Source organism: Cupriavidus sp. FW305-3-2-15-C-LB2, assembly GCF_058787575.1.
This window is the reverse complement of sequence record NZ_JBYSZW010000027.1, coordinates 49825-90360: the sequence shown is the minus strand read 5'-3', so window position 1 is coordinate 90360 and position 40536 is coordinate 49825. Positions and strand designations below refer to the sequence as shown.

The window sequence follows — 40536 nt, the reverse complement described above, 5'->3', positions numbered from 1 at the left end:
GCGGCGTCCTGCCCGCCCGCGCCGCCATTGGGGGGGGAACCATCAGCGGGTTGTGGGGCGCGGCTGGACATGCGCAGATTATCCGACAATACTAGCCGCTCTCCAATCTGGTGCCCGGCCGGCTGAAACAAGAACGCGCAAGCTGCGCGCGCCCAAAGCGACAATAGCCACGATGGCGCGCCCGCTGCGCGGACAACAGGACGCGAGCAGGTGAACCGCGGGACCAACCACGGGCCGCACCTTTTCTCGCATTTCAAATACTGGAATGACTGCCTCTGAACCGACGAGTTCCGCCGCTGGCGACGCTGCTGACCAACATGGCGCGCGCGCCACACCGGATCCGGCCAATCCGGCGGACCCGCAGCCGGGGCCGGGCGCCGGCACCATGGCTGCCGGCGCCTTCGCCATCACCGCGGCGCAGGCGCTGCAGCCGGCTGACGAGGCTGGCCACGCGGGCGGCCACGTATTGTACTCGGCTGCGTATTCGCACTACGCGCGCCGCGTGGTGCAGGCCCGGCCGGATTTGCCGGCCATCCTGGCCGCCGCAGCCGCCCAGCCGCTGACGCGCGCCTGGATGCAGGCGCGGCTGCAGGCGCTGCACGAGCCCTCGGCCGATGCCGAGGAATCCGCCAAGCGCAGCCTGCGCCGTCTGCGCGCCGAAGTGATGTGCGCGGTGATCGAGCGCGACCTGCGCGGCCTGGCCACGCTGGGCGAGGTCACCGGCGCCATGACCGACCTGGCCGAGCTGGCGATCCAGCACGGCCTGGCGATGCTGGGCGACGACCTGGCCGCCACCTTCGGCCGCCCGGTCGGCGCCCAAAGCGGCGAGGTGCAGGAGTTGGTGGTGGTGGGCATGGGCAAGCTGGGCGGGCGCGAGCTCAATGTCTCGTCCGACATCGACCTGATCTTCCTCTATGACGAGGACGGCGAGACCCAGGGCGGCTCGCGCAGCCTGTCCAACCACGAGTACTTCATCCGTCTCGGCCGCCGGCTGATCAACCTGCTGGCCGAGGTGACCGCCGACGGCTATGTGTTCCGCGTCGACATGCGGCTGCGCCCCAACGGCGACGCCGGACCGCTGGCGTGCAGCCTTGGCATGCTGGAGGAATACCTGGTGGTGCAGGGGCGCGAGTGGGAGCGCTATGCCTGGATCAAGGGCCGCGTGGTGTCGGCGCTCGACACGCCGCACGCGCAGCGCACCGCCGGCCTGCTGGCGCGGCTGACCACGCCCTTCGTGTTCCGCCGCTACCTGGACTACGGCGTGATCGCCGCGATCCGCTCGCTGCACGCGCAGATCCGCAGCGAGGCCGCCAAGCGCAGCGGCGGGCTGGCGGGGCACGGCGTCAACCAGCGGTCGTTCAATATCAAGCTGGGCCGCGGCGGCATCCGCGAGATCGAGTTCATGGCGCAGGTGTTCCAGCTGATCCGCGGCGGCCAGGACCCGGCACTGCGCGTGCGCCCGACGCTGGAAGTGCTGGCGGTGGCGGTCGAGCGCGGGCTGCTTCCCGCCGGCCAGGCCGGGCAGCTCGGCGATGCCTACCGCTTCCTGCGCCAGCTCGAACACCGGCTGCAGTACCGCGACGACGCCCAGACCCACCACCTGCCGACTTCGCCCGACGAACAGCTGGCGGTGGCGCGGATGATGGGTTGCGACGACTGGCAGCAACTGCTGGCGCGCCTGGCGGCGCTGCAGGAGCCGGTGGCGCAGCAGTTCGAGGCCACCTTCTCGGATCCCGATGCCGCCCCGTGCGAAGCGCTGTGGCCGGGCATTGTGTTCGACGACAACGCCGCGCAAGCGCAGGACAACCCGGAACAGAAGCAGGACGACGCGGCCTGCGGCGATAACGCCGCGCCCTGCCAGCGCCTGCAGGCCGCCGGCTTTACCGACTGCACCGGGCTGCTGGACCGGCTGCGCGCGATCGCCTCGTCGCTGCGCTACCGCGCGCTGTCCGAGTCCAGCCGCGCGCGCTTCGACCAGCTGGTGAACCGCGCGCTCGACCTGGCCGCGCGCCAGGAAGATGCCGACAGCACCATCGCGCGCTTTATCGACTTCCTCGAGGCGATCAGCCGCCGCGCCTCCTACCTGTCGTTGCTGTCCGAATACCCGCAGGCGATGGACCGCGTCGCGCAGACGCTGCATGCCTCGCGCTGGGCCGCGGCCTACCTGACGCGGCATCCGCAGCTGCTGGACGAATTGCTCGACAGCGATGCGCTGGCCGGCGCGCCCGACTGGGCCGCCTTCCGCAAGCGCCTGCATGAGCGGCTGCTGGCCGCCGAAGGCCAGATCGAGCAGCAGATGGACATCCTGCGGCGCGAGCATCATGTCGAGACCTTCCGCGTGCTGCTGCAGGACCTGCAGGGCATGCTGACGGTGGAGCAGGTGGCCGACCGCCTGTCCGACCTGGCCGATGCCATGCTCGAGGCCACGCTGGAAACGGTCTGGCGCCAGCTGGCCACGCGCCACCGCGACACGCCGCGCTTCGCGGTGATCGCCTACGGCCGGCTGGGCGGCAAGGAACTGGGCTATGCCTCGGACCTGGACATCATCTTCCTGTACGACGATGACCATGAACGCGCGCCTGACGTCTACTCCGCGTATGCGCGCCGGCTGATCACCTGGCTGACCAGCCATACCGCCGCCGGTGCGCTGTTCGACGTCGACACTCGGCTGCGCCCCAACGGCGCGGCCGGCCTGCTGGTGACCAGCTTCGAGGCGTTCCGCCGCTACCAGCTGCGCGAAGGCGACAACACCGCCTGGGTGTGGGAACACCAGGCGCTGACGCGCGCGCGCTTCTGCGCCGGCGATGCCGCCATTGGCGACCGCTTCGAGGCGCTGCGCGGCGAGGTGCTGTGCCAGGACCGCGATGCCGCCGCGCTGCGCGACGAGATCGTGCAGATGCGCCGCAAGGTCGCCGAAGGCCATCCCAACCCGACCGACCTGTTCGACCTGAAGCACGATCGCGGCGGCATGGTCGATATCGAATTCACGGTGCAGTACCTGGTGCTGCTGCACAGCCGGGCGCACCCGCAGCTGACGCGCAACGCGGGCAATATCGCGCTGCTGCGCGCAGCGGGCGAGCTGGGCCTGATCGACGCCACGCTGGCACTGGCGGTGGGCGATGCCTACCGGCTGTTCCGCGCGCGCCAGCACCAGCTGCGGCTCGAGGGGCAGGCGCATGCGCGCGTCGCGCCCGAGTCGGTGGCGCAGCAGACCGGACAGGTGCGCGCGCTGTGGCAGGCCGTGTTCGGTGAGGCCTGACGCGGCAGTTCCGCCGGCACCCGCCGGCGCATCGTGGCCGGGGCTGCTGGCGGCGATCGCGCTGGTGTGGGCGCTGTCGGCCTGGTTCACCTTCATGCCGTGGTGGCATGCGCACGGCCTCTACCTGCGCGATGCGGTGCGGCTGGACGGCCAGTGGTGGCGCCTGGCCACCGCCATGTGGGTGCACCTGGACGGACACCACTGGCTGGCCGACGCGCTGGCCGCCACCGGCGTGCTTGCCATCGCCGCGCGCGTGGCGCGTGCGCGCACCCTGTTGCTGGTGCTGGTTGCCTGCGGCATCGGCGTGCAGGTGGTGCTGCTGCGCGTGCCGGCGATTGCATGGTATGGCGGGCTCTCAGGCGCCTTGCACGGGCTGGCCCTGTGGGGCGCGCTCGGGCTGTTGCGGGCATCGGGCCTGGCGCGCGTCACCGGCGTGCTGCTGTGCCTGGGCGTGCTGGCCAAGGTCTGGGTGGAACAGTCGTGGCTGGCGCCGGTGGTGTTCGATCCGGCCTGGGGTTTTGGCGTGGTGCGCGTCGCCCCCGCGGCCGGCGCCGTCGCCGGCCTGCTGTGCTGGGTCTTGCAGGAGTGGTGGCTGGCGCGGCGCCCGGCCCGCGGCGACGACGCCTGAACCGACCAGGCGCCGGGCTTACATGCGGCGCCGCAGCGCGAAGGCCAGCAGGCCGGACAGCGCCAGCAGCACCGCGGTCCAGGGCGCAACGGCGCCGCCGCCACCGCCACCACCGTTGCCCGAGGCCGGTGCCGGCGCAGCCTGCGCCGGTGGCATGCCCGCCGCGGCCGCCAGTGCGCCGTCGGCATCGAGCAGGCCGGCGCCGCAGACGCCCGGATTGGTGGTGCAATAGGTGCCGGACGGATGCGGGCGTGCCGAAGACTTCAGCGCCGCGGTGACCTGGGCCGGGGTCAGCGAGCCATTGACCGCGAACATCATGGCCACCACGCCCGAGACCATCGGTGCGGCGAAGCTGGTGCCCGCGGATGACGTCACCACATAGTTGCCCAGGCCAGTCTTGCCATCGTTGTTCAGGGTGCGAATGACCGAGGGCGCGGTCGTGCACTGCCCATTGACTACCTGCGAGTTGCCACACCCGCCGCCTGGCGCGCTGATCGCGACCTGCGGGCCGACATTGGCATAGCTGGCATTCTCGCCGTCGTTGGCATGCGCCGTGACCGCGATCACGCCGCTGCAGTCGCCCGGCGCCTCCACCGCGCCGCGCTCGTTGCCGGCGGCGGCCACCACCACCACGCCGCGCGCGTTCAGGTCGGTGACGGCCTGTTGCTCAATGCTGCTGCAGGTGCCGCCGCCGAGGCTGATATTGACCACGCGCGCCGGCGTCGGATTGGCCGGCACGTTGGGTACCGACAAGCCGCCGGCCCAGCGCATGGCATCGACGGTATCGGACAGCAGCGCGCCGCAGCGGCCCGAGACGCGCACCGGCAGGATGCGCGCGTTCCAGTCGACGCCCGCGATGTCCTGCGCGTTGTTGGTCAGCGCGCCCAGCACGCTGGCGACACGGGTGCCGTGCCAACTGTTGGGCTCGGTCGTCGGGGCCGGCGATCCACCCGGGCACGAGAAACCCGCTGTCACGTTGTCGCCGGCATCGGTGGCATCGGCGTCGCGGCCATCGCCGTCATTGGAAATGGTGCTGCTGCTGATGAAGTCGTAGCCAGGCAACACGCGCGCCGCCAGGTCGGGGTGCGGCAGGATGCCGGTGTCCACCACCGCGATCACCACGCCGCTGCTGCCGCGGCTGCGGTCCCACGCGCGCGGCAGGTTGACGCCGCCCACCGCCGTGCCGGTGCCCATCAGGTAAGGCTGGCGCGAGATGAACTCGGAATCGTTGGGCAGGGTGTCGTGCAGCTTCAGCCAGCGGTCGGGCACGGCATCGGCGATGCGCGGGTCCTGGCGCAGCCGGGCCGCCGCGCCTTCCGGGTCGGCTGCCAGTGCGTCGGGGACCTGCAGCAGTTGCAGGTTGCCGCCCATGGCGCGGCGCGCCGTGACGGCAATGCCGGTGCGCGCGCTCAGCTGCTTGAGCGCATCCGCCGCGGCTGCGGGCGTCTTGCTTGTGCCATCGGCGCCGTCACGCCAGCGCACGATGATCTGGCCGGTGTAGGCGGGTGCGGCATGGACGCCGGCAGCCAGTGCCGCGCTGGCCGGTATTGCGCCGCACACAGCGGCGGCGATGACGATGGCCCGCCAGCGGCGGGCCACGGGGCTGCTACGGAAGTCGGACTGCGCGGGTTGCGGCATGCATACCTCCTGGGGCGTAGCGCGCGGGGGCTTGTTATGTAGCGAATACGATTCAGCGTCGTTGCGCAAGGGCGACCGAAGGCTTAAGAACCGTCCTGCAGTCGGGCTCAGCTCTGCGGCATGTCACGGCTGGTGGGAATGTTGCGGTTAGGCTTGAGCACGCGGTCGGGCTCGGCGGTCTCGATGCGGGGCGTGGCGCGCAGGGTTTCGACCGCCTGGTCGATGGTGGCATCCGCCGACGGCGAGATCGCGGTGACCAGCCAGACGCCGCCGGACATCGGGCGCTTGACCACATAGCGGATCGGGCCCTTGATCCCGGCCAGCAGCTTGCCGGCGTCCTCCGACAGGTTCACCGCGGGCGGCTTGAAGCGCACCATGATGTCGCCAAGGGAACGGTCATCGCTGATGCTGCCCGGCGGCGGGGCCGAGGACTTGGGCTGGGCCTGGCAGGCGGACAGCGCCAGCAGTGCGGCCGATGCGGCGGTGGCGATGGCCAGCACGGCGCGCAGCGATGCGCGCGGTCGTTGCCGGAGGCCGGCTTGCGCTTGGCGGGTCATGGTGAAGCTCCTGTCAGTGTATGGATTGGCGCACGTGCGGGGCGGGCGGGGCCGTCAGCCGGCGGCGCGGCGGCTGCGCCGGCCATCCTTGCCGCCCGCACCGCGCGCGGGCTGGCTGCCCTGGCCGCCGGCCATGCCTTGCGCCAGCATTTCTTCCGCATGTTGCAGCGTGGTGGCGGTGACAGTGGCGCCGCCCAGCATGCGCGCGGTCTCGACCACGCGCCCGGCGGGGTCCAGCACCCTGATGCGCGAGCGCGTGACCGAACCGTCGCCCGCATCGGTGGTTTCCTTGCTCACCAGCAGGTGCGTGCCGGCCTGCGCCGCCACTTGCGGCAGGTGCGTCACGCACAGCACCTGGCGCGCGCGGCCCAGCTCCTGCAGGCGCCGGCCGACCACCTCGGCCACCGCGCCGCCGATGCCGGTATCGACCTCGTCGAAGATCAGCGTGGGCGTGGGCGAGGCTTCGCTGGTGATCACCGAGATCGCCAGGCTGATGCGCGCCAGCTCGCCGCCGGAGGCCACCCGGGCCAGCGGCCGCGGGCTCACGCCGGCATGGCCGGCGACCAGGAATTCGACCTGCTCGAGCCCGTGGCTCTGGCCTTCGTCGAGCGCATTGAGCGCGGCGACAAAGCTGCCGCCGGCCATCGACAGGCCCTGCATGGCGTCGGTGACCGCGGCGGACAGCGCCTGCGCGGCCTGCTTGCGGGCGTGGCTGAGATGCTGCGCCAGGGTCAGGTAGGCGGCCTTGGCCGCGGCCTCGCGCGCCATCACCTTGTTCAGGTCCTGCGCGGCCTGCAGGTCGTCCAGCTGCTGGCGGCGGGCCACCAGCTCGTCGGGCAGCTGCTCGGGCGGCAGGCGGTACTTGCGCGCGGTGGCGTGCAGCGCCTGCATGCGTTCGTCGACCGCCTGCAGCCGCTCGGGATCGAGTTCGAGCCGGTCGACATAGCGCGTGAGCGAGTGCGCGGCTTCCTCGGCCTGCATCTGCGCGGGCTCGAGCGCGGCCAGCACGTCGCGCAGCGCGCCGTCGACATCGGCCAGCTGCTGCAGCTTGTGCACGATGGTATTCAGCGCCGACAGCACCGAGCCGTCGGCCTCGGACAGTGCGTCCAGCGCGGCGCGGCTGCCGTCGATCAGGCCGGCGGCATGCGACAGCCGGTTGTACTCGGACTGGATCTCTTCCCATTCGCCCGGCTGCGGGTTGAGCTTGTCCAGTTCGCCGACCTGCCATTCCAGCCGCTCGCGTTCGAGCTGCATCTCGCGCGACTGGTGTTCCACCGCCTCGCGCTGGCGCACGCAGGCACGCCAGGCGCGCCAGGCCTCGGCCACCGCGCCGGCCTGCTGGGTGAGGCCTGCGTGGGCGTCGAACAGCAGCCGCTGCGCATCGGGGCGCAGCAGCAGCTGGTGCGCGTGCTGGCCGTGGATGTCGACCAGCTGGTCGCCGACTTCGCGCAGCTGCGCCAGGGTGGCGGCGGCGCCGTTGATAAAGGCCTTGCTGCGGCCGCCGGCATCGACCGTGCGGCGCAGCAGCACGGTATGCACGCCGTCTTCCGCTTCGCTGTTGAGCTCGCGCTCGGCCAGCCAGGCATCCAGTGCCGGGTGGGTCGAGAAGGTGGCGCTGACGCTGGCGCGCGGGGCGCCTTCGCGCACCACGCCGGCATCGGCGCGTTCGCCCAGCACCAGCGCCAGGGCATCGATCAGGATGGATTTGCCGGCGCCGGTCTCGCCGGTGAAGACGGTGAAGCCAGTGGTGAAGTCCAGGTCGAGCGTATCGACGATGACGAAATCGCGGATGGACAGGCTGCGCAGCATCGTGGCGTGGAAGGTAGTCGGTCCGATGGGTTCGGGCTCAGGCTTGGAGGGCGGCTTGATACTGGCTCAGAGGCGGTTGTCCTCGGACGGGTATTCGTGCCAGTGCAGCTTCTTGCGCAGCGTGGCGTAGTAGTTGTAGCCGACCGGGTGCAGCAGGTTGATGGTCTTTTCGGAGCGCCGCACCACGATGCGGTCGCCCGGCAGCAGCGAGGTCAGCGACTGCATGTCGAAGTTGACGCTGGCGTCGCGCGCGCTGGCCACCTCGATGGTGACCTCGGCGTCGTGCGGCAGCACGATCGGGCGGTTGGACAGCGCGTGCGGGGCAATCGGCACCAGCACCACGCCCGACAGCGTCGGATGCAGGATCGGGCCGCCGGCGGACAGCGCGTAGGCGGTGGACCCGGTGGTGGTCGACACGATCAGGCCGTCCGAGCGCTGGTTGTACATGAAGTGGCCGTCCACCGACACCGCCAGCTCGACCATGCCGGAGATGCCCGAGCGGTTCACCACCACGTCGTTCAGGGCCAGCGCGGAGAAGATGTTCATGTCGTCGCGCACCACGCGCGATTCCAGCAGCAGGCGGGTCTCGGCCTCATAGCGGCCGTCGAGCATGTCGGGCAGCACGGTGTGCGCGTCTTCCAGCGCGATGTCGGTCATGAAGCCCAGCCGCCCGTGGTTGACGCCGATCAATGGCACGTCATAGCCGGCGAGCTGGCGGGCGATGCCCAGCAGCGTGCCGTCGCCGCCCAGCACCACGGCCACGTCGGCCTGCCGGCCGATCTCCTCGGCGGACAGGGCAGGGTAGGCGGTCAGCCCGGTGGCGAGCGAGGTTTCGCGCTCGAACACCACGTCCTGCCCGTTGCGCAGGATATAAGAGGCGATCTCCTCCAGCGGCCCTTCGATGCCGGCAGTGGAGTACCGGCCCACCAGGGCGACGGTCTTGAACGAAGTGCGCACGGCGCTGGCTTTCGGGGGGGCGGACATGCGTGGATTAGACCATACCGCCATGACGCTTGTCAGCAGGCGCCAGCGAGCGGGCCAGGCCGGCCGCCAGAAGGTCCAAAACTTGCGTAAAATCGGGGCATCATGGATGAACGCTCCAAAACGCTGCTCAAGACCCTGATCGAGCGCTATATTGCCGAAGGGCAGCCGGTCGGTTCCCGCACCTTGTCGAAATACTCGGGGCTGGACCTGTCGCCTGCGACGATTCGCAATGTGATGTCCGATCTGGAGGAAATGGGCTTTATTGCCAGTCCGCACACCTCGGCCGGCCGTATCCCGACCCCGCGCGGCTACCGGCTGTTCGTCGATTCGATGCTGACGGCCAAGCCGCTGGAGCGCAACGCCGACCTGGCCGAGCTGACCGGCCAGATCCAGGACCAGCTCGGCGGCCAGCAGCTGGGGCCGCAGCGCATGATCACGGCGGCGGCGCGCACGCTGTCCAACCTGTCGCACTTTGCCGGCGTGGTGATGACGCCGCGCCGCGCGCAGGCGTTCCGGCAGATCGAATTCATGCGGCTGTCGGACAAGCGCATCCTGCTGATCATCGTCAGCCCCGAGGGCGACGTGCAGAACCGCATCATCCAGACCGAGCTGTCGTACACGCCGGCCCAGCTGATCGAGGCGGCCAACTTCTTCAACTCGCACTATGCCGGCATGAGCTTCGACGCGGTGCGCGGCCACCTGCGGGTGGAACTGCAGGACCTGCGCCGCGACATGTCGCAGCTGATGCAGGCCGCGGTCGAGGCCGGCAGCGTCGCCGAGGACGAGGACGACGACCACGTCTTCATCAGTGGCGAGCGCAAGCTGCTGGAAGTGGAAGACCTGGCCTCCAGCATGGACAAGCTGCGGCGCCTGTTCGACGTGTTCGAGCACAAGACCAGCCTGCTGCAGCTGCTGGACGTGTCCAGCCATGCGCAGGGTGTGCAGATCTTTATCGGCGGCGAAAGCCGGCTGGTGCCGATCGAAGACATGGCGGTCATCACCGCCCCGTACGAGGTCGACGGCCAGATCGTCGGCACGCTCGGCGTGATCGGCCCCACGCGCATGGCGTATGAGCGCGTGATCCCCATCGTCGACATCACCGCGCGCCTGCTGTCCAGCGCCCTGAGCCAGAACTAGTGCAAAGACTGGCTGGTCTGACAAGCGGCCCCATTCCTGCCGAGCGCGGCAATCGCCGGTGCGCCGCACCGGCGCCATCCCGGCACCGTGTCAACCCGGAAGCGACATGACGTTTTCTCCCGAACCGGCCTACCAGCACGGCCACGCGCCGCGCACGGCGATCCTGCTGGTCAACCTGGGCACCCCGGACGCTCCCACGCCCAAGGCGGTGGGGCGCTACCTGAAGGAGTTCCTGTCCGACCCGCGCGTGGTCGAGATCCCGCGCGCGGCCTGGCTGCCGCTGCTGCATGGGGTGATCCTGCCGCTGCGTTCGCGCGCCTCGGCGCTGAAATACGAATCGATCTGGCTGCGCGAGGCCCATATGACGGGCTCGCCGCTGCTGGTCTACAGCGAGCGCCAGGCCCATGCGCTGCAGCGGCTGATGAACCAGCACGGCCATGAGGTGACGGTCGCGTGCGCAATGCGCTACGGCAACCCGTCGATCGCCTCGGTGCTGGAGGCGCTGCGCCGGCAGGGCTGCGAGCAGGTGCTGGTGCTGCCGATGTATCCGCAATACTCCGGCACCACCACGGCCACGGCCTTCGACGAGGTGTTCCGGGTGCTGGGCCAGTGGCGCAACCAGCCCGAGCTGCGGCTGGTCAAGCATTTCCATGACCATCCGGCCTATATCTCGGCGCTGCACCAGCAGGTCGGCGCCTACTGGGCGCGCCACGGCATGCCGGACTTTGCCCGCGGCGACAAGCTGATCCTGTCGTTCCACGGTGTGCCGCGGCGTACGCTGGAGCTGGGTGACCCCTATCACTGCGAATGCCTGAAGACCGGCCGGCTGCTGGGCGAGGCGCTGGGCCTGCAGCCGGGCCAGTACCAGGTGACGTTCCAGTCTCGTTTCGGCAAGGCGGAATGGCTGCAGCCGTACACCGCGCCGACGCTGGCCGAGCTGGGCAAGGTCGGCGCGGGCCGGGTCGATGTCTTCTGTCCCGGCTTTCCGGCCGACTGCATCGAGACCCTGGAGGAAATCGCCATGGAAGGGCAGACCGAGTTCAAGGTCGCGGGCGGCAAGGATTTCCACTTCATCCCGTGCCTGAATGACGCCGATCCGTGGGTCGCGGCCATGGCCGAGATCGCGCTGCAGCACCTGCAGGGCTGGCCGCTGGCCACGCCGCATCCGCATGAACTGGAAGCACGGCGCACGCGCGCCCAGACCCGGGGAGCGGCGGCATGAATGTCGACTTTGAGCCGGATGCGCGCCAGCGCATCGACAAATGGCTGTGGTGCGCGCGCTTCTTCAAGACGCGCTCGCTCGCGGCCGAAGCGGTGGAGCGCAGCAAGGTGACCGTCAACGGCCAGCCATGCAAGAACTCGCGCGAGGTGAAGCCCGGCGACATGGTGGTGCTGGAAGCGCACCAGCAGCGCTGGGAACTGGTGGTGAAAGGCATTGCCCCGGCGCGCGGGCCGGCGCCGGTGGCGCAGACGCTGTACGAGGAAAGTGCCGAAAGCCAGTCGCGCCGGCTGGCCGACGCCGAGCGCCGGCGCCTGCAGCCGGAGCCGTCCGCGCAGATCCAGGGGCGCCCGACCAAGCGGGACCGGCGCCGCATCGACCACCTGAAGAGCTGAAATGACAACGCGGCGGCACCGGGAAGCCCCCGCTGCCGCCGCGCGCTTGGACCAGGGTCAGGTGGCGCTTATTCCTGCGTGACTTCCTGGCTGACGATAGGGACGATGTAGTGCTTGAACACCGCCTTGCCGCTGCCATACTCCGTATCGCGCGGGGTGAATGCGCCGGAAAGGCAGATAAAGACGGTCATGACCGCCAATGCGGCCACAAGGCAGAGTGTCACGACTGGCAGCTTATGCATGGCCAACCTTCCGGAAGAGGCACAAAGATGAACCATCTCCACAACCCCCGGCATTTTTGTCATTTTTATTACTGGGAATCTTAGTGATTGCGATGCAGCAAAGCAATAAGGCGTCGATTGCATATGCCTGGCCTTTGTAACCGTGTGTTTCCGCGTCACGCCAGCGCCACTCTTGAAAACCTGCGCCTTGCCACCACCTGCACGGAACACGCGCCGATTTACCACCCGCGGCCAGGCCCACGGCGGGCCGCGACAATGCATTGATACGGATCGACATGGAAGAACAGAAGCAGACGCCAACCACCCAGACGCCTACGCCCGCTGGCGATGAGGCGGCCAACGCCAGCCAGGAGGCCGGCGCGCCGGAAACCGCTGCCGTGGACGACGTGGCGGCCCAGCTGGCCGCCCTGGAAGCCAAGGCGCGCGAGCATTACGACCTGTATATGCGCGCCGTTGCCGAGGGCGAGAACATCCGCCGCCGGGCGCAGGAAGATGTCGCCAAGGCGCACAAGTTCGCCATCGAGAACTTCGCCGACAACCTGCTGCCGGTGATGGACAGCCTGCAGGCCGCGCTGGCCGACGGCTCGGGCGATATCGCCAAGCTGCGCGAAGGCGTCGAGCTGACCGCGCGCCAGCTGGCCGCCGCCTTTGAGCGCGGCAAGATCGTTGAACTCAACCCGGTGGGCGAAAAATTCGACCCGCACCGCCACCAGGCCATCTCGATGGTGCCGGCGGACCAGGAACCCAATACCGTGGTGACCGTGCTCCAGCGCGGCTACACCATTGCCGAGCGCGTGCTGCGGCCGGCTCTGGTGACGGTGGCGGCACCGAAATAAGGCCGCCTGGGGCGGCGGCGTGCCGTCCTGGATCGCGACCTGACGCCCGGTGCCGGCTGGCCCGGGCGTTTGTCATTCTGGAGCGAGCATGACCACTGAACCAGGCGCCGGCCCGGCGACATTCCCGGCCCCCCACCTCGACCACCGCGCCTTCGAGGCATTCGGCATGCGCGAGGTCGATGACGGCAGCATCGACGCCGCCATCGCCGCTGCGGGCGATGCGCTGGTGTGCGTGTTCTTCTGGGGGGAGGACTGCTTCAACTGCGAGATGGCCAAGAAGGCCATGCTGGCCAACCCCGAACCGATCCGCGCGCTGGAACTGCGCTGGCTGCATGCCAACGTCTACGCGCATCCCGGGCTGGGCCGGCGCTTTGGCCTGCATGGCATCCCGGTGTTCATGTTCTTCCGGAACGGCAAGAAGCTGGGCCGCGCCACCGGCTGGCATGGCCACGGCCAGTTTGCCGCCGCGGTGGCCAATGCGCGGCTCAAGGCCAGCGGCAAGCCGCTGGCCGGCTGAGTGGGTTCAGCGGGACAGCGCGTAGCCGATGCGGAACTGCCACGGCAGCTTGTGGTTGTAGTCCAGCAGGCTCTCGCCATAGCCGACGAAGTAGCCCGCCATCAGGTAGCCCGCGGTGCCGGGGATCAGCCGCGCCATCGGGTAGGTCAGCTGCGCGTCGACGCTGCCGTACCACTTGCGCGTGCCCTTGCGCAGCGTGGCGGAGAACTCCCATGAGTCCGGGCGCCCGTAGGCAATGCCCAGGTCCATGAAACCGCGGTAGTGGGCGATGTCGGGGTTGTCGCCCTTTTCCACGTAGGCGTAGAGCTTGGGCGCGACGCGCCAGTGCCAGTCGTTCTGGTCGCCAAAGTAGAAGGTCGGCTTGACGAAGACCGTATTGATGCTGCGCGAGTCGTCGCCGTTGCGGCCATTGGATTCATGCTCCAGGCCGGCCGCCAGCGACAGCCGGCTGATGGCGTTGTTGCGCACGCCGGTATCCGACAGGTAATAGAACAGGCTGGGCCGGTAGTTGGTGTCGCGGAACGGCTTGGACTGCTCGGACAGATCCCATAGCGAGAACTGGGTGTAGGCCACGTAGAGGTTGTCGAACAGACGCTTCGACGCCGGATCTTCGCCCTGGAACAGGCGGTACTTGAAGCTCAGCTGGAACTTGGCGTTGGCCCCGTCATGCGCGCCGACCATGAAATACATCGGGTCATGGAACGATAGCCGGGCGCTGTCGCGCAGGTCGGCCGGAGCGGGTGCGGCAGCGTCGGCGGTGGTGACCGGGGTCACCGGTACGGCGGCTTCGGTGGCCGGCTCCAAGCCGTTCGCTGCCAGCGCCTTGCCGGCAACCGGCGGCTCAGCGGTGGCGGATTCACCGGGCCGCGGCAGGCGGTTCAGCGTCAACAGCACCGGCGCGGCGTCGATGCCGGTGGCATCCAGCCGCACCTGGCCGCGCAGGGCCGGCGGCAGCGCCACCGTGTAGCGGATCGCGCGGTGCTCGCCGCGGCGCAGGTTGACCACGGCCGGGCCCGAGACTTCGCGCCACAGCACCAGCCGCACCGGCGCCTGCAGGTCGCCCGAGGCGGTCACTTCGAGCGTGTCGGGAATACGGTAGCGGCGCGTGGCGTCGTCGGCGCTGACTACCAGCGTCAGCGTGAGCGGCTGGTTGCCGTCGATCACGCGCGGCGGCTGCAACAGCGCCACGCCGGCGTGGCCGGCGAGGGGCCAGGCCAGCATCAGCGACAGGCAGAGCGGGGCAACGGCGCGGCCGGCGGGCGCGAGCCGGCGCCGGCGGGGGAGGGCAATACGGGACATGGCTTGCGGGCACCGCGCCGCTATGTGACGGCAACGCGGCTAGGGAAAATGCGGACCCGCAAAGACTACCACGCACCCATCGGAGGGTTGTGACGAATTGTACGCTGCACTTGATGCGTGACGCGTACCGGACTTAGCGGTTGGCGCGGCGCTTGACGCAATCGACATAGTGGTCGCCGTCGGGCGGCTGGCCGGTGCGCTGTGCCTGCCACAGCATTTCGCCCAGGCATTCCATCACCTGGTGCTGCGCTTCGTGCGGGGAATCCAGGCGGCGTGCCAGCGCCTCATAGGCCTGGCGGATGCCGCGCGGCTGGTCGACCGAGACCTGCTCGGAGATCGACAGGTGCATCGACAGGTGCAGGAAGGGGTTGGTCTGGCCTTGCTCGGGTGTGTAGTCCTGCGACAGCGCACCTTCGGTGTCGCGCAGCAGGCCGTGGTACTCGGGGTGCTCGCCGATCCAGTCTACAGCGATGGCTTCCAGCGGGGTCAGCACGCCGCCTGTGAGCTGCTTCTGCCAGGCATCGCAGAAGAACCGGCGGACTTCTTCTCGTGAGGGATTAAACATGGTGGCGACATTGTAAACGAGGGCCGCGGCCCGCGCTGGCGGCCCGGTTGCTGCAGACGGCGCCAAGTAGAATGCGGGATCGCCGACTTCCCGCCCGCCCGATGACCGCTTCCGCCCAAACCGCCCCGGACCATGCCCGCGACAAGCTGGCCGGCGTGCTGCTGATCGCGCTGTCGGCCAGCGCCTTTGGCGCCATGGCGATCTTCGCGCGCTTTGCCTACGCGGCCGGCGCGGATGTCTACGGGCTGCTGCTGGTGCGCTTCGTGCTGGCCGCCGCGGCACTGGCCTGGGTGATGCGCACGCGCGGCATCGGCCTGCCGCCGTGGCGCCGCGTGCTGGCGCTGGCGGCGATGGGCGGCATCGGCTATGTCGGCCAGTCGTTCTGCTTCTTCAGCGCACTCAACCATGCGCAGGCCAGCCTGGTGGCGCTGTTGCTATACCTGTACCCGCTGTTCGTGACGATCCTGGCGGCCATCTTCCTGAAGGAGCGGCTGACCACCGCCGCGGTGATCGCGCTGGTGCTGTGCTCGGTCGGCGCCGGCCTGACCGTCGGCGGCGGCGAGGGCTCGCCGCTGGGGATCGCGCTGGGGCTGGCGGCGGCGGTGATCTACTCGGTCTATATCATCGTCGGCGCGCGCGTGACCGCTGGCGTCAACCCGATTGCCACCACCACGGTGATCTGCACCGCGGCGGCGCTGGTCTACGGCGCCGTCGGCCTGCTGCGGATGGGGGCGGGCGCGCCGCCGCAGTTCCCGGCCACTGCCGGCGGCTGGCTGGCGCTGGCGGGCATCGCGCTGCTGTCGACGGTGCTGGCGATCCTGACCTTCTTCGCCGGCCTGCAGCGACTGGGCGCGGCGCAGGCGTCGATGCTGTCGACGCTGGAGCCGGTGGTCACCGTGTTGCTGGCGGCGCTGCTGCTGGGCGAGCATATCGGCACGGCGCAGGCCGTGGGCGGCGGGCTGATCCTGGCTGGCGTGCTGTGGCTGACCCGCAGGGGCAGTGCGCCGGCGCCGGCCCGCGCCGATATGCAAGGGAATTGAACGGGTTGCTCAAAGGCGCTGTCGTGGCGCGCACAAAGCGTTGGGTACAATCGCCCCTTCCCTCAAATCCCGTACAGGAAAGAAGCGCATGTCCCAGATCGACAACGCCGCGCTGGCGCAGCTGTTCACCGAAGCCCGCACGCACAACGTGTGGCAGGACCGCCACGTGGACGACGCCGTGCTGCACCAGATCTATGAAGCGATGAAGTTCGGCCCGACCGCTGCCAACAGCAGCCCGGCGCGCATCGTGTTCGTCAAGAGCGCTGCCGAGAAGGCGCGCCTGGTGGACTGTGTGTCGGCCGGCAACGTCGACAAGACCCGTTCGGCGCCGGTGACGGCCATCATCGCCTTCGACACCGCCTTCCACGACCAGCTGCCCAAGCTGTTCCCGCATGCCGACGCCCGTTCCTGGTACGCCGGCAACGACGAGAAGATCGCCCGCGACGCGCTGATGAACAGCTCGCTGCAAGGCGGCTACTTCATCCTGGCGGCGCGCGCGCTGGGCCTGGACTGCGGCCCGATGGGCGGCTTCGATGCCGACAAGGTCAACGCAGCCTTCTTCCCCGATGGCAAGTGGCAGGTCAACTTCCTGTGCAACCTGGGCTACGGCGAGGCCGACAAGCTGTTCCCGCGCGGCCCGCGCCTGTCGTTCGACGAAGCCTGCCGCATCGTCTGATCGCGCTGCGCACCATCAAAAAAGCGACCCGGCCGTGGTCGCTTTTTTTTGGGGCACGCAGCAGCGCTTCAGGCCGTCCACTCCTGCAGGGGATCGGGATTGCAGGCCAGGTAGCGCTGCGGTTCGGCAATGCCAAGCCGCGCGCGGGCCGCGCCGATGGGTTCGTGCAGCAGCTTCTCGTAGTCCTCGCCCAACAGCCAGAGGGCGCGCCGGCCCAGCCGGTAGCCTTCCAGCACGGCCCGCGCAAAGGCCAGGCTGCCGCTCACGCGCAGGCTTTTCAGCGACGCCGCGATGGCGATGAAGGCCCAGCCCTTGCCGCCGGTCTGCGCATAGCTGAATGCCACCAGTGCGGCTTCGCCAAGGCTTTCATCGGCCCGGTAGCCGGTGAGCACATGCCAGATGTCGTGGATGTCGCGGGTACGCCGGCCGAACCACATGTAGGCGTCCTCGATCAACGGTTCCTGGTCCAGGTTCGAGACCTTGGCCAGCCCGTCAGCGCTGTAGCCGGTCTGTTCCAGGAACGCGCGATAGGCCGCGCCCACCGTGCCCGGTGCGAACCTGGCCACGTAGGCGGGATCGGACAGGCGCTCCGCCAGCTCGATGCGCTGGTAGACCATGCGCCGCCCGTCGGGCGTGCTCAGCAGCCGGTTGAAGTTGCGGGGCATGGACGGCCCGTTGAGCGCGCGCATGATGCGGAACACCTGCTCCGTGTCGTTGCCGTTCGCCATCAGCTTGCGCACGGCCTGGAACGCGGCGAAGACATTGTGCTTGTAGGGGTTGGAAGCGGTGGTGGTGGCCATGGGCGGGGCTCCGTGGATCAGGCGACCTGCGCCTGGGCCGGCGCGGGGACTTGCAGCCGGGCGGCGGCGTCGCGGACGAAATCGACGCTGGTGTCGATGGCGGTCACCGGCAGCATATGCCCGCCGCTGACCAATGTCAGCGTGGCGCCCGGAACCTTGGCGGCGAGCGCTTCGCCATGCTCGGCAAAATCCAGGATGCGGTCTTCGCGGCCGTAGAGGACACTGACCGGCACGCGCAGCGTGCCGTAGCGGTGCAGCAGCGCCGGCAGGCTCTGCGCGGCGCCGATCAGGTCTTCGGACGCGGCCAGGAAGTGGCGCGGCCGCAGCGCCAGCAGCCCGCCTCCGCGCGTCGGGAAGTCGTCCGGCACCGGGTCCGGGCCGAACACGATGTCCATCACGGCTTCGCGGCGCCGAATCGACATCGGCACCACCAGCGTCCATGCCATCAGCCGGCGCAGCCACGCGCTGGGCACGGTCATGGCCTGGAACACCGGCGAGATCGCCTTGGGCGGGTGCGTGAGCGGCGCGATCAGTGCCAGCCCGCCCACGCGCTCGGGGTGGTGGATGGCCAGTGCCAGCGCAATCGCGCCACCCAGCGAATGGCCCACCACCAGCGGACGCTCCAGGCCAAGCTTGTCGCACAGCGCGGCGAGCGCTGCGGCCTGCGCCGGCAGGTCCGCGGCGCTGCCCGGCGTGCGTATGGAGTGGCCCGCGCCGGGGCGGTCGACGGCGATCACGCGGAAATGCTCGGCAAGCGGCCCGATCATGCCGTAGCCAAAATTCTCAAGCTGGCCGGACAGGCCATGCACCAGCAGCACCGCCGGGCCCTGGCCGCGCTCCACCACGTGCAGCCGCGCGCCGGGCACGTCGACAAAGCGGCCGTGCGGCGGCATGGCGGCTTCGATGCGCCGCGCGGTGCGCCACGTGTACAGATACAGCGACGCGCCCAGCGCCAGGATCAGCCCGATCAGCACCGCGAAAACGGTCAGGACGATGGTCATGATTGCACCTCGCTGGCGGCAACGGCCGGCACCGTGTTGTTGTTGTCGGTGGTGTCCTGGCCGTCCCGGTGCGCCCGGTGTGCCAGGGGAGAGGGAGGCGGGACATCGAACTGCAACACGCCGTCTGCGATGCGCCCGTGCCGGATCGCCAGCAGGTCTTTCAGGTAGTTCTGGTGCACGCGCCATGGCTTGCGATGCCCTTGCCGGGGCAGCACGGTGGCGGCACGCTGCACGTAGCCGGAGGTGAAATCCAGGAACGGGGTCGGCTCAACGTCAGCCGGGGCGCGCGGCACGGCAATGCGGTGGGCGTGGCGATCCATATGACGCAGCAGGCGGCAGACGTACTCGGCCGTGAGGTCGGCCTTGAGCGTCCACGAGGCATTGGTGTACCCGAAGGCCAGCACGAGGTTGGGCACATCGCTCAGCATCATCCCCTTGTAGGCCAGGCATTCGGCGGGGCGGCGCGGCTGGCCGTCCACGGTGAGTGCAATGTCGCCCAGCATGTTCAGCTTGAGGCCGGTGGCCACCACCACGACATCCGCGGCCAGCGTCTTGCCGCTGGCCAGCACGATGCCGTTCTCGGTGAACCGGTCGATGGTGTCGGTCACCACCGATGCGCGCCCGTCGCGGATCGCGCGGAACAGGTCGCCGTCGGGCACCAGGCACAGGCGCTGGTCCCAGGGCCGGTAGCGGGGCGTGAAGTGGGTGCCGACGTCATAGCCCGGCGCCAGTTGCGCTGCCGCCATGCCGATCAGGCGCTGCCTGACGCGGTCCGGCCGGCGCCGCGCCAGCTGGAAGAACATCATGCCCAGCAGCACGTTCTTCCAGCGCGTGGCGGCGTAGGCCAGCCGCTCCGGCAGCACGCGGCGCAGCTTGTGGGCGATGGCGTCCTCGCCGGGGCGCGTCACGATATAAGTGGGAGAGCGCTGCAGCATCGTCACGTGCGCGGCGCTTTTCGCCATGGCCGGCACCAGCGTGACCGCCGTGGCGCCGCTGCCGATCACCACCACGCGCTTGCCGGCGTAGTCGAGCGATTCGTCCCAGAACTGCGGATGCACCATGCTGCCGCGGAATTGCGCTTCGCCTGCAAATTCGGGCCGGTGGCCCTCGGCATAGCTGTAATAGCCTGCGCACACATAGAGAAAGCGTGTGCGCAGGCGCAGCCGGCTGTGGTCCGCGGTGCGTTCGGCTTCGACCGTCCAGCAGGCTGCGGCGCTGTCCCATGCCGCGCTGATGACCCGATGGCCGAAGCGGATATGTGGCGTGATGCCGGCCTCTTCGGCGGTTTCGCGGATGTAGGCGCGAATCGACGGCCCGTCGGCGATGGCCTTGGCGCCGCGCCAGGGCTTGAAGCGGTAGCCCAGCGTGTACATGTCCGAATCCGAGCGGATGCCGGGGTAGCGGAACAGGTCCCAGGTGCCGCCCATGGCCTCACGCGCCTCCAGGATGGCGTAGCGCTTGCCGGGGCAGCGCATTTGCAGCTGGCGCGCGGCGCCGATGCCGGACAGGCCGGCGCCTACGATCAGGACATCAAGGACTGCGTCATCGGGACTTGAGGCGGTCATGGGGGGGTCCGGGCGAGTGGCGCTTCTGACAACATAGATTGTCAGAAGCGATCCGGCAAGGAATCTGACAATAGGGAATGTCATAATGGCGCGCATGACGACCGAGCTCACCCCCGCGCGTCGCTACCGCGGCGCCGAAGCCGAAGAACGACGTGCCCAACGCCGTGTGCAGCTGATTGCCGCGGCCGTGCAGGTCTACGGCGAGCGCGGCTACCAGAACGCCACCGTCAAGGCCGTGTGCGAGGCCGCGGGCCTGACCGAACGGTATTTCTATGAGTCGTTCGCCAACAGCGAGGCCTTGCTGCTGGCATCGTTTCAAACGGTGACCCACCGCTTGCTGCACACCCTCGCCCTGGCGGGCGAGGGGGCCGGAGGCGAGGGCCAGCAACGCGCGCTGGCCATGCTGCGCGCCTATTTCGGGGCGCTGCGGCGCGAGCCGCGTTCAGCGCGGGTGTTCCTGGTGGAAATCCGCGGCGTCAGCAAGCTGGTCGACGGGGCGCTGGCGGATTCGCTGGATGAATTCGGCGGGCTGCTCGCGCAAGCGCTGCTGCCGCCGGGACGCAAGCTCGATCCGTTGCTGACGGCGGGGGTGGCGGGCGGGGTGGTCCACATCGCCCTGCGCTGGATCACGCACGGCTATGCGCCCGAGGTGGAGGTGGTCGCGCGCACCGCGCTACAGCTGGCCCTGGTGCTGGCGCACGAGCCGGACTAGGACACCAGGCCCGGGTTACAGCTGCGGCGCCGGCGTCTTTTCCCTGAACTCGCATAGCGGCTCGATCACGCAGTGCCAGCACTCTGGCTTGCGCGCCTTGCACACGTAGCGGCCGTGCAGGATCAGCCAGTGGTGGGCATCGTGCAGGAACTCATGCGGCACGCACTTGAGCAGCTTCTGCTCGACGATCTGCACGGTCTTGCCCGGCGCCAGCCCGGTGCGGTTCGCTACCCGGAAGATATGCGTGTCCACCGCGATGGTGGGCTCGCCGAACGCGGTGTTGAGCACCACGTTGGCGGTCTTGCGGCCCACGCCCGGCAGCGCCTCCAGCGCTTCGCGCTCGGGCGGGACCTTGCCGCCGTGGCGCTCGACCAGGATGCGGCAGGTTTCGATCACATGCTTCGCCTTGGTCTTGTACAGCCCGATGGTCTTGATGTACTCGCTGAGGCCGGCTTCGCCCAGGTCCAGCATCTGGCGTGGGGTATGCGCTACCGGGAACAGCCGCCGCGTGGCCTTGTTGACGCCGACGTCGGTCGCCTGCGCCGACAGCAGCACGGCGATCAGCAGCTCGAACGGCGAGCTGTATTCCAGTTCGGTGGCCGGGGCAGGGTTGGTTTCGCGCAGCGTCTCAAAGATGGCACGGCACTTGGCGGCGTTCATTGTTTTTCTTCCGGGTCGGTATTGGCGTTCTGGTCGGATCCAGGCCTGGCAAGCCCCGCGCGCGCGCGCCGTGCTTCGGCGGCGTCGATCTGGGCCTGCACCGCAGCCGAGACGTTCTCCGTATTGCGCGGCTGCGCGGCCTGCTGCTTCTGCCGGGCGCGTTCGATGGCGGCCTGGATGATGGCGCGCTTGCGTTCCTGCGCGGCGCGCTCGGCATCGTTCTCCGGCGCTTCGGCTTGCACCGCGGCCAGCTTGGCGGCGGCCTTGGCGGCCAGGCGCGCGTCGTTTTCCTCGCGCTCGCGCACCAGCCGCGCATTGCGTGCCAGGTAGCGCGCGTGCGCGGCATCGGCCTGCGCCTGCGACCACGCGGCCCAGCCGGTGCGCGCGCCGGTGACCGGGACCATGTCGATGCAGTCGACCGGGCAGGGCGCCACGCACAGGTCGCAGCCGGTGCACCAGTCAGGGATCACCGTATGCATCTGCTTGGCGGCGCCGGCAATCGCATCGACCGGGCAGGCCTGGATGCAAAGCGTGCAGCCGATGCAAAGGCTCTCGTCGATGCGGGCCACCGCGCGCGGCTGTTCGCTGCCGCGCTCCGGGTCCAGCGGCAGTGGTTCGGTGCCGAGCGCCGCGGCCAGGCGCACGATTCCTTCCGCGCCGCCGGGCGGGCAGCGGTTGCAGGCGGCTTCGCCGCTGGCCATGGCTTCGGCGTAGGGGCGGCAGCCGTTGAAGCCGCATTTTGTGCACTGGGTCTGTGGCAGCAGCGCTTCGATGCGGTCGGCAAGGGACTTGACGGCGGGATTCACGACTACGGGCAGGAAATCAGGGGACAAGACAGGGACCAAGGCCGGATCAGAACGGTCAAGACACGATATTTACGGGGCGCTGTGAGGGTTTGGCGACATAACAGCCGAACCCGGCGGCGGACAATAGGCCAGCGACCCTGCGGCACCGGGATCTCTGTGGACCCCTGCGAGCCATCGCGCCGCAAGGATTATCCCCGATTTCGCCGGCGGGCAGAAACGGCGATGATGCGCGCACCGCCGGATTGCCGCATTCCGGCCTATGCCATAATCCGCGCAACGATCGACCAGCCACCCCATGTCAACTGAGCCCAAGACCAAACGCGACCCGGAAGGGACGCGCCGACGCATCCTCGCTGCGGCCACCGAGGAATTCGCCAAGGGGGGTCTGGCCGGCGCCCGCGTCGACCAGATTGCCCGGCGCGCGGAAACCAACGAACGCATGCTGTACTACTACTACGGCAGCAAGGAAGGCCTGTTCCTGGCGGTGCTTGAGAAGCAATACGCTAATTTCCGCGCCGACGAGGAGCAGCTGCACCTGGTCGACGAAGACCCGGTCCAGGGCGTGCGCACGCTGGCGCGTTTCGTCTGGGACTGGTATTACGAGCACCCGGAGTTCATCCGCCTGGTCAACAGCGAGAACCTGCACGAGGCCCGGCACCTGAAAAAGTCGGCGCAGCTGCAGCAGCTGATCAACCCGGTGGTGGATGTGCTGGCCGACGTGATCCGGCGCGGGCAGGAACAAGGCGTGTTCCGCGACGATATCGACGTGCCGCAGTTCTACCTGACGATTTCCGCGCTGGGCTACTACGTGCTGTCCAACCGCTATACCATCAGTGCCGTGATCGGCCGCGACGTGGCCTCGCAGCAGGAGCATGAGCGCTTTGCCGAGCTGCACTCGGAAATGCTGCTCAGCTACCTGAAGAAGCACTGAGCATCCCGGCCCCGCAAGAAGAAACGCCCGCAATCGCGGGCGTTTTCTTACCTGGTGGCCGAGGCCTGGTGGTACTTGCGGATAAAGTCGCGCAGCTGCGGGTAGATCTCTTCGCGCCAGCGCCGGCCCGAGAAGATGCCGTAGTGGCCGCAGTGTGCCGCGTTCAGGTGCTGCTTGCGGGTTTTCGGGATGCCGGCGCACAGGTCGTGCGCCGCGGCGGTCTGGCCCGCGCCCGAGATGTCGTCCAGTTCGCCCTCGACGGTCATCAGCGCGGTGCTCTTGATGTCCTGCGGCCGCACCGGATTGCCGTCGATGGCCCAGGTGCCGTTGGCCAGGCGGAATTCCTGGAACACCTCGCGGATGGTGTCGAGGTAGTACTCGGCGGCCATGTCGAGCACCGCGTTGTATTCGTCGTAGAAGCGCACGTGGGCTTCGGCGTCATCCGCATCGCCCTCGACCAGGCTCAGGTAGAAGTCATAGTGCGAGGAAAGGTGCCGGTCCGGGTTCATCGCCACGAAACCGGCATGCTGCAAAAAGCCCGGGTAGACGCGGCGGCCGTGGCCGGGGTAGTTGGCCGGCACGGTGTAGATGACGTTGTTCTCGAACCACTCGAACGACTTGTTGGTCGCCAGCGAGTTGACCGCGGTGGGGCTCTTGCGGGCGTCGATCGGGCCGCCCATCATGGTCATGGTGCGCGGCGTCTTCTCGCCGGCCGAGGCCATCAGCGAGATCGCGGCCAGCACCGGCACGGTGGGCTGGCATACCGAGATCACATGCAGGTTCTCGGCGCCGATATGGCGGATGAATTCCTGGATGTAGTAGATGTAGTCCGACAGGTGGAACGCGCCTTCCTCGACCGGCACCATGCGTGCGTCGATCCAGTCGGTGACGTAGACCTTGTGGTCCTGCAGCAGCGTGCGCACCGTGTCGCGCAGCAGCGTGGCATGGTGGCCCGACAGCGGCGCGGCCACCAGCACCACCGGCTCATCCTTGAGCAGCTTGATGGTCTCCGGGTCGTCGGCATAGCGCTTGAAGCGCACCAGCTTGCAGAACGGCTTTTCAAGCACGGTCTGCTCGACGATGGGGATGTCGCGCCCGTTGGAGCGCACCGACTTGATGTCGAATGCCGGCTTTTCGTATTCCTTGCCGAGCCGGTACAGCAGTTCATAGCCGGCAGCCAGGCGGGGTGCGCCGGGAACCAGCGAGAGCGGGCTGAGGGGGTTGGTGAAGGTCTTGGCGGTCGCCTGGGCCCACGCGGTCAGCGGGTGCAGGATCGAGCGCTGGAACTCATGCAATTGGTAGAGCATGCCTTTTCTGCCTGGGTCTAGCTAAGAGGTACGTACTACCAAGTACTAATGTACTGACAATACACCGGGGGATCGTGGCGCCGATTATGCCTTTAACCGAACGACCGTGCTAACGATCTTGCTCTGCAGCATATACCTTAAAGTACATCCGTTGCTGCGGAAAACAATAAGGTAAAAGGCTGATTTCTTGATGACATTGGCTGATAAATCGTAAACAAATGCAAAAAGCGGCCGAAGCCGCTTTTTGTGCATTGCTTTGTGACGCTTGCGCCAGTCGCCACCTGTTGCGGGATGGCGATTGCAAAAGCCTTTTACATCACAGCTGCGATCGCGTCGACGACGGCGTCGATGTTGCGGCTGTTCAGCGCGGCCACGCAGATGCGGCCGGTGCCGACGGCGTAGATGCCATGCTCGTTGCGCAGGCGGTCCACCTGGGCCGAGGTCAGGCCCGAGTACGAGAACATGCCGCGCTGCGCCTTGACGAAGGAGAAGTCGCCCGGCACGCCCTTGGCGGCCAGCTTGTCGACCAGCGCATGGCGCATCAGCTTGATGCGGTCGCGCATCTCGGCCAGCTCTTCTTCCCACATGGCGCGCAGTTCCGGGCTGTTCAGCACGGTCGCGACCACGGTGCCGCCGTGCGTCGGCGGGTTGGAGTAGTTGGTGCGGATCACGCGCTTGACCTGCGACATCACGCGCTGCGCTTCTTCCTTGCTGGTGGTGACGATCGACAGCGCGCCGACGCGCTCGCCGTACAGCGAGAAGCTCTTCGAGAACGAGCTCGACACGAAGAAGGGCAGTCCGGAGTCCGCGAACAGGCGCACGGCGGCGCCGTCCGGGTCGATGCCGTCGGCAAAGCCCTGGTAGGCCATGTCCAGGAACGGGATCAGGTTGCGTTCCTTGACCAGTTCCACCACCTGCTTCCACTGCTCGGGCGACAGGTCCACGCCGGTCGGGTTGTGGCAGCAGGCGTGCAGCACGACGATGGTGTTGGCCGGGAACGACTTCAGCGATTCCACCATGCCGGCAAAGTTCAGGCCGTGGCTGGGGGCATCGTAGTAGGCATAGTTGACCACCGGGAAGCCGGCGGATTCGAACAGTGCGCGGTGGTTTTCCCAGCTCGGGTCGCTGATGGCGACCTTGGCGTCCGGATACAGGCGCTTCAGGAAGTCGGCGCCGATCTTCAGCGCGCCGGTGCCGCCGAGTGCCTGGGCCGTCACCACGCGGCCTTCCGTGATCAGCGGCGATTCCTTGCCGAACAGCAGCGTCTGCACGGCCTGGTCATAGGCGGCAATGCCTTCGATCGGCAGGTAGCCACGCGGCGTGGCGGTGGTCAGACGTGCCTTTTCTGCCTCCTGGACGGCGCGCAGCAGGGGGATTTTCCCTTCGTCGGTGAAGTACACGCCAACGCCCAGGTTGACCTTGGTCGGGCGGGTATCGGCATTGAAGGCTTCGTTTAGGCCCAGGATCGGGTCGCGCGGGGCCATCTCGACGGCAGAAAACAAACTCATTTGGAATCTCGTGGTCGGCTATGTAAGAAAACGGGAAGGCGTAGAATGCTTCGGACTGCGCTGGGGGCTGACAGGCCCCCGTGACGCTTCCGGCTTGAAGCGGGGGCTGGCAACCCCAAGATTCTAGCGTATTCGCCCCGTATTCCTGAGGTATTTCCCTAATCCCGCCCGTAAATTCGCCCCCTATGTCGAACCTTGCAGAAGCCGCGCCGGCCCTGGACGAAGACAAATTCGTCACATTCCCCGGCTCCCCGTTCCAGCTCTACCAGCCGTTCCCGCCCGCCGGCGACCAGCCGGAGGCCATCCGGCAACTGGTGGAGGGGGTCGAGGACGGCCTGTCGTTCCAGACGCTGCTGGGGGTGACGGGTTCGGGCAAGACCTTCACCATGGCCAATGTGATCGCCCGGATGGGACGGCCGGCGATCGTGTTCGCGCCCAACAAGACGCTGGCGGCCCAGCTCTACGCCGAGTTTCGCGAGTTCTTCCCGCGCAACGCGGTCGAGTACTTCGTCAGCTACTACGATTACTACCAGCCCGAGGCCTACGTCCCGCAGCGCGACCTGTTTATCGAGAAGGACTCGTCGATCAACGAGCATATCGAGCAGATGCGGCTGTCGGCGACCAAGAGCCTGCTGGAGCGCCGCGACACGATCATCGTGGCGACCGTCTCTGCGATCTACGGTATCGGCAACCCGACCGAATACCACCAGATGATTCTCACCTTGCGGGCCGGCGACAAGATCAGCCAGCGCGATGTGATCGCGCGCCTGATCGCGATGCAGTACACCCGCAACGAGACCGATTTCCAGCGCGGCACCTTCCGCGTGCGCGGCGACACCATCGACATCTTCCCGGCCGAGCATGCCGAGATGGCGGTGCGGCTGGAGATGTTCGACGACGAAGTCGAGTCGCTGCAGTTCTTCGACCCGCTGACTGGCCGCGTGCGCCAGAAGATCCCGCGCTTCACGGTCTATCCGTCGAGCCACTATGTGACCCCGCGCGAGACCGTGCTGCGCGCGATCGAGGCGATCAAGTCGGAGCTGCGCGAGCGGCTGGAGTTCTTCCACAAGGAAAACCGGCTGGTGGAGGCGCAGCGGCTTGAGCAGCGCACCCGCTTCGACCTGGAAATGCTGTCCGAGCTGGGCTTCTGCAAGGGCATCGAGAACTATTCGCGGCACCTGTCCGGCGCGAAGCCGGGCGAGCCGCCGCCGACGCTGGTCGACTACCTGCCGCCCGACGCGCTGATGTTCCTGGACGAGTCGCACGTGCTGATCGGCCAGCTCAACGGCATGTACAACGGCGACCGCGCGCGCAAGACCACGCTGGTGGAGTACGGCTTCCGGCTGCCCTCGGCGCTGGACAACCGGCCGCTGAAGTTCGACGAATTCGAGCGCAAGATGCGCCAGGTGATGTTTGTTTCGGCCACGCCGGCGCAGTTCGAGCAGGACAATGCCGGGCAGGTGGTGGAGCAGGTGGTGCGTCCGACCGGGCTGGTCGATCCCATCATCATGGTGCGCCCGGCGACCACGCAGGTGGATGACCTGCTATCGGAAATCCACGCCCGCGTGGAGGTTGGCGAACGCGTGCTGGTGACCACGCTGACCAAGCGCATGGCCGAGCAGCTGACCGAGTTCCTGTCCGAGAACGGCGTCAAGGTGCGCTACCTGCACTCGGACATCGACACGGTCGAGCGCGTGGAGATCATCCGCGACCTGCGCCTGGGCACCTTCGACGTGCTGGTGGGCATCAACCTGCTGCGCGAAGGCCTGGATATTCCCGAGGTGTCGCTGGTGGCGATCCTCGATGCGGACAAGGAAGGCTTCCTGCGCGCCGAGCGCTCGCTGATCCAGACCATCGGGCGCGCCGCGCGCAACGTCAACGGTACCGCGATCCTGTACGCGGACCGCATGACCGAGTCGATGAAGAAGGCGATTGGAGAGACCGAGCGCCGCCGTGCCAAGCAGATCGCCTTCAACGAGGCCAACGGCATCACGCCACGCGGCGTGGTCAAGCGCATCAAGGACATTATCGACGGCGTCTATAGCGTCAACGATGCCAGGGCCGAGTTGCTGGCGGCGCAGGAGCAGGCCCGCTACGAGGACATGAGCGAGAAGCAGGTCTCCAAGGAAATCAGGCGTTTGGAGAAGCTCATGCTCGATCACGCCCGCAACCTGGAGTTCGAGCAGGCGGCGCAGGTGCGCGACCAGCTGGCCAAGCTCAAGGCGCAGGTGTTCGGCGCCAGTGGAGAGGGCGCGCTGCCGCCTGCCTGATACGCCGCACCGCCACGCGCGCTTCGCCTATAGTGAAATTCGCGGCGGCGCCGGTCATGAAGGGTGAAAGCGCGAAGGCTGCCGCGAAGGAGGCAAGATGGAACGCCAGTTTGAATACGGCGGCTACGCGGTCGTGGTCAGCGCGGTCCCCAATGCCGCCGGCGGGTTTGCGGCGCAGATGCGCATCGCCGATGCCTTCGGCGAGCCATCCGGCCCCAGCTACGAGGCGATTGCGGGCGACGCGCCCACGCCCGAAGGGGCCATCGCCCTGGCGGAGGCCGGCGCCATGCGCGCGATCGACGCCGGCGAGGTCAACTAGCCAGGCATCACCCATTTTCCGTGGAGAACCACAATGAGCGATATCGGTGAATGGAAGAAGAAGGTCTATGAAACCCACGAGGTGCAGGTCCAGGTCAAACAGCGCTCACAGAGCGAATGGTCCTACACCGTGCGCGTCTGCCGCCCCGGCACCAATATCCGCGCCGCCGGCACGCTGACCGAGACCTCGCGCATCACCGAGCACTACAAATCGCGCGAGGCCGCGGAAGTGGCCGGGTTTGCGCACGGCGAGCGGCTGGCCAAGCAGCTGGCCTGAAGGGCTGCGGGTAGAATTGCGGCTGTCCGGCCGGCGGCCCTGCCGTGTGCCGGTGCGCCCGCCGTTCCACTCCCGCCAAGCCGTGATCCGATGAAGACATACGCCATCCTGATGTGTTGCATGGGGAACATCTGCCGTTCCCCGACGGCGGAGGGCGTGCTGCGCGCCAAGCTGGCTGCGGCGGGGCTGGACGCACTGGTGGAACTGGATTCGGCGGGCACGCATGAATACCACCTGGGCCGCGCGCCCGATCCCCGCACCCAGCGCCACGCGCTGCAGCGCGGCTATGACCTGTCCGCGCTGCGCGCGCGCAAGGTCGGCCTGCCTGACTTCGACCGCTTCGACCTGATCCTGGCGATGGACCGCGAGAACCTGGCCGGCCTGGCGCGGCTGCGCCCCGATGCCGGCGCCAAGCTGCGCCTGCTGATGAGCTTCGCCACCCGCCACGACGCCGACGAGGTGCCGGACCCCTACTACGGCGAAGGCGATGGCTTCGAGCGCGTGCTCGACTACATCGAAGATGCCTGCGACGGCCTGGTGGCCGAGTTGCGCCAGCGCCTGCAAGGCAACGCCGGCTGATCCCGGCGCCCGCTCCATCGTCCTTTCTGCGGCCCGCGCCGCGACGCCTCCAGCGCCGCGGCCGGCGGACCAATCCCACGAGAATCCATGCTTCGCAAACTGTTCCGCAAATGGCGCGAATCGCGCAATGCAAGCCTGCAGCTCGACGCCATCCTGGCCGCTGCCGATCCTGAGGCGCCGCTGGCCGAGCGCAACGGCTGGCTGATCGAGTTGGGCTTCTGGATCCGCCGCGATGGCGGGCTGGGCGCCGATGCTGACAGCCAGGAACCTGGCACGGACCGCCGCCACCCCGAGCATGTGCGGCTGCGCTACCTGCTGCAGGTGCTGGAGCGGCATCCCGACTGGGCCGGGCGTTTCGCCCTGACGGTGCGCAGCCTGGTGCGCGAGAACGACCCCACCGGACTGTTCTGCGATACCGGCGTGGCCCTGCACCCGGGCTTCGTCAGCGAGATGGTGGGCCGGCTGCAGAACCGCTTCCTGCCGCCGCCGCCCAACCGCAGCGACATGGCGGGGCTGTTTGCGCTGGTGTTCGTCGGGGATGAGGACGCGGAGTGGGTCGAGGCCATCGACGATGGGCTGCTGGCGCGGCTGGCGCGCGTGCTGCAGGCCGGCAGCGCCGGGGGCGAAGCGGCGGGCATGGCGCACTATCGCGATGCGCTGGGCCAGACGCTGGCCACCAGCATCGCGGTGCTGGTCAGCCAGGTGCGCGCCACCGGCCTGAGTCAGGCGATCCGTTCGCGCCTGGCCGGGCGCGTGGAAGAGACACCGTTCTTCCGCCTGGACGAGGCCATCCAGGCCTTGCGTGAAGAGGGCCTGCGCCAGGACGACAACAGCTTTGGCCACCGCCTGAACTACTTCCGCGCGCTGCTGGACGGCTGCCATGCCGCGATCCGCCAGGTGTATGAGGACCTGGAAGAAAACGGCGTGTCGGTCGAGGTGGTGTTCCAGATCGAGCGCATGAAGGTGCAGCTCAGCCGCATCGAGCTGCTGCTGGCGGCCTGGGTCGAGCCCCGCCGGCCCGGCATGCATGCGCACCTGGTGGCGGAGCTGATCCGATCGACCCAGGCCCGGCGCAGCATCTTGCACCTGGCCGGCACCTCGTTCGCGCAGCTGGCGCGCAAGGTGGTGGAGCGCTCGGCCGAGACCGGCGAGCACTACATCACGCGCGACCGCAAGGAATACGCCGAGCTGGTGCGCGCCGCGGCCGGCGGCGGCCTGGTCTCGGTCGCCACCGTGTACCTGAAGTTCCTGATCTACGGCCTGCACCTGGACAAGTTCAGTGAAGGGTTGCTGGCCTCGCTCAACTACGCCGGCAGCTTCCTGGCCATCCACTTTGCGCACTTCACGCTGGCGACCAAGCAGCCGGCCATGACCGGGCCGGCGCTGGCGCACCGGCTGGACGGGGCAGGGCGGCCGGAAGGGCGCGAGATATTCGTCGACGACACCATTGCCATGATCCGCTCCAACGCGGCGGCGATCGTCGGCAACCTGGCGGTGGTGTTCCCGGTGGCGCTGGGGATCCAGTGGCTGGCGCACAAACTGCTCGGCGCCAACCTGATCACGCCGGCCAAGGCGATTGCCACCATCGAGTCGTTCTCGATCCTGGGCCCGACGCCGCTCTATGCCGCCTTCACCGGCGTGCTGCTGTGGCTGTCCAGCCTGATTGCCGGCTGGGCCGACAACTGGTTCGCGCTGCATCGCGTGCACGACGTGATGGCCTACAACCGGCGCCTCCAGTACGTGCTGGGTGCGCGCGGCGCCACCCGTCTGGCGGATTTCTGGAAGCGCAACCTGTCGGGCATAGCCGCCAACGTGTCGCTGGGCCTGCTGCTGGGGCTGGGGCCGGAAATCCTGAGCTTCTTCGGGCCCCATATGGAAGTGCGCCATGTGACGCTGTCGACGGGCTCGGTCGGCGCCGCCATCGGCGTGCTGGGGCTGGATGCACTGCGCATGCCGTCGCTGTGGCTGGCGGTGGCGGGCATTGCGCTGATGGGGATGCTGAACGTGGCGGTGAGCTTCGCGCTGGCGTTCAATATGGCGCTGCGGTCACGCAACCTGCGGCGCGTGGACCGCGCCGAACTGAGCGCGGCCGTGCGGCGGCGCATCCTGAAGCACCCGTTGTCGCTGGTGATTCCGCCGCGCACGGCAGGCCCGGAGACGGCCGCGGGCGGGCGCGAAGCGTGAGCGGGGCGTGGTGCGCTGCGGCAGGGGTAGTTGACTGAATTAGTCGGGTACCTTTATACTTGACGGAAACGATCAAGTATTAGCTTCACCCCCAGAGCCCTGCACCATGAGACTGACCACCAAAGGCCGCTTCGCGGTCACTGCGATGATCGACCTGGCCATGCGCCAGGACCAGGGACCGGTCACGCTCGCCGGCATCAGCCAGCGGCAAAAGATCTCGCTGTCCTACCTGGAGCAGTTGTTTGGCAAGCTGCGCCGGCACGAGATCGTCGAAAGCGTGCGCGGCCCGGGCGGCGGCTACAGTCTGGCGCGCAAGGCCGAAGACGTCACCGTGGCGGACATCATCATCGCCGTGGACGAGCCCCTGGATGCCACCCAGTGCGGCGGCAAGGGCAATTGTAACGGAGATGACGGCTCCGGGCGCTGCATGACCCACGAACTGTGGGCCACGCTGAACCAGAAGATGGTCGAGTACCTCGACTCCGTTTCCCTCAAGAACCTGGTGGACCAGCAGCGCGAGCGCCAGCCGGCCGTGCTGCACGACATGCGCGAGGACGCCGCGCAGCCGGTCGCGGCCGCTGCGCGCGGCAAGGCCGACAAGCAGGAAAAGCCGGTCCGGGCCAGAATGGTGAATTCAGTTTTCAGCCTGGCGCAGTCCTGAGCGCGCCCAGTCAACGACAGCAAAACAGCGATCAGCGGTCCCTAACAAGGCAGTCATAACGATGAGCACCCCACATTTCCCCATCTACATGGATTACTCGGCCACCACGCCGGTGGACCCGCGCGTGGCGGACAAGATGATTCCGTACCTGCGCGAGCAGTTCGGCAACCCCGCCTCGCGCAGCCACGCGTACGGCTGGGAAGCGGAGCGCGCGGTGGAAGAAGCACGTGAGCAGGTGGCCGCACTGGTCGGCGCCGATCCGCGCGAGATCGTGTGGACCTCGGGTGCGACCGAATCGAACAACCTGGCGATCAAGGGCGCCGCGAACTTCTATTCGGGCAAGGGCAAGCACATCATCACCCTGAAGACCGAGCACAAGGCCGTGCTCGACACCACGCGCGAGCTGGAGCGCCAGGGCTTTGAAGTGACCTACCTGGACGTGAAGGAAAACGGCCTGCTCGACATGGAAGTGTTCAAGCAGGCGCTGCGCCCGGACACCATCCTGGTGTCGGTGATGCTGGTCAACAACGAGATCGGCGTGATCCAGGACGTCGCGCAGATCGGCGAGATCTGCCGCGAGAAGGGCATCATCTTCCATTGCGACGCCGCGCAGGCAACCGGCAAGGTGGCGATCGACCTGGGCAAGCTGAAGTGCGACCTGATGTCGTTCTCGGCTCACAAGACCTACGGCCCCAAGGGCATCGGCGCGCTGTACGTGCGCCGCAAGCCGCGCGTGCGCATCGAGGCGCAGATGCACGGCGGCGGCCATGAGCGCGGCATGCGCTCGGGCACGCTGGCCACGCACCAGATCGTCGGCATGGGCGAAGCCTTCCGCATCGCCCGCGAAGAGATGGCGACTGAGAACGAACGCATCCGCATGCTGCGCGACCGCCTGTGGAACGGCCTGTCGGACATGGAAGAGGTCTACCTGAACGGCGACCTGGAACAGCGCGTGCCGCACAACCTGAATGTCAGCTTCAACTTCGTCGAAGGCGAGTCGCTGATCATGGCGATCAAGGACGTGGCGGTGTCGTCGGGTTCGGCCTGCACCTCGGCCTCGCTGGAGCCGTCGTATGTGCTGCGCGCCCTGGGCCGCAACGACGAACTGGCGCACAGCTCGATCCGCTTCACGGTGGGCCGCTTCACCACCGAGCAGGAGATCGACTACACCATCGAACTGCTCAAGAGCAAGATCGGCAAGCTGCGCGACCTGTCGCCGCTGTGGGAAATGTTCAAGGACGGCGTCGATTTGAATTCGATCCAGTGGGCCGCGCACTGACGCGCCCGCACAGATCATCAGAACAAAACGCAATACCCCCGCAAAGATACGCAAGAGGTAAGCAAAATGTCATACAGCACCAAGGTTCTCGATCACTATGAAAACCCCCGCAACGTCGGTTCGTTCGACAAGAACGACGATGCGGTCGGCACCGGCATGGTCGGTGCGCCGGCCTGCGGCGACGTGATGAAGCTGCAGATCAAGGTCAACGAGGCGGGCGTGATCGAAGACGCCAAGTTCAAGACCTACGGCTGCGGCTCGGCCATTGCCTCGTCCTCGCTCGTGACCGAGTGGGTCAAGGGCAAGACCGTGGACCAGGCGCTGGAGATCAAGAACACCCAGATCGCCGAAGAACTGGCGCTGCCGCCGGTGAAGATCCACTGCTCGATCCTGGCCGAAGACGCGATCAAGGCCGCCGTCGAAGACTACAAGAAGAAGCACGGCGCCGAGCAGAAGGCTGCCTGATTCTGTCGCACTGACCACGGCATCGACGAAGGAAGACGCAACGATGATCACCATGACCGAGAAGGCGGCCAAGCATGTGGCCCGCTACCTGGAACGCCGCGGCAAGGGCGTGGGCCTGCGCCTGGGCGTGAAGACCACCGGCTGCTCGGGCCTGGCCTACAAGCTGGAATACGTCGACGAGCTGCTGCCGGAAGACGCGGTGTTCGAATCGCACGGCATCAAGGTCATCGTCGACGCCAAGAGCCTGCCGTATATCGACGGCACCGAACTCGACTACGCACGTGAAGGGTTGAACGAAGGTTTCCGCTTCAACAACCCCAACGTCAAGGACGAGTGCGGCTGCGGCGAGTCCTTCACGGTCTGAGGCGCGCCAGCGCAAGCAAGCCCCGGTGGAGCGCAGCATCGTCGGGTTCCGCCGGGACGAGGAAGGCCACTGGGTGGCCGAACTCGAATGCGGGCACGGCCAGCATATGCGGCACGACCCGCCATGGCAGTCGCGGCCATGGACGCAAAGCGAGCAGGGCCGCGCCGGCATGATCGGCATGCGGGTGAACTGCCTGAAGTGCGACCGCAACGAACCGCCGGCCGAGTGGGCACGCAAGCCCGCCTGAGCGGCACCGTGGCGGCAATGGACAAAGGGGCGGCGCGGCCGCTCTTTTTTCTTGGGGAAGCAGTTGAAAGACGATTTTTTTGCGCTGTTCGGCCTGCCGGCGCAGTACGGCGTCGATGACGCCGCGCTGGATGCGGCGTACCGCACCGTGCAGTCGCAGGCGCATCCGGACCGCTTTGCCAAGGCGGGCGACGCCGAGCGCCGCGTGGCCATGCAATGGGCCGCGCATGCCAATGAAGCCTACCGTACGCTGCGCCAGCCGTTGCGGCGCGCGACCTACCTGCTGAAGCTGCGCGGCGTCGATGTGCAGGCCGAGAACAACACGGCCATGACTCCGGCCTTCCTGATGCAGCAGATGGAATGGCGCGAAGCGCTGCAGGAAGCGGTGGAGGAGCGCGCAGTGGACCGGCTCGATGCGCTGCTGCGCGAGCTGCGCCAGGAAAAGCGTGAGCGCCACGAAGCACTGGGCGCGTTGCTGGATTCCGGCGACAACGAGGCGGCTGGCGGCGCGGTGCGGCAACTGATGTTTATCGAGAAGATCGAGCACGATACCAGCGAGGCCATCGACCGGCTGGAACACTGACCGGCACGTTTGCCGGGGCCGTGACACAATGGCGCCCGGCGCGAAAACCGCTCCCCAATGCCACCCGCATGGCGGTTTCCACTGCCGCACAAGACAGCAAAGAAATACCATGGCACTGCTCCAGATTTCCGAACCCGGCATGTCGCCGGCGCCCCACCAACGCCGCCTGGCCGTCGGCATCGACCTCGGCACCACCAATTCGCTGGTGGCCGCGGTGCGCAGCAGCATTCCCGAAGTGCTGGGCGACGAGCGCGGCCGCGCGCTGCTGCCGTCGGTCGTGCGCTACCTGCCGGACCGTACCGCCCATATCGGCTACCGGGCCCAGGAAGAAGCGGTGGGCGACCCCAAGAACACCATCGTCTCGGTCAAGCGCTTCATGGGCCGCGGCCTGCGCGACGTGGCCAATATCGAGCACAGCCCGTATGACTTTGTCGACGCGCCGGGCATGCTGCAGATCAAGACCGCCGCCGGCGTAAAGAGCCCGGTGGAGATCTCGGCCGAGATCCTGGCCACGCTGCGCCAGCGCGCTGAAGACACGCTGGGCGACGACCTGGTCGGCGCCGTCATCACGGTGCCGGCCTACTTCGACGAGGCCCAGCGCCAGGCGACCAAGGACGCCGCGCGCCTGGCCGGCCTGGAAGTGCTGCGCCTGCTCAACGAGCCCACTGCCGCGGCCATTGCCTACGGCCTGGACAATGCCTCGGAAGGCATCTACGCGGTTTACGACCTGGGCGGCGGCACCTTCGATATCTCGGTGCTCAAGCTCACGCAGGGCGTGTTCGAGGTGCTGGCCACCGGCGGCGACTCGGCCCTCGGCGGCGATGACTTCGACCAGCGCCTGCTGTGCTGGATCGTCGAGCAGGCCAGCCTGCAGCCGCTATCGGCGCAGGACATGCGCCTGCTGATGGTGCGTGCGCGCGCGGCCAAGGAAGCGCTGTCGGAAAGCGACAGCACCGTGATCGACGCCGTGCTGGAGTCCGGCGAGATCGTCCACCTGACGCTGACTGTCGAGATCTTCGACCAGGTCACCGCGCACCTGGTGCAGAAGACCCTGGCGCCGGTGCGCAAGGCGCTGCGCGACGCGGGCGTCGCGCCCGACGAGGTCAAGGGCGTGGTGCTGGTCGGCGGCGCCACGCGCATGCCGTCGATCCGCAAGGCCGTGGGCGACTACTTCGGCCAGACCCCGCTGACCAACCTCGACCCGGACCGCGTGGTGGCGCTGGGCGCCGCGATGCAGGCCAACCTGCTGGCCGGCAACCATGCCCCGGGCGAAGACTGGCTGCTGCTCGACGTGATCCCGCTGTCGCTGGGCGTTGAGACCATGGGCGGCCTGGTCGAGAAGATCATCCCGCGCAACAGCACCATCCCGGTGGCGCGCGCGCAGGAATTCACCACCTTCAAGGATGGCCAGACCGCGATGGCGATCCACGTTCTGCAGGGCGAGCGCGAGCTGGCCAGCGACTGCCGCTCGCTGGCGCGCTTCGAGCTGCGCGGCATCCCGCCGATGGTGGCGGGCGCGGCGCGCATCCGCGTGACCTACCAGGTCGATGCCGACGGCCTGCTGTCGGTGACCGCGCGCGAAACGCATTCGGGTGTGGAAGCCTCGGTCACGGTCAAGCCGTCGTACGGCCTGGCCGACGACGATATCGCGCGCATGCTGCAGGAAAGCTTCCGCGAGGCCGAGCACGACATGAAGAGCCGCGCGCTGGCCGAAGAGCGCGTGGAAGCCGACCGGCTGGTCGAGGCCACGCAGCGCGCGCTGGAAACCGATGGCGACCTGCTGTCGGCGGAAGAGCGCACCGCGGTCGAGGCGCTGATGGCTACGGTGCGCGAGATCGCCACCGGCGAAGACCACCACGCCATCCACGCCGCGGTGGAGAAGCTGTCGCACGGTACCGACGAATTCGCCGCCCGCCGCATGGACCGTTCGATCAAGAGCGCGCTGGCCGGGCGCAAGGTGCAGGAGCTGGGCTGATCACCGGGCCCGCACCGACATACAGACATCAGGACACCACATGCCACAGATCGTTGTTTTGCCCCACGTTGAATATTGCCCGGAAGGGACGGTGATCGAAGCCGAGAAGGGCGTCAGCGTCTGCGACGCGCTGCTCTCGCACGGCATCGAGATCGAGCATGCGTGCGAGAAGTCGTGCGCCTGCACCACCTGCCACGTGATCGTGCGCGAGGGCTTCAATTCGCTCAACGAGGCCGAGGAGAAGGAAGAAGACCTGCTCGACAAGGCCTGGGGGCTGGAGCCGAATTCGCGGCTGTCGTGCCAGGCCATCGTCGATGATGAAGACCTGACCATCGAAATCCCGAAGTACACCATCAACCACGCCAAGGAAGGCCACTGAGCGGCCGGCAAATCTCAGCGGAGAACAATCCCATGAAGTGGACCGATACCTACGCCATTGCCGAAGCGCTGTATGACAAGTTCCCGGATGTCGATCCGGCGGGCGTGCGCTTCACTGACCTGCGCCGCTGGGTGCTGGAGCTCGACGGCTTTGCCGACGCGCCCGAGCGCTCGGGCGAGAAGATCCTGGAGGCGATCCAGCAGGCCTGGATCCAGGAAGCCGAATAAGCGACGCAGTATCGGGATGGCGACAAAAGGCCGGCAAATTGCCGGCCTTTTGCTTTGCTGCTGCGCGAGAGCCGGATCAGCCCCGCATCAGCGCGCCGTTCTCCAGGTGCACGCGCTCGCCTGGCTGCACGGCGGGGTCTTTCTCGTAGGTGAAGGTGCGGTGGCTGCCGTCATCCATGCGCACGCGCACTTCATAGTGCGTGTCCTTGCTGACGGTCTTCTCGATCTGGTTGCCGGCCACGCCGCCACCCACGGCACCCACCACGGTGCCGACGATGCGGCCATTGCCCTTGCCGACCTGGTTGCCCAGCAGCCCGCCCACCACGGCCCCGCCGAGCGCGCCCAGGCCGCTGGTGTTGGGCTTCTGGGTCTGGATCGGCGTCACCGAGACGATACGGCCGGCGTAGGGGCTGCCCTTGGCAGCCTGGCGCTCGGTGTCGGCACGCTGGCTGGCGCGCGGCTCGCTGTCGCGCTGCGCGGCCTGGCGTGCCGGGGCGGTGCGTGGCGCGGCTTGCGACGAACCGGTGGCATCCTGGCCGGCCGGGCGCTGCTGGCCGTCGTTGTAGACCGGCGGCCGGGTGGTGCTGCCCGGGGCGGGCGCTGCCGTGACCGGCAGCGGCCCTTGCGGGTCTGCCTGCGCACCGGCCTGCGCCGGCAGGTCAGGGCTGGCCTTGCCGATCGGCAGCACGCCAGTGACGGCGGCGACCGCGGTCAGGCTGGCGATCACCACGGCGACGGCTGCCGCACCGACGAGCGGATGCAGCCGGCGTTGCGGCGGCAGCGGGGCAGGGGTGTTGTCGTTCGGGGTGGCTTGGCTTTGCATTGCTATGGCTCCGGTGCGGCGAAGGCCGCGTTGGGATGGAACCAGTGTGGCCGAAGCGGGTGGGGTTTTCCGTTTGTTTTTGTAAATATATGTAGGCGGAAAATATCTTTTATATCAATGCCTTATGGTTGGTTGGGGCGCATATCACGGGGCCAGGCTGTAACATTCGGCGGCTTGGCATGACATTGGCGGCGCCCCAAGGAAAAAGCCCCACCGATTCGGTGGGGCTTCATCTTGCCAAAGCGCTTGCTCAGTCTTCCCGGCGCAGATGCGGGAACAGGATGACGTCGCGGATATTCGGGCTATCCGTCAGCAGCATCACCAGGCGGTCGATGCCGATGCCGCAGCCGCCCGTCGGGGGCATGCCGTATTCCAGCGCGCGGATGTAGTCGGCGTCGAAGTACATGGCTTCTTCATCGCCGGCGTCCTTCTGCTCGACCTGCTTGCGGAAACGGTCGGCCTGGTCCTCGGCATCGTTCAGCTCCGAGAAGCCGTTGGCGATCTCGCGGCCGGTGATGAACAGTTCAAAGCGCTCGGTGATGCCAGGCACCGTGTCCGAGGCGCGTGCCAGCGGCGAGACCTCGACCGGGTAGTCGACGATGAAGGTCGGCTCCCACAGCTGGCTTTCCGCGGTTTCCTCGAACAGCACCAGTTGCAGCGTGCCCAGGCCGGCGTTGAGGAACTGCGGCGCGTTGGTGTTGACGCCGAACTTCTTCAGCTCGGTGCGCAGGAACCCGGCATCGGCCAGTTGCGCATCGGTGTACTGCGGTGCGAACTTCTGGATCGCCTGGCAGATCGTCAGCCGATGGAACGGCTTGGACAGGTCCAGCTCGCGGTCCTGGTAGGTCAGCACGGCACTGCCGCGCGCATCGATCGCGGCCTTGCGGATCAGGTCCTCGGTGAAGTCCATCAGCCAGCGGTAGTCCGTGTAGGCCGCGTAGAACTCCATCATGGTGAACTCGGGGTTGTGGCGCGGGCTCACCCCTTCGTTGCGGAAGTTGCGGTTGATCTCGAACACACGCTCGAAGCCGCCGACGATCAGGCGCTTCAGGTACAGCTCGGGCGCGATGCGCATGAACATCTGCATGTCCAGCGCATTGTGGTGCGTGATGAAGGGCTTGGCCGCGGCGCCGCCCGGGATCGGGTGCAGCATCGGCGTTTCCACTTCCATGAAGCCGGCATCGGCCATATGGCGGCGCAGCGACGAGATCGCATTGGTGCGGGCGCGGAAGGTGTTGCGTGTTTCCGGCGACACGATCAGGTCGACATAGCGCTGGCGGTACTTCATTTCCTGGTCGGCCAGGCCGTGGAACTTGTCCGGCAGCGGACGCAGCGACTTGGACAGCAGGCGCAGCTCGCGCACCTGCACCGACAGCTCGCCCTTGTTGGTGCGGAACAGTTCGCCGCGGGCGCTGATGATGTCGCCCAGGTCCCAGTGCTTGAAGGCCGCGTAGACCTCTTCGCCGACCTTGTCGCGGGTGATGTAGAACTGGATCTGGCCGCTGCCGTCCTGCACCGTGGCAAAGCTGGCCTTGCCCATCACGCGCTTGAGCATCATGCGCCCGGCGATGGCGACCTCGACCGGCGCGGCCTCGAGCGTGGCCTGCTCGGTCTCGGCGTATTGCGCCTGCAGCGCGGCGGCCTGGTGGGTGGGGCGGAAATCGTTGGGGAAGGGCACGCCTTGCTGGCGCAGCGCGGCCAGTTTCTCGCGCCGCTCCGCGATGATCTTGTTCTCGTCGACGGCGGGAGTATCTGCGGCGGCTGGCTTGGCCTGGGCGCGGTTCGGTTCAGTCATGATGTCTTGTCGGATCGCGC

At 67.8% G+C, this 40536-nt stretch carries 41 protein-coding genes; 25 read left to right on the top strand and 16 right to left on the bottom strand.

Features of this window, described 5'->3' with window-relative positions; translation table 11 throughout:
- Positions 1 to 385: 385 nt before the first annotated feature.
- Together glnE and rrtA are read left to right on the top strand one after the other, a co-directional pair.
- Positions 386 to 3259 (top strand): bifunctional [glutamate--ammonia ligase]-adenylyl-L-tyrosine phosphorylase/[glutamate--ammonia-ligase] adenylyltransferase, encoded by a 2874-nt coding sequence (gene glnE, locus AC3WRR_RS20060; RefSeq protein WP_454749368.1) that lies wholly within the window; start codon positions 386 to 388, stop codon positions 3257 to 3259.
- Positions 3249 to 3887: a rhombosortase gene (rrtA, locus tag AC3WRR_RS20055; protein ID WP_492293344.1), complete on the top strand. Its 639-nt coding sequence runs from the start codon at positions 3249 to 3251 to the stop codon at positions 3885 to 3887. Before glnE ends, rrtA begins: the two co-directional genes overlap by 11 nt.
- An 18-nt stretch (positions 3888 to 3905) precedes the next feature.
- Here the strand turns inward: rrtA and mprA are convergent, their stop codons facing one another.
- The 4 genes from mprA to AC3WRR_RS20035 all read right to left on the bottom strand — a co-directional run bounded on the left by mprA (position 3906) and on the right by AC3WRR_RS20035 (position 8875).
- Entirely contained in the window at positions 3906 to 5525 is a 1620-nt protein-coding gene (mprA, locus tag AC3WRR_RS20050) for an MprA protease, GlyGly-CTERM protein-sorting domain-containing form (RefSeq protein WP_492297914.1), read from the bottom strand.
- Positions 5526 to 5632: 107 nt separating this feature from the next.
- Positions 5633 to 6082 carry a hypothetical protein gene (locus AC3WRR_RS20045; RefSeq protein WP_011614896.1) on the bottom strand — a complete coding sequence of 150 codons (450 nt, stop codon included), beginning with the start codon at positions 6080 to 6082 and terminating at the stop codon, positions 5633 to 5635.
- Positions 6083 to 6136: 54 nt separating this feature from the next.
- On the bottom strand, positions 6137 to 7891 hold the full coding sequence (recN, locus tag AC3WRR_RS20040) for a DNA repair protein RecN (RefSeq protein WP_011614897.1): 1755 nt from the start codon (positions 7889 to 7891) through the stop codon (positions 6137 to 6139).
- Positions 7892 to 7957: 66 nt separating this feature from the next.
- Positions 7958 to 8875, bottom strand: coding sequence for an NAD kinase (locus AC3WRR_RS20035; protein WP_011614898.1), 918 nt, complete (start codon positions 8873 to 8875; stop codon positions 7958 to 7960).
- A 102-nt stretch (positions 8876 to 8977) separates the two neighbouring features.
- Between AC3WRR_RS20035 and hrcA the strand changes: the two genes are divergently transcribed.
- From hrcA to AC3WRR_RS20020, 3 genes are all read left to right on the top strand, one after another.
- Positions 8978 to 10012, top strand: a complete 1035-nt coding sequence (gene hrcA / locus AC3WRR_RS20030; RefSeq protein ID WP_010809051.1) for a heat-inducible transcriptional repressor HrcA — start codon at positions 8978 to 8980, stop codon at positions 10010 to 10012.
- A gap of 106 nt (positions 10013 to 10118) precedes the next feature.
- Positions 10119 to 11234, top strand: coding sequence for a ferrochelatase (gene hemH / locus AC3WRR_RS20025; protein WP_010809050.1), 1116 nt, complete (start codon positions 10119 to 10121; stop codon positions 11232 to 11234).
- Positions 11231 to 11626 carry an RNA-binding S4 domain-containing protein gene (locus tag AC3WRR_RS20020; protein WP_010809049.1) on the top strand — a complete coding sequence of 132 codons (396 nt, stop codon included), beginning with the start codon at positions 11231 to 11233 and terminating at the stop codon, positions 11624 to 11626. The genes hemH and AC3WRR_RS20020 overlap by 4 nt, the downstream gene beginning before the upstream one ends.
- Positions 11627 to 11694: 68 nt before the next feature.
- Here the strand turns inward: AC3WRR_RS20020 and AC3WRR_RS20015 are convergent, their stop codons facing one another.
- A complete protein-coding gene (locus AC3WRR_RS20015; protein WP_010809048.1) occupies positions 11695 to 11868 on the bottom strand; it encodes a hypothetical protein in 174 nt (57 codons plus the stop codon).
- A 275-nt stretch (positions 11869 to 12143) separates the two neighbouring features.
- On the opposite strand from AC3WRR_RS20015, the gene grpE reads away from it, so the two are divergent.
- Positions 12144 to 12704, top strand: coding sequence for a nucleotide exchange factor GrpE (gene grpE / locus AC3WRR_RS20010; protein ID WP_010809047.1), 561 nt, complete (start codon positions 12144 to 12146; stop codon positions 12702 to 12704).
- A gap of 88 nt (positions 12705 to 12792) precedes the next feature.
- Positions 12793 to 13221 (top strand): thioredoxin family protein, encoded by a 429-nt coding sequence (locus AC3WRR_RS20005; RefSeq protein ID WP_011614899.1) that lies wholly within the window; start codon positions 12793 to 12795, stop codon positions 13219 to 13221.
- Positions 13222 to 13227: 6 nt separating this feature from the next.
- Here the strand turns inward: AC3WRR_RS20005 and AC3WRR_RS20000 are convergent, their stop codons facing one another.
- Positions 13228 to 14520 (bottom strand): phospholipase A, encoded by a 1293-nt coding sequence (locus AC3WRR_RS20000; RefSeq protein WP_454749356.1) that lies wholly within the window; start codon positions 14518 to 14520, stop codon positions 13228 to 13230.
- A 133-nt stretch (positions 14521 to 14653) separates the two neighbouring features.
- Positions 14654 to 15085, bottom strand: a complete 432-nt coding sequence (locus AC3WRR_RS19995; RefSeq protein WP_010809044.1) for a DUF1841 family protein — start codon at positions 15083 to 15085, stop codon at positions 14654 to 14656.
- Positions 15086 to 15186: 101 nt separating this feature from the next.
- Between AC3WRR_RS19995 and AC3WRR_RS19990 the strand changes: the two genes are divergently transcribed.
- Positions 15187 to 16125, top strand: a complete 939-nt coding sequence (locus AC3WRR_RS19990) for a DMT family transporter (protein WP_041687238.1) — start codon at positions 15187 to 15189, stop codon at positions 16123 to 16125.
- Between the two features lie 88 nt (positions 16126 to 16213).
- On the top strand, positions 16214 to 16801 hold the full coding sequence (locus AC3WRR_RS19985) for a malonic semialdehyde reductase (RefSeq protein WP_010809042.1): 588 nt from the start codon (positions 16214 to 16216) through the stop codon (positions 16799 to 16801).
- Between the two features lie 68 nt (positions 16802 to 16869).
- Here AC3WRR_RS19985 and AC3WRR_RS19980 read toward each other — a convergent pair whose 3' ends face one another.
- From AC3WRR_RS19980 to AC3WRR_RS19970, 3 genes are read right to left on the bottom strand one after another with little or no spacing between them, the layout of a single operon-like run.
- Complete coding sequence (locus tag AC3WRR_RS19980) at positions 16870 to 17601, bottom strand: Coq4 family protein (RefSeq protein ID WP_492297912.1); 732 nt, start codon at positions 17599 to 17601, stop codon at positions 16870 to 16872.
- A gap of 17 nt (positions 17602 to 17618) precedes the next feature.
- Positions 17619 to 18602 (bottom strand): alpha/beta fold hydrolase, encoded by a 984-nt coding sequence (locus AC3WRR_RS19975; RefSeq protein WP_058696925.1) that lies wholly within the window; start codon positions 18600 to 18602, stop codon positions 17619 to 17621.
- The gene (locus tag AC3WRR_RS19970; RefSeq protein WP_492297910.1) at positions 18599 to 20167 is read right to left on the bottom strand and encodes a flavin-containing monooxygenase; all 1569 of its coding nucleotides are present in this window, start codon (positions 20165 to 20167) and stop codon (positions 18599 to 18601) included. Before AC3WRR_RS19970 ends, AC3WRR_RS19975 begins: the two co-directional genes overlap by 4 nt.
- An 85-nt stretch (positions 20168 to 20252) precedes the next feature.
- Between AC3WRR_RS19970 and AC3WRR_RS19965 the strand changes: the two genes are divergently transcribed.
- The gene (locus tag AC3WRR_RS19965; RefSeq protein ID WP_010809038.1) at positions 20253 to 20879 is read left to right on the top strand and encodes a TetR/AcrR family transcriptional regulator; all 627 of its coding nucleotides are present in this window, start codon (positions 20253 to 20255) and stop codon (positions 20877 to 20879) included.
- A gap of 15 nt (positions 20880 to 20894) precedes the next feature.
- Here the strand turns inward: AC3WRR_RS19965 and nth are convergent, their stop codons facing one another.
- Together nth and rsxB are read right to left on the bottom strand one after the other, a co-directional pair.
- Positions 20895 to 21539 carry an endonuclease III gene (gene nth / locus AC3WRR_RS19960; RefSeq protein WP_011614905.1) on the bottom strand — a complete coding sequence of 215 codons (645 nt, stop codon included), beginning with the start codon at positions 21537 to 21539 and terminating at the stop codon, positions 20895 to 20897.
- Complete coding sequence (gene rsxB / locus AC3WRR_RS19955) at positions 21536 to 22345, bottom strand: electron transport complex subunit RsxB (RefSeq protein WP_011614906.1); 810 nt, start codon at positions 22343 to 22345, stop codon at positions 21536 to 21538. The genes nth and rsxB overlap by 4 nt, the downstream gene beginning before the upstream one ends.
- Positions 22346 to 22640: 295 nt before the next feature.
- Between rsxB and AC3WRR_RS19950 the strand changes: the two genes are divergently transcribed.
- Positions 22641 to 23276 (top strand): TetR/AcrR family transcriptional regulator, encoded by a 636-nt coding sequence (locus AC3WRR_RS19950; RefSeq protein ID WP_010809035.1) that lies wholly within the window; start codon positions 22641 to 22643, stop codon positions 23274 to 23276.
- A 47-nt stretch (positions 23277 to 23323) separates the two neighbouring features.
- Here the strand turns inward: AC3WRR_RS19950 and AC3WRR_RS19945 are convergent, their stop codons facing one another.
- Both AC3WRR_RS19945 and AC3WRR_RS19940 read right to left on the bottom strand, forming a co-directional pair.
- On the bottom strand, positions 23324 to 24583 hold the full coding sequence (locus tag AC3WRR_RS19945; RefSeq protein ID WP_010809034.1) for a polyhydroxyalkanoate depolymerase: 1260 nt from the start codon (positions 24581 to 24583) through the stop codon (positions 23324 to 23326).
- A gap of 311 nt (positions 24584 to 24894) precedes the next feature.
- Positions 24895 to 26091 carry an amino acid aminotransferase gene (locus AC3WRR_RS19940; protein WP_010809033.1) on the bottom strand — a complete coding sequence of 399 codons (1197 nt, stop codon included), beginning with the start codon at positions 26089 to 26091 and terminating at the stop codon, positions 24895 to 24897.
- Positions 26092 to 26276: 185 nt separating this feature from the next.
- Here AC3WRR_RS19940 and uvrB point away from each other — a divergent pair, with 185 nt between their 5' ends.
- The 14 genes from uvrB (at position 26277) to iscX (ending at position 37898) form a co-directional block, all read left to right on the top strand.
- Entirely contained in the window at positions 26277 to 28361 is a 2085-nt protein-coding gene (gene uvrB / locus AC3WRR_RS19935; protein WP_010809032.1) for an excinuclease ABC subunit UvrB, read from the top strand.
- A gap of 97 nt (positions 28362 to 28458) precedes the next feature.
- Positions 28459 to 28680: a hypothetical protein gene (locus AC3WRR_RS19930; RefSeq protein WP_010809031.1), complete on the top strand. Its 222-nt coding sequence runs from the start codon at positions 28459 to 28461 to the stop codon at positions 28678 to 28680.
- Positions 28681 to 28713: 33 nt separating this feature from the next.
- A complete protein-coding gene (locus AC3WRR_RS19925) occupies positions 28714 to 28956 on the top strand; it encodes a hypothetical protein (RefSeq protein WP_010809030.1) in 243 nt (80 codons plus the stop codon).
- 90 nt (positions 28957 to 29046) lie between these two features.
- A complete protein-coding gene (locus AC3WRR_RS19920; RefSeq protein WP_010809029.1) occupies positions 29047 to 29535 on the top strand; it encodes a low molecular weight protein-tyrosine-phosphatase in 489 nt (162 codons plus the stop codon).
- A gap of 87 nt (positions 29536 to 29622) precedes the next feature.
- Positions 29623 to 31719 carry a site-specific recombinase gene (locus AC3WRR_RS19915; protein ID WP_010809028.1) on the top strand — a complete coding sequence of 699 codons (2097 nt, stop codon included), beginning with the start codon at positions 29623 to 29625 and terminating at the stop codon, positions 31717 to 31719.
- Positions 31720 to 31825: 106 nt separating this feature from the next.
- On the top strand, positions 31826 to 32380 hold the full coding sequence (gene iscR, locus AC3WRR_RS19910; protein WP_011614910.1) for a Fe-S cluster assembly transcriptional regulator IscR: 555 nt from the start codon (positions 31826 to 31828) through the stop codon (positions 32378 to 32380).
- 55 nt (positions 32381 to 32435) lie between these two features.
- Positions 32436 to 33659, top strand: a complete 1224-nt coding sequence (locus tag AC3WRR_RS19905) for an IscS subfamily cysteine desulfurase (RefSeq protein ID WP_269446663.1) — start codon at positions 32436 to 32438, stop codon at positions 33657 to 33659.
- Between the two features lie 66 nt (positions 33660 to 33725).
- Complete coding sequence (iscU, locus tag AC3WRR_RS19900; RefSeq protein WP_010809025.1) at positions 33726 to 34124, top strand: Fe-S cluster assembly scaffold IscU; 399 nt, start codon at positions 33726 to 33728, stop codon at positions 34122 to 34124.
- 43 nt (positions 34125 to 34167) lie between these two features.
- Complete coding sequence (iscA, locus tag AC3WRR_RS19895; protein ID WP_010809024.1) at positions 34168 to 34488, top strand: iron-sulfur cluster assembly protein IscA; 321 nt, start codon at positions 34168 to 34170, stop codon at positions 34486 to 34488.
- Positions 34489 to 34513: 25 nt separating this feature from the next.
- On the top strand, positions 34514 to 34735 hold the full coding sequence (locus AC3WRR_RS19890) for a DUF3565 domain-containing protein (RefSeq protein ID WP_010809023.1): 222 nt from the start codon (positions 34514 to 34516) through the stop codon (positions 34733 to 34735).
- Between the two features lie 63 nt (positions 34736 to 34798).
- A complete protein-coding gene (gene hscB, locus AC3WRR_RS19885; protein ID WP_010809022.1) occupies positions 34799 to 35317 on the top strand; it encodes a Fe-S protein assembly co-chaperone HscB in 519 nt (172 codons plus the stop codon).
- Between the two features lie 109 nt (positions 35318 to 35426).
- Positions 35427 to 37292: a Fe-S protein assembly chaperone HscA gene (gene hscA / locus AC3WRR_RS19880; RefSeq protein ID WP_492297907.1), complete on the top strand. Its 1866-nt coding sequence runs from the start codon at positions 35427 to 35429 to the stop codon at positions 37290 to 37292.
- A gap of 40 nt (positions 37293 to 37332) precedes the next feature.
- Positions 37333 to 37671: an ISC system 2Fe-2S type ferredoxin gene (fdx, locus tag AC3WRR_RS19875; RefSeq protein ID WP_010809020.1), complete on the top strand. Its 339-nt coding sequence runs from the start codon at positions 37333 to 37335 to the stop codon at positions 37669 to 37671.
- 32 nt (positions 37672 to 37703) lie between these two features.
- On the top strand, positions 37704 to 37898 hold the full coding sequence (gene iscX / locus AC3WRR_RS19870; protein ID WP_010809019.1) for a Fe-S cluster assembly protein IscX: 195 nt from the start codon (positions 37704 to 37706) through the stop codon (positions 37896 to 37898).
- A gap of 76 nt (positions 37899 to 37974) precedes the next feature.
- On the opposite strand, the gene AC3WRR_RS19865 is transcribed toward iscX, so the two are convergent.
- Both AC3WRR_RS19865 and lysS read right to left on the bottom strand, forming a co-directional pair.
- Positions 37975 to 38721, bottom strand: coding sequence for a glycine zipper 2TM domain-containing protein (locus tag AC3WRR_RS19865; RefSeq protein ID WP_010809018.1), 747 nt, complete (start codon positions 38719 to 38721; stop codon positions 37975 to 37977).
- A 250-nt stretch (positions 38722 to 38971) separates the two neighbouring features.
- Positions 38972 to 40516, bottom strand: coding sequence for a lysine--tRNA ligase (gene lysS, locus AC3WRR_RS19860; RefSeq protein WP_010809017.1), 1545 nt, complete (start codon positions 40514 to 40516; stop codon positions 38972 to 38974).
- Positions 40517 to 40536: the final 20 nt, after the last annotated feature.

Bases quoted from the DNA above. Each gene is read 5' to 3' on its own strand.
- glnE (WP_454749368.1), top strand. From the start codon at position 386: ATGGCTGCCGGCGCCTTCGCCATCACCGCGGCGCAGGCGCTGCAGCCG.
- mprA (WP_492297914.1), bottom strand. From the start codon at position 5,525: ATGCCGCAACCCGCGCAGTCCGACTTCCGTAGCAGCCCCGTGGCCCGC.
- AC3WRR_RS20045 (WP_011614896.1), bottom strand. From the start codon at position 6,082: ATGACCCGCCAAGCGCAAGCCGGCCTCCGGCAACGACCGCGCGCATCG.
- recN (WP_011614897.1), bottom strand. From the start codon at position 7,891: ATGCTGCGCAGCCTGTCCATCCGCGATTTCGTCATCGTCGATACGCTC.
- AC3WRR_RS20035 (WP_011614898.1), bottom strand. From the start codon at position 8,875: ATGTCCGCCCCCCCGAAAGCCAGCGCCGTGCGCACTTCGTTCAAGACC.
- hrcA (WP_010809051.1), top strand. From the start codon at position 8,978: ATGGATGAACGCTCCAAAACGCTGCTCAAGACCCTGATCGAGCGCTAT.
- hemH (WP_010809050.1), top strand. From the start codon at position 10,119: ATGACGTTTTCTCCCGAACCGGCCTACCAGCACGGCCACGCGCCGCGC.
- AC3WRR_RS20020 (WP_010809049.1), top strand. From the start codon at position 11,231: ATGAATGTCGACTTTGAGCCGGATGCGCGCCAGCGCATCGACAAATGG.
- AC3WRR_RS20015 (WP_010809048.1), bottom strand. From the start codon at position 11,868: ATGCATAAGCTGCCAGTCGTGACACTCTGCCTTGTGGCCGCATTGGCG.
- grpE (WP_010809047.1), top strand. From the start codon at position 12,144: ATGGAAGAACAGAAGCAGACGCCAACCACCCAGACGCCTACGCCCGCT.
- AC3WRR_RS20005 (WP_011614899.1), top strand. From the start codon at position 12,793: ATGACCACTGAACCAGGCGCCGGCCCGGCGACATTCCCGGCCCCCCAC.
- AC3WRR_RS20000 (WP_454749356.1), bottom strand. From the start codon at position 14,520: ATGTCCCGTATTGCCCTCCCCCGCCGGCGCCGGCTCGCGCCCGCCGGC.
- AC3WRR_RS19995 (WP_010809044.1), bottom strand. From the start codon at position 15,085: ATGTTTAATCCCTCACGAGAAGAAGTCCGCCGGTTCTTCTGCGATGCC.
- AC3WRR_RS19990 (WP_041687238.1), top strand. From the start codon at position 15,187: ATGACCGCTTCCGCCCAAACCGCCCCGGACCATGCCCGCGACAAGCTG.
- AC3WRR_RS19985 (WP_010809042.1), top strand. From the start codon at position 16,214: ATGTCCCAGATCGACAACGCCGCGCTGGCGCAGCTGTTCACCGAAGCC.
- AC3WRR_RS19980 (WP_492297912.1), bottom strand. From the start codon at position 17,601: ATGGCCACCACCACCGCTTCCAACCCCTACAAGCACAATGTCTTCGCC.
- AC3WRR_RS19975 (WP_058696925.1), bottom strand. From the start codon at position 18,602: ATGACCATCGTCCTGACCGTTTTCGCGGTGCTGATCGGGCTGATCCTG.
- AC3WRR_RS19970 (WP_492297910.1), bottom strand. From the start codon at position 20,167: ATGACCGCCTCAAGTCCCGATGACGCAGTCCTTGATGTCCTGATCGTA.
- AC3WRR_RS19965 (WP_010809038.1), top strand. From the start codon at position 20,253: ATGGCGCGCATGACGACCGAGCTCACCCCCGCGCGTCGCTACCGCGGC.
- nth (WP_011614905.1), bottom strand. From the start codon at position 21,539: ATGAACGCCGCCAAGTGCCGTGCCATCTTTGAGACGCTGCGCGAAACC.
- AC3WRR_RS19950 (WP_010809035.1), top strand. From the start codon at position 22,641: ATGTCAACTGAGCCCAAGACCAAACGCGACCCGGAAGGGACGCGCCGA.
- AC3WRR_RS19945 (WP_010809034.1), bottom strand. From the start codon at position 24,583: ATGCTCTACCAATTGCATGAGTTCCAGCGCTCGATCCTGCACCCGCTG.
- AC3WRR_RS19940 (WP_010809033.1), bottom strand. From the start codon at position 26,091: ATGAGTTTGTTTTCTGCCGTCGAGATGGCCCCGCGCGACCCGATCCTG.
- uvrB (WP_010809032.1), top strand. From the start codon at position 26,277: ATGTCGAACCTTGCAGAAGCCGCGCCGGCCCTGGACGAAGACAAATTC.
- AC3WRR_RS19930 (WP_010809031.1), top strand. From the start codon at position 28,459: ATGGAACGCCAGTTTGAATACGGCGGCTACGCGGTCGTGGTCAGCGCG.
- AC3WRR_RS19925 (WP_010809030.1), top strand. From the start codon at position 28,714: ATGAGCGATATCGGTGAATGGAAGAAGAAGGTCTATGAAACCCACGAG.
- AC3WRR_RS19920 (WP_010809029.1), top strand. From the start codon at position 29,047: ATGAAGACATACGCCATCCTGATGTGTTGCATGGGGAACATCTGCCGT.
- AC3WRR_RS19915 (WP_010809028.1), top strand. From the start codon at position 29,623: ATGCTTCGCAAACTGTTCCGCAAATGGCGCGAATCGCGCAATGCAAGC.
- iscR (WP_011614910.1), top strand. From the start codon at position 31,826: ATGAGACTGACCACCAAAGGCCGCTTCGCGGTCACTGCGATGATCGAC.
- iscU (WP_010809025.1), top strand. From the start codon at position 33,726: ATGTCATACAGCACCAAGGTTCTCGATCACTATGAAAACCCCCGCAAC.
- iscA (WP_010809024.1), top strand. From the start codon at position 34,168: ATGATCACCATGACCGAGAAGGCGGCCAAGCATGTGGCCCGCTACCTG.
- hscA (WP_492297907.1), top strand. From the start codon at position 35,427: ATGGCACTGCTCCAGATTTCCGAACCCGGCATGTCGCCGGCGCCCCAC.
- fdx (WP_010809020.1), top strand. From the start codon at position 37,333: ATGCCACAGATCGTTGTTTTGCCCCACGTTGAATATTGCCCGGAAGGG.
- iscX (WP_010809019.1), top strand. From the start codon at position 37,704: ATGAAGTGGACCGATACCTACGCCATTGCCGAAGCGCTGTATGACAAG.
- AC3WRR_RS19865 (WP_010809018.1), bottom strand. From the start codon at position 38,721: ATGCAAAGCCAAGCCACCCCGAACGACAACACCCCTGCCCCGCTGCCG.
- lysS (WP_010809017.1), bottom strand. From the start codon at position 40,516: ATGACTGAACCGAACCGCGCCCAGGCCAAGCCAGCCGCCGCAGATACT.